This window comes from Pseudomonas laurylsulfativorans (genome assembly GCF_002906155.1).
Classification (GTDB): Bacteria; Pseudomonadota; Gammaproteobacteria; order Pseudomonadales; family Pseudomonadaceae; genus Aquipseudomonas; species Aquipseudomonas laurylsulfativorans.
This window is the reverse complement of the sequence record NZ_MUJK01000005.1, coordinates 1-55092: the sequence shown is the minus strand read 5'-3', so window position 1 is coordinate 55092 and position 55092 is coordinate 1. Positions and strand designations below refer to the sequence as shown.

Genomic DNA, 55092 nt, shown 5'->3' with positions numbered 1-55092 from the left:
CTGTTGCCCGCGCTGTTCAGCTTCGGGGTCGATGCCTGGTTGCGTCGACGTCATGGTGACTCCATGAGCGGCCGCGCCCAAGTGTTCAAACCCGCGCCATCGAAACTGCGTGATGGTTGCTACCTGGCCATCGTGCTGCTGATCAGCGCGGCGTTGCTGCTGGTGTTCGGCATGGCGGTGTTCTCGTCCCTGGTGAAGTTCTGGCCGTACAACCTGTCGCTGTCGCTCAACCATTACCAGTTCAACGAAACGGCCGGTGGCGGCTGGCTGGCCTACGGCAACAGCTTGAAGATGGCCATGGGCACGGCGTTGATCGGCAGCTTGCTGATCTTCACCGGCGCCTACCTGATGGAAAAAACCAAGGGTCAGCGCGGCCTGAACTTGACCTTGCGCATGCTCAGCTTCGTCCCGATGGCGGTGCCGGGCCTGGTACTGGGGTTGGGTTACGTCTTTTTCTTCAACCTCACCGGCAACCCGCTGCATGTGCTCTACGGCACCATGACCCTGCTGGTCGTCTGCACCATTGCGCACTATTTGACCACCGCGCAAATGACCGCCACCACCGCGCTGCGTCAACTCGACGCCGAGTTCGAAGCCGCCGCGCTGTCGCTCAAGGCACCGCTGTACCGCCACTACCTGCGGGTCACCGTGCCGATCTGTCTGCCGGCGTTGCTGGACATCGTGCGCTACCTGTTCGTCTCGGCCATGACCACTGTCTCGGCGGCGATCTTCCTCTATAGCCCCGACACCATCCTCGCGGCGGTGGCGGTGCTGAACATGGACGACGCTGGCAACGTCGGCGGTGCGGCCGCGATGTCGACCCTGATCCTGATTACCTCGGCGGGCGTGTCCCTGCTGCTGGCCTGGGCTTCGCGCGGTTTGCTGCGCCGCTCACAAGCCTGGCGGCAGACCGCGCCCGGTCATTGAATCTGCACAACCCCTCAACTCAAAAAACAGGAAAAGATCATGTTCAAGCCTATGGCCCTGGCCGCTGCTGTCCTCACCGCTTTCAGCCTGAACGCCTTTGCGGCGAAAACCGAGTTGACGGTGTACACCGCCCTCGAAGCCGAACAACTGAAGACCTACAAAGAGGCTTTCGAGAAGGCCAACCCGGACGTCGAAATCAAGTGGGTGCGCGATTCCACCGGCATCATCACCGCCAAACTGCTGGCCGAAAAAGAACGCCCGCAGGCTGACGCCGTGTGGGGCCTGGCGGCTTCCAGCCTGGCGATCCTCGATCAGCAAGGCATGCTGCAGAGCTACGCGCCGAAGGACCTGGGCAAGATCGGCGGCAACTACCGCGACGCTGCCAACCCGCCAGCCTGGGTCGGCATGGACGTCTGGGCCGCGACCATTTGCTTCAACACCGTCGAAGCCGAAAAGCAGGGCCTGACCAAGCCCGTGAGCTGGCAGGACCTGACCAAGCCTGAGTACAAAGGCAAGATCGTCATGCCGAACCCGGCCTCGTCCGGCACCGGCTTCCTCGATGTCAGCGCCTGGTTGCAAACCTTCGGCGAGAAGCAGGGCTGGGCCTACATGGACGGCCTGCACCAGAACATCGGCCAGTATGTTCACTCCGGTTCAAAGCCTTGCAAACTGGCGGCGGCTGGCGAATTCCCGATCGGTATTTCCTTCGAATACCCGGCGGTTCAACTCAAGCGCCAGGGCGCACCGCTGGACATCATCCTGCCGAAGGAAGGCCTGGGCTGGGAGATCGAAGCGACTGCCGTGATCAAGGGCACTGCCCACGAGGAAGCGGCGAAGAAACTGGCTGACTTCTCCGCCAGCCCTGAGGCGATGGAACTCTACAAAGAAAACTTCGCCGTACTCGCCCAGCCTGGCATCGCCAAGCCGCAGACCGAATTGCCGGCGGACTACGAACAGCGTCTGATCAAGAACGACTTCGCCTGGGCGTCGAAGAATCGCGACGAGATCCTGACCGAATGGCGCAAGCGCTATGACGGCAAGTCCGAGAAAGTGGCGGTCAAGTAAGATCTTTATCGGCTGAAAGGGCCTCATCGCTGGCAAGCCAGCTCCTACAGGGTTCGCGTCGTACTTGTAGGAGCCGGCTTGCTGGCGATGGCGGTTTTGAATTCAGGACACTTCTAGATGACACAACACAACGACATGCTGATCGTCGGCGCCGGCATCCTGGGTTTGTCCCACGCGTATGCCGCCGCCAAACGCGGTCTGAAGGTCACGGTTTTCGAGCGCAGCGAAACGCCTGTCGGCGCTTCGGTGCGTAACTTCGGCCAGGCACTGGTCACCGGCCAGCCGCCGGGGCCGATGCTCGAACTGGCCCGCGCCAGTCGCGGAATCTGGGGCGATTGGGCGCAACTCGCCGGCCTGCAACTCAAGCGCAACGGCTCGTACCTGTTCGCCCGCACCGAGGCGCAAGAGCAGTTGCTGGAAGCCTTCTGCGAAGGCCGTGCGGTTGAACACGGCTACCGTGTCGACCTGCTGCGCGGCGCCGCGTTACGCGACTTGTACGGCGGTCAGTTCCGCCATCACCGTGCAGCGCTGCATGGCATGGACGACCAGCAGCTGTATTCGCGCGAAGCGATTCCGGCACTGATCGACTTCCTGCGACGCGACCTGGGCGTCAAGTTTCACTTCTCTACCCTGGTGCGCGATATCGAGCCGGGCCGCCTGCACAGCACCGCTGGCAGCTTCAATGCCGAGCAGATCATCGTCTGTTCCGGCCACGATTATCAGACCTTGCTAGCCGAGCAGATCGCCGAACTCGACCCGCAAATCTGCCGTCTTCAAATGCTTCGCGCTCGACCGCAGACCAATCTGAACCTGCAACATGCATTGCTCACCGGATTGAGTTGCGTGCACTACGGTGCCTTCGCTGATTTGCCGGAAGCTGCAGCGGTACAGGCCGAGATTTTGCGGCACGCGCCGCACTTGCATGAAAACGGCATCCACCTGTTGATCAGCCCGACGCCCTATGGCGAGTTGATCATTGGCGATTCGCACCATTACGGCAGCGATCCGTCGCCCTTCAATGTCGAGCAGGTCGACGACTGGATGATCGAACTGGCCGAACAGACCCTGGGCTGCAAGGTGCAAGTGGTCGAGCGCTGGCAGGGGGTCTATGGTTCACGGGGGCCGGGACCGTTCTCGTTCCTGCGTCCGGCAGAAGGCCTGAGCGTGGCGTTGATGCACACCGGTGTCGGCATGAGCGTCGGGCCGGCGATGGCGGAACGCAATGTTGCCACCGTATTGGAGGAAATCTGATGCTGCGTGAAGAGCAAGTGATTGCCGAGGTGTTCGGTTTGTACGAGCGCTTTGGCGACAGCGACTACATCGGCGAGCCGGTGTCGCAGATCGAGCACATGTCCCAGGCTGCGCAATTGGCCATGGCCGAGGGCTTCGACGATGAAGTGGTGCTCGCGGCGTTTTTCCACGACATCGGGCATATCTGCGCCGAAAGCGCGGAGAACATGGGCGGCTTTGGCGTGGTCAGCCATGAGCGTCTGGGCGCGGACTATCTGCGTCGCGCTGGCTTCAGCGAGCGCATGGCGCGGCTGGTCGAATACCACGTACAGGCCAAGCGTTATCTGACGCTGAAAGAGCCGGGGTACTACGAGCGCTTGAGTGAAGCCAGCCGCCGCACCCTGGAATATCAGGGTGGGGTGATGACGGCTGAAGAGGCTGAGGCGTTCGAACAGGATCCACTGTGTGCCGTGAGTCTGCGCATGCGCCAGTGGGATGAACTGGCGAAAGAGATGCACGTGCCGGTGATTGATCTTGGTCTTTTAAAGGAAAAGGCATTGCGCCTTTTGGCTGCATAGAAATGTGAGACCGAGGTGCTGCCATCGCGGGCAAGCCCGCGATGGCGTCGGATCAGGCGCTACAACTCTGCGGCCAACACCTCGATCTGCTCCTGCCGCTCCGCCTGATTCAACTTCGGATGAGGATTGAGCGACGACCATTGCGGATGCGCCCGTGCCTTGTTCAGCGCTTCGGGCAGTTTGCCTTCGCGCCAGGTTTTATCCTGTGGCGTGGCGACCTGAATACTGTCCATCGCTGCGTGCCCACGGGCATTGAGCGCTTGCAGCAATTGCCGTTGGCGCAGCGCCAACAGGCGCAGCACGTCGTCATCCACCGTCAGCTCGCGCTGGCCCTTGATCTTGCCCAGCAAACGGCTGCCATAGCTGCGCGCGGTTTGCAGAGCGCCGCCAGCGATGGCGCCGGCCAGTGCGGCGGCGCCGAGGGTAATCCCTCCCACCAGCAAATCGACCCCGGCCCCAGCAGCCGCGCCAGCAGCGATTCCGCCACCGACGCGCACACCCAGTTGCTTCAGGGTTTCCGGGTTGAACAGGTCATCGCCCCAACGACCGTCGAGCAGCGGCAAATCGCTGGCAGCGGCATCCTGTGGGCGGAAGGCGTAGAGCTTGAGCAGGGACTCGACACAGCGCTGCTCACGCTGGCGCACGGCTTTGCGCAGTTCGCTGATCGCCTGTTGTTCCTGTTCGGCTTCACTGACCACGCTGCGCCGGCAGGCCGCGCAATCGATCAGCAGTTCGGCAATCAATCGCTCTGCGCTTTGTTGGCGAGCCAGACGCTGGGCTTGCTGATCGGCGATCAGGCGTTCCAGTTGCGGCCGCGCGGTTTCCAGCAGCAAGGCGAGACTTTCATAGAGTCGGCGTTCGCCATCCTCTGGCGGCGCGACGCTATCGAAGCGCACCAGGGCATGCAGGCCCAGCCGTGCCAGCGCTTCACGCCATGCCGGTTCGCGGTGGTTGGCGCTGCTGACGAAATTCAGCACCGGCAGCAAGGGTTTGCCGCAACTGGCCAGCACTTCCAGTTCGTCGCGATACTTGGCCAGCACCGGTTCCCGGGCGTCGATCACATAGAGACCGGCATCCGACGCCAGCAACTGGCGCAGCACCTTGGCCTCCTGTTCGAAGCGTTGCCGGGCTTCGCTGCCATCGAGGAAACGCGCCAGGCGTGCCGGGCCGTCGAGGCGTTCGCCGGGGCGCTCCAGGCGTTCGAGATAATCGAGCAGGGCGATGGCGTCTTCCAGGCCGGGGGTGTCATAGAGGTCGAGCAGCGGCTCACCGTCCACCGACAACCGTGCGCCCTCGACATGTCGCGTGGTGCTGGGGCGATGGGACACTTCACCGAAGCCAACGTCGCGAGTCAGGGTGCGCAGCAAAGAAGTTTTGCCGACATTGGTGTGGCCGACCACGGCGAGTTTCAGAGGCTGCATCCGAGTGTCAGTCATGGCCCGTCTCCAGCCAGTTCATCGGTGCGCAATCGGCAAAGGGCAACTCAAGCTGTTGCAGCGCCACGTGCCAGTCACCCAGGCGCTCGGCGTCCAGCGCTTCACCGGGCGGTGCCTGCAATAACCACACGCGGGTGGCGCTGGCGCTGCGGGCCAGTTCGGCGATCAAGGCCAGGCTGCCGCGATCCGGCGAGCGCCGTGGGTCGCAGGCGATGGCCAGGCGCGCCGCAGGGAAACGGCTCAGTTGTTCGAGGAGTTTGTGCCGCGATTCGCGACTGTCGAGGATGCCGGCGTTGCTCACGTTTTTCGGCAATTGCGGTGGCCACGGGCGGTCGTCGTCCAGTTCGATGGCGACCAACAGCGCGCCGTCGCTTTGTTGTTCACTGACGCCGCTTTCCACGCGATGAAGTTGCGCCGGTGCCGCATCGCTGACACCGAGGCGTTCGCTGGTGGGCATCAAGCGTTCGCGCAGTTGTGCGTAACCGGGCAGGTTCAAATCCAGGCGCAGGACCGTTTTCCCCGCCTTCCAGCGCCACAGGCAAAACAGCGCGAGCAGCAGGCGCGGCAATACGCCGTAGACCAGCAGCACCCCCACCAGCCACGCGGCCCAGGCCTGCCGGGCGCTTTCGATGTTCAATGCGGCATCACCGCTGGCGCGGATCATCTCCTCGGTCGGCACGCTGAAGCCGATCAGGGCCGGTAGCGCGCCAAGCGCCTGCGTGACGGCGATAAAGGTGTCGGCACTGAGGATCGTGGTTTCCCAGACGAAGCCGTAGCGTCGGGTCGCCATCAGTGTCAGCAGAATTACCAAGGCACTGAGCATCGCCAGCAACCACAGGCCGTTGACCAGCACGCCGATGGCCCAGCGATTGAGTTTCTGCCGTTGCAACAATAGGAGCAGGGCCGGTGCCAGTTGTGCGGCTTTGGCATCCCGGGCGAGTTTTTCACTGAGCCATAGCCACAGTCGTCCGAGGCTGGCGCCGTGTTCGCCGGCAAACACCAGCCCCAGGGCCCAGCTCAGCAGCAGGATCAGATTGAGCCCGAGCAGGCTGCCCAAGGCCCAGAACACGTTCACCGGGTGCAGGCCGTCGCCCATTGCAGCGAAGGCCAGGCCGGCGCCGCTGATCACGGCCAGCACCGCCATAACGATCAGCGCCAGGCGTGCGCCTTGCAGCCAGTGTTTGAGGGCCGCAGCCAAGCCATCGCGTTCAGCCAGCCACAGGGCCCGGCGTTGAATGCGCGACGGCAAATCGCCGCCCGCGCTGCGGGCCAGTCGGTTGGCTTCAAGGTCTTCCAGGGGGCCTGCGTGTTCTTCGCGCAGGCGGATGGTTTCTGTCAGCCAGAGGGTATTGAGTTCAGTCACGCGGCATCCCGTCGCTTAATTGAGCTGTGAGCATAACCGCTGTGACGCTTATCGGCGAAAGCGAGGCTCTGGTATCCTCGCCGGCATGACTAAATCACTCCCCCTCAGCCTGATCGCGGCCCTCGGTGAAAACCGCGTGATCGGCGTCGACAACAGCATGCCCTGGCACCTGCCGGGGGACTTCAAATATTTCAAGGCCACCACCCTCGGCAAGCCGATCATCATGGGTCGCAAGACCTGGGATTCCCTCGGTCGTCCGCTGCCGGGTCGTTTGAATATCGTGGTCAGCCGTCAGACGGATCTGGTGCTCGAAGGCGCCGAGGTTTACCCGTCGCTGGAAGCCGCGATGGTTCGCGCCGAAGCATGGGCGAAGGAACAGGGCGTCGATGAGCTGATGCTGATTGGCGGGGCGCAGTTGTATGTGCAAGGACTGGCCCAGGCAGATCGGTTGTATCTGACCCGCGTGGCGTTGAGCCCGGAAGGGGATGCGTGGTTTCCGGAGTTTGATTTGAGCCAGTGGAAACTGGTTTCGAATGTTCCGAATCCGGCGGAGGGCGACAAGCCGGCGTACAACTTTGAGGTTTGGGAGAAGGCCTAAAAGCATCGCTGGCAAGCCAGCTCCTACAGGATGTGTGTTGATCGCGGATTTGCGTACGACACAACCCTTGTAGAAGCTGGCTTGCCAGCGATAGCGGTCTGACTGACGCTACTTAAGCCTGCGCCAACGCCGAATGCTCATCCGCATCCAGCAGTTCTTTATCAGTCTGCTGCATCACCTGGCTGGTAATCGCCCCGGCCGTCATCGACCCACTGACGTTCAACGCCGTACGCCCCATATCAATCAGCGGCTCGACCGAAATCAGCAACGCCACCAGTGATACCGGCAAACCCATCGCCGGCAGCACGATCAACGCGGCAAAGGTCGCGCCGCCACCGACACCGGCCACACCGGCCGAACTCAGGGTCACAATCGCCACCAGCGTTGCGATCCACAATGGGTCCAACGGGTTGATACCCACGGTTGGCGCCACCATCACCGCCAGCATCGCCGGGTACAGACCGGCACAGCCATTCTGGCCGATGGTCGCACCGAACGAAGCGGCGAAACTGGCGATGGACTGCGGGATGCCCAGGCGACTGGTTTGCGCTTCGATGCTCAACGGAATCGTCGCAGCGCTGGAGCGGCTGGTGAAGGCAAACGTGAGCACCGGCCAGATCTTGCGGAAGAAGCGCAGGGGATTGATCCCGGCGGCCGATACCAGCACGCCATGGACCACGAACATCAGGCCCAGGCCGATATAGGACACCACCACAAAACTGCCGAGCTTGATGATGTCTTGCAGGTTGGAACCCGCGACCACTTTGGTCATCAGCGCCAGCACGCCGTACGGGGTCAGCTTCATCACCAGGCGCACCAGACGCATCACCCAGGCTTGCAGGGTGTCGATGGCGTTGATCACTTTCTGACCTTTCTCGGCATCATCCTTGAGCAATTGCAGGGCCGCGACACCGAGGAACGCAGCGAAAATCACCACACTGATGATCGACGTCGGCTTGGCCCGCGCCAAATCGGCGAACGGGTTTTGCGGAATGAACGACAGCAACAGCTGCGGCACATTCAGGTCGGCGACCTTGCCGGCGTAGTCAGTCTGGATGGTTTGCAGGCGCGCCATTTCCTGGGTGCCGGCCACCAAGCCTTCGGCGGTCAGGCCGAACAGGTTGGTCAGGCCAATGCCGATCAACGCCGCAATAGCCGTGGTGAACAGCAGCGTGCCGATGGTCAGGAAGCTGATCTTGCCCAGCGATGAAGCGTTATGCAGGCGGGCCACGGCGCTGAGGATCGAGGCGAACACCAGCGGGATCACGATCATTTGCAGCAATTGCACATAACCGTTGCCCACCAGATCGAACCAGCCGATCGAGGCTTTCAGTACCGGGTTACCGGCGCCGTAGACAGTGTGCAAGGCCACGCCGAACGCCACACCCAGCACCAGGGCGAGCAGGACTTTTTTCGCCAGGCTCCAAGTGGTGTGGCGGGTTTGTGCCAGGCCCAGGAGCAGGGCGAGGAACACCAGCAGATTGAGAATCAGCGGCAGATTCATTGGAACTCCCATTAGACATGTGCCAACTGCCTTCCAGGGCAGCTGCGAACCGGTAAGCCTAACAGCTTGAAAACTAATGAATTAATATCAAAAACATCTTGTGACTGTCGTTTTTGGAATAAGCGCATGTCGCTGTCGGGGATGCAACTGGCGCAAAAAGGATTCGTACGGTCGCTGACAGACGAGGACTGTCACACTTATTTGTTAGCGTCGATGTCTTTCATTCAGGGAGATATGCACATGAAGTTCGCACCGAAATTTCTGGCTGCAGCAATTTGCCTCGGCCTTGCCGGCCAAGTTCTCGCAACGGATCTGAAACACTGGCCGGCCGATCAGGCCAAGGCGCTGGACGCGATGATCGCGGCTAACGCCAACAAGGGTAACTATGCGGTGTTCGACATGGACAACACCAGTTACCGCTACGACCTCGAAGAGTCGTTGCTGCCGTTCATGGAGAACAAAGGCCTGATCACCCGCGACAAGCTCGATCCCTCCCTGAAGCTGATGCCGTTCAAAGACACTGCCGATCACAAGGAAAGCCTGTTCAGCTACTACTACCGTCTCTGCGAAGTCGACGACATGGTCTGCTACCCATGGGTCGCCCAGGTGTTCTCCGGCTTTACGCTCAAGGAACTCAAGGGCTACGTCGATGAACTGATGGCGTCCGGCAAACCGGTACCGGCGACTTATTACGAAGGCGACGTGGTCAAGAAGCTCGACGTCAATCCGCCGAAGATCTTCACCGGCCAGCAAGAGCTGTACAACAAGCTGATGGAGAACGGCATCGAGGTCTACGTGATGACCGCCGCCTCCGAAGAACTGGTGCGCATGGTCGCGGCCGATCCGAAGTACGGCTACAACGTCAAACCGCAGAACGTGATCGGCGTGTCGCTGCTGCTCAAGGATCAAAAAACCGGCGAATTGACCACCGCGCGCAAGCAGATCACCGCCGGTAAATATGACGAGAAGGCCAACCTCGGCCTGGAACTGACCCCGTACCTGTGGACCCCGGCGACCTGGATGGCCGGCAAGCACGCGGCGATCCTGACTTACATCGATGAGTGGAAAAAACCTGTTCTCGTGGGCGGCGACACCCCGACCAGCGACGGCTACATGCTGTTCCACAGTGTTGACGTGGCCAAGGGCGGCATCCACTTGTGGGTCAACCGCAAGGACAAGTACATGACCCAGATCCAAGGCATGATGGCCAAGAACGCGGCGGCCCAGGCCAAGGAAGGGTTGACGGTGACTGCCGACAAGAACTGGGTGATCGTCAAGCCGGAAGAAATCCAGTAACAGTGTAGGAGCGAGCTTGCTCGCGATGGTCGTTAACGATAACGTTGGAAACCTGACACCCAGCGGCGTTCTCCAGTCCATCGCGAGCAGGCTCGCTCCTACAGATGAAAGGTGACTGGCAGAAACAAAAATGCCCCGCACTTGGCGGGGCATTTTCATGTTCGACGGTTAACGCTTACAGCCCGTCAAGCATCGCCTTGTTACGCACAGCGCCCTTGTCGGCACTGGTGGCCAGCAGGGCATAGGCTTTCAACGCGGTGGTCACTTTACGTGGACGCACTTCCACCGGTTTCCAGCCCTTCTTGTCCTGCTCGACCCGGCGTTCAGCCAGTTCTTCGTCGCTGACCAACAGGTTGATCGAGCGGTTCGGGATGTCGATCAACACCTTGTCGCCGTCCTGCACCAGACCAATCGCGCCGCCGGCAGCCGCTTCAGGCGAAGCGTGGCCGATGGACAGGCCAGAAGTACCGCCGGAGAAACGGCCGTCGGTGAGCAGGGCGCAGGCTTTGCCCAGGCCTTTGGATTTCAGGTACGAGGTCGGGTAGAGCATTTCCTGCATGCCCGGGCCGCCTTTCGGGCCTTCGTAGCGAATGATGACGATATCGCCTTCCTTCACTTCGTCGGCGAGGATGCCGCGCACGGCGCTGTCCTGGCTTTCGAAGATCTTCGCGTTGCCTTCGAACACGTGGATCGACTCGTCGACGCCGGCGGTTTTCACCACGCAGCCGTCCAGGGCGATGTTGCCGTAGAGCACGGCCAGGCCGCCTTCTTGCGAGTAAGCGTGTTCGACACTGCGGATGCAGCCGTTTTCACGGTCGTCGTCCAGGGTGTCCCAACGGGTCGACTGGCTGAACGCGGTTTGCGTCGGGATGCCCGCAGGACCGGCCTTGAAGAAGTGATGCACGGCTTCATCGTTAGTCTGGGTGATGTCCCACTTGGCGATGGCTTCTTCCATGCTGCGGCTGTGCACGGTCGGCAACTGGGTGTGCAACAGGCCGCCACGGGCCAGCGAGCCGAGGATGCTGAAGATCCCGCCTGCGCGGTGCACGTCTTCCATGTGGTACTTCTGGATGTTCGGCGCAACCTTGCACAGTTGCGGCACGTGTCGGGACAGACGGTCGATGTCGCGCAGGTCGAAATCGATCTCGGCTTCCTGGGCGGCGGCCAGCAAGTGCAGGATGGTGTTGGTGGAACCGCCCATGGCGATGTCCAGGGTCATCGCGTTCTCGAACGCCTGGAAGTTGGCGATGTTGCGCGGCAACACCGACTCGTCGTTATCAAAGTAGTAACGCTTGCACAGCTCGACGATGGTGCGGCCGGCCTGCAGGAACAGCTGCTCGCGGTCGCTGTGGGTGGCCAGGGTCGAACCGTTGCCCGGCAATGCCAGGCCCAGCGCTTCGACCAGGCAGTTCATCGAGTTGGCGGTGAACATGCCGGAGCAAGAGCCGCAAGTCGGGCAGGCGCTGCGCTCGTACTCAGCGACTTTCTCGTCAGAAGCGCTGGAGTCGGCGGCGATCACCATGGCATCGACCAGGTCGAGGCCGTGGGAGGCGAGTTTGGTCTTGCCGGCTTCCATCGGGCCGCCGGAGACGAAGATCACCGGGATGTTCAGGCGCAGGGACGCCATCAGCATGCCGGGGGTGATCTTGTCGCAATTGGAAATGCAGACGATCGCATCGGCGCAGTGGGCGTTGACCATGTATTCGACGGAGTCGGCAATGATCTCGCGGCTCGGCAGCGAATACAGCATGCCGTCGTGGCCCATGGCGATGCCGTCATCGACAGCGATGGTGTTGAATTCCTTTGCCACGCCGCCAGCGCGTTCGATCTCGCGGGCGACCAGTTGGCCCAGGTCTTTGAGGTGCACGTGGCCCGGTACGAACTGGGTGAAGGAGTTGGCAATGGCGATGATCGGCTTCTTGAAGTCGTCATCTTTCATCCCCGTGGCGCGCCACAGTGCGCGGGCACCGGCCATGTTGCGGCCGTGGGTGGATGTTTTCGAGCGGTAATCAGGCATGAAGCACTCCGGGCGGCTAATCAGGTATCAAAAGGGAAGTGAGCTTCTATTGACGTCTGGAACACTCAGAAATGGCCGCGTGTCCGGAAGTTGCCGATAACTTTGCGGGATCGCCGCGCGCTTCAGCTTGAGCTCATAAACCCGCCGGGGATGACTGGCGATGAATGTTCGCGATTCTACACGGCTGGCGGCTGGAGGGAATGGCTGCAAGCGTGGAGGCAGCATTCACAAGACGTGCGGGCAAGCCTGCGGAACTTCACATGGAACGGTTATCTGTAGGAGCGAGCTTGCTCGCGATGAACCAGAGGGCAACGCGTTCATCGAGAATGAGCGCGTTTTCGTTTACGACCATCGCGAGCAAGCTCGCTCCTACAGTCAGCGTCCGATCCTGGTGTTCGTCAGCAAACCCCAAAGACTGAACACGATGTAGCTGACAGCAATGGTCATCAGCAAATTGTCCCCTGTTTGTGCGAGGGCGGCGCTGCTGACGGCGGCGGTGATGAACATGATGCTGTTGCCTGCGGATGCTGCCGTTCCGGCACTGGTTGAGAACAGCAACATTGCTGCGGAAATCGCGGCAGGGCGAACTAGGGTGACTGCCAGAGCACTGATCAGCATCGGTATGAGCAGGGTGATAGTTGTCATCGCTTCATAATTGACGATTAATGCTAACAACACACCGGCGACACCTAGCAATCCAAGCCCGATGTTGATTTGCAACGTGAGGGAGATATGTTTCTGCACGGTGCTGGCAACTATTCCACCGAGGAAATAGGCCAACCCATACACCATAAGCACCAGCGCGTACTGGTACTCGGATAACTTCAACTCATCCATGAAAATCAGCGGTGTCACGCTGATCAACGCGAAATAGCAAGCAAACACTAACGCGGCTATCCACCAGTAGCGGATGAAGTCTCGGTTTCCAATAACGGATTTCAGCGTGCGTAGAACGGAAATGGGTTTTCTTCGATGGCTGACTGCTTTGGAGGGCAGTATTACTTGGGTATGGATAAACATGCCAAGCGCCATGAGCGCAAAACCATAAAAGCTTGCCTGCCAGTCGAACGTGGTTTGCAACCATGATCCCAATAGTGGCGACAGTGCAACAAAGGAGCCGCTCAGTGTCATGTAATAAATTCGCACTCGGGCCCGATCCTGTTCTTCGAACAAGTCTTCCACCAATGCATGACCCAGCACAAAAAAAACCGCACCCGATTGCCTGGATAACGCGAAATAGCAGGAAGCCCAGATAGTCTGTCGCCAGCGCGCACCCTATCGAGCCGAGCGTAGCAACAACGATGCAACCAAGAAGAACTTCCTTGCGCCCCCACTTATCTGAGAGCGGGCCGGTTATTAATTGAGACATCGCAAAAACCAGCGTGAACAGGCTGGTGGATAGAGCGATTTCTGCAGTTGAAGTGTTGAACTCCGCGGCCAAGGCAGGAAAAGAAGGCAGGAGGATATTCAGCGGGAAAAAACTGATCAACGAGATATTTGTAATGAGGATAAAGCGGGAGGCCCGTTGGCGTTTCAGGTCGCCACTTAGAGCTGGGTAAGAGGACTCAGACATTGTTTTTGTTTTCCGGAGCGATCAAGCGTTCATGCTTGAAACCAGAAACCGATACTAGTCTGGGGTGCAGGTAATTCAATCAGAAGCGCTGTAGGAGACTTCCTGTTTTGATGCCGGGAACCTCTGTAGGAGCAGCCGGTCGACGGTCGATTGCTCGCGATGAGCCTGAGAGCGCCGTGGGGCGTCAGGCTGCCAGCGTTATCGTTGACGACCATCGCGAGCGAGCTCGCTCCTACAGTGGTTTGCGTTTTAGCTGTTAGGCAACAACCGGCAAGTAATGCTCTTGATGTAGCGAGTCTCGGCAATTGCCGGGTGCACCGGATGATCCGGGCCCTGACCGCCACGCTCCAGCATCTGTATATTGCGGTCCAGGTGGCGGGCGCTGGTCAGCAGGATGTTCTGCAGATCGTCTTCCGGCAGGTGCATCGAGCACGATGCGCTGACCAGGATGCCGTCCTTGGTGAGCAGGCGCATGGCTTGCTCGTTCAGGCGGCGGTAGGCGCCTTCGCCGTTTTTCATGTCTTTCTTGCGTTTGATGAACGCCGGCGGGTCGGCCACGATCACGTCGAAGCGTTCTTCGCTGGCTTTCAGCTCTTTCAGGGCTTCGAACACGTCGCCTTCGATGCAGGTCATTTTTTCGGCGAAGCCGTTCAGTGCGGCGTTGCGCTCAACGCCGTCGAGGGCGAAAGCCGATGCATCGACGCAGAACACTTCGCTGGCGCCGAATGCTGCAGCCTGCACGCCCCAGCCGCCGATGTAGCTGTACAGGTCCAGTACGCGTTTACCTTTGGCGTAAGGGGCCAGGCGGGCGCGGTTCATGCGGTGGTCGTAGAACCAGCCGGTTTTCTGGCCCTGGATGACCGGTGCTTCGAATTTCACGCCGTTCTCTTCGAGAGCAACCCACTCCGGCACCAGGCCGAACACAGTTTCGACGTAGCGGGTGAGGCCTTCGGCGTCACGAGCAGCGGAGTCGTTCTTGAACAGAATGCCGCTCGGCTTGAGCACCTGGGTCAGCGCCGCGATCACGTCGTCCTTGTGGGCTTCCATGGTCGCCGAAGCGATCTGGACCACCAGGATGTCGCCGAAACGGTCGACCACCAGGCCTGGCAGCAGGTCGGAGTCGCCGTAGACCAGGCGATAGAACGGCTTGTCGAACAGGCGGTCACGCAGCGACAGGGCCACGTTCAGGCGATGCACCAGCAGCGATTTGTCCAGCGGCAACTTGATGTCGCGCGACAGCACGCGGGCGCAGATCAGGTTGTTCGGGCTCATGGCAACGATGCCCAGCGGCTTGCCGCCGGCGGCTTCGAGGATCGCCTGGTCGCCGGCCTTGAAACCGTGCAAAGGCGTAGCGGCTACATCGATTTCGTTGCTGTAGACCCACAAGTGACCGTTGCGCAGACGACGGTCGGCGTTGGCTTTGAGGCGCAGGCTAGGCAGGGACATGTCGTCGCTCCGGAAAAAAGAGCGGGAGTATAGCGTGTTGAGACCCCGGATTGGCCTGCAAGTGGACATGTGGCGAGGGTTGTCTTGCGATTTGGGATGTCGGATCCAACTTCATAAAGGTTAGAATCACCGCCTGACCCAGAGTGTGCACAAATGTCCCAAGAGCTGACTTCCGAACAGATCCAACAAGCCCTGCAGGGCATCAGCGTACCGGCCCAACCGCAAATCATGGTGGATTTGCAGATGGAGCAGTACATGCCCGATCCGGATCTGGACGTCATAGCCAAGCTGATCTCCCAGGACCCGGGGCTTTCCGGTTCGCTGCTGAAGATCGTCAATTCGCCGTATTACGGGCTGAGCAACAAGATTGCCTCCATCCAGCGCGCGGTAAAACTGCTGGGTAGCCGCTCGGTCATCAACCTGATCAACGCACAGTCGATCAAGGGCGAGATGAACGACGACACCATTGTCACCCTGAACCGTTTCTGGGACACCGCTCAGGACGTGGCCATGACCTGCCTGACCCTGGCCAAGCGCATCGGCATTGAAAATGGCGACGAAGCGTATGCCCTGGGTCTGTTCCACGACTGCGGCGTACCCTTGATGCTCCAGCGTTTCCCCGACTACATGGGCGTTGTGGAGCAGGCCTACGCCAACGCCAGTGCCGAATGCCGGGTGGTGGATACGGAGAATCGGGTGTTCAATACCAATCATTCGGTGGTTGGGTACTTCACGGCCAAGTCGTGGCGCCTGCCGGAGCACGTGAGCGCGGCGATCGCCAATCACCACAATGCGTTGGCGATCTTCAGCGATGAATCTTCGCGCAACAGTTCGTTGAAGAACCTGCTGGCGATCCTGAAGATGGCCGAGCACATTTGCGCGTCGTACCGGGTGCTGGGCAACCAGACCGAAGACCACGAGTGGAACAGCATCGCGCCGCTGGTGCTCGATTATGTCGGCCTCTCGGACTACGACTTCGAGACCCTCAAGCAGACGATTCGCGACCTCGGTACTCATCGCTGAGTACCGGGCTTTCTTCTTTCAAGAGCGCACCATGCCTGAATTGCCAGAAGTCGAAACCACCCGTCGCGGCATCGCGCCGTACCTGGAAGGCCAACGCGTCAGCCGGGTGATCGTGCGTGATCGGCGCTTGCGCTGGCCGATTCCCGAAGACCTCGATGTGCGCTTGTCCGGGCAGCGTATCGTGCTGGTGGAGCGGCGGGCCAAGTACCTGCTGATCAACGCCGAAGTCGGCACCTTGATCAGCCACTTGGGCATGTCAGGCAATTTGCGGTTGGTGGAAGCCGGGCTGCCGGCGGCCAAGCATGAGCATGTGGACATTGAGCTGGAGTCGGGCCTGGCGCTGCGTTACACCGACCCGCGGCGCTTTGGTGCAATGCTCTGGAGTCTCGATCCGCTCAATCACGAGTTGCTCATCCGCCTGGGGCCGGAGCCGCTGACCGATCTATTCGACGGCGAGCGCCTGTTCCAGCAGTCCCGTGGCCGCTCGATGGCGGTCAAGCCGTTCATCATGGATAACGCGGTGGTGGTGGGCGTCGGCAATATCTACGCGACTGAAGCGTTGTTCGCCGCCGGGATCGACCCGCGCCGCGAAGCCGGGAGCATTTCCCGGGCGCGTTATTTGAAGCTGGCCATAGAGATCAAGCGCATCCTGGCGGCCGCCATCGAACGCGGCGGTACCACGCTGCGGGACTTTATCGGTGGTGACGGTCAGCCTGGCTACTTCCAGCAGGAACTGTTCGTGTACGGCCGTGGCGGTGAACACTGCAAGGCCTGTGGCACGGGGCTACGGGAAGTGAAACTCGGGCAGCGCGCCAGCGTTTTTTGCCCGCGCTGTCAGAGCTGATACGGGCGACAATCCGTTAGAGATTCGGCGTGGCTGATGGCCTCATCGTCGGAACGCCGCCCGGAGCAAGCTCGCTCCCACAGGGTTTGTGAACGACACAGATCCAGTGTGGAAGCGAGCTTGCTCGCGATGAGGCCCGAAAGAGCACTAAAACATTCAGGCCTTGCCGGTAATTTTCCGGTACTTCTCCATCAACTGCTCTTCAGTTTCCGGATGGGCTTCGTCCAGTGGAATGCAATCCACTGGGCAGACCTGCTGGCACTGCGGTTCGTCGTAGTGGCCTACACACTGGGTGCACAGGTTCGGGTCGATCACGTAGATCTCTTCGCCTTGGGAAATGGCGGCGTTCGGGCACTCGGGTTCGCAGACGTCGCAGTTGATGCAATCGTCGGTGATGATCAGGGACATGCTAACTCCAGCCGGGGCGGCAGGCCCGGGCGCAATAAACCAATGCGCGTAATTGTGCCGCATTGGCGCCTGCGTTGCACGCAGGTGCGACGTTCTGTAGGAGCCAGCCTGCTGGCGATGAAGCCGAGAACGCCGCGGGGTGTCAGGTTTCCCGCGTTATCGTTGACGTCCATCGCGAGCAGGCTCGCTCCTACAGTTTGCGGGGATTATTTCTTGAAGCGTTCGGTCAGTGCGTCCGCCACCACAGGGTGCACGAACTTGGTGATGTCGCCGCCCAGGGCTGCAATTTCACGGACCAGCGTCGAGGAAATGAACGAGTAGCGCTCGGACGGGGTCAGGAACAGGCTTTCCACGTCCGGCGCCAGTTGGCGATTCATGTTGGCCAGCTGGAATTCGTATTCGAAGTCCGACACCGCGCGCAAACCACGCAGGAACACGTTGGCATTCTGCTCTTTGGCGAAGTGCGCCAGCAACGTCGAGAAGCCGACGACTTCAACGTTCGGCAGATGTTTAGTGACCTCGCGCGCCAGTTCCACACGTTGTTCCAGAGGAAACAACGGGTTTTTCTTGGGGCTCGCGGCGACGGCGATGATCACGTGATCGAACAGGCGCGAGGCGCGTTCGACCAGATCGCCATGGCCCTTGGTAATAGGGTCGAAGGTACCTGGGTACAACACTCGGTTCATCGCGTCGTCCTGGCGGGAATCCGTTGGGGAGTCGGATGGTATCGCAGCCTTCCCGGTCGGCCAAGTCGCCTGTTGGGTAAGAAAGCACTATAGACGATGGGAATAATCGTCATTTTCATGGATTTTTTAAACGTTCGGCCAGGGATGTCGCCAGTTGTGCCGTTAGCCCGTAGACCGACAGCTGCGGGTTGGCGCCAATGCTGGTGGGGAACAGCGAGCCGTCGTGGATCGACAGATTACCCAGTTGATGATGCCGGCCGAGGCTGTCGGTCACCGCGTTCGCCGGGTCTTCACCCATGGCGCAACCGCCCATCACATGGGCACTGCCCAGGCGTGTGCGATACAACTCCAGGCTCAGGCCGTCGATCAGCGAGCGGGCTTCGGCGAGGGTTTTCACGTAGCGGGCATCGGCGTGCATCGGCATCACAGCCTTGGCACCACCGGCAAACTGGATCTCGGCCATGGTATGGAACGCCCGGCGCAATCCATCCCAGGCGTACGGTGATAGCTGGTAATCCAGCACTGGCGTGTCATCGCTGCGCAATTCGACGCTGCCACCGGGGCTGTCCGGGTGAAAACCATCGCGCAGCAACGCCAGCATGGCGTGGGTATGTGGCAAGTTGGCCATGTGCTGGGAGTTTTCCTGGCCGAAACCACCCAGCAATGTCGTGGCCAGCGCCGGGTGCAGGGGCGGGACTTCCAGTTTGAAGGACATCTTGCCCGTGGTGCCGTCCTGCCATTGGAAATGGTCGGAATAGATCGATTGCGGTGCACCGTAGAACGGGTTGACCACTTCGTCGAACAACGCGGCGGACATGTTCACCGGGTGCAGGAACGTGCGTTTTCCCAGGCGCTTGTGCGGGTCGGGTGCCTCGGAGCGCATCAGCAAGGCCGGGCTGTTGATACCGCCACCAGCCAGCACGAAATGTTTCGCCTTGACCGTGATGGAGCGCCCGGTCGGTGCGACGCAGCGTTCATCCATCGCCGAACATTGCAGGCCGGTGACCTTGTCGCCGCTGATGGTGAGCTTTTCGGCGCGGGCCAGGTAAACCAGTTCGCCGCCTTTCTCCAGTGTCGCTGGAATGGTGGTGACCATCATCGATTGCTTGGCGTTGGTCGGGCAGCCCATACCGCAGTAGCCGAGGTTCCAGCAGCCGCGCACGTTGCGCGGGATGACGTGCCATGAGTAATTCAGTGCTTCGCAGCCCTTGCGGATCACGTCATTGTTGGCGTTGGGCGGCACCATCCACGGTGCGACGCCCAGGCGTTGCTCCATTTTCTCGAACCACGGCGCCATTTCCGTCGGGCTGTGGCCCTTGACGTTGTGCTCTTTGGCCCAGTGTTCGAGGGTCGGCTCCGGAGTGCGGAAGCTGGAGGTCCAGTTGATCAGCGTGGTGCCGCCGACCGCCCGGCCTTGCAGGATGGTGATCGCGCCATCCTTGCTCATGCGGCCGATGCCTTCCTGATAAAGGCTGGCATAGGCCTGGTCTTCGAGCATCTTGAAGTCGCTGCTGGTCTTGAGCGGGCCTTCCTCGATCAGCAGCACCTTGTAGCCGGCCGCGCTGAGGATTTCGGCGGTGGTGCCGCCGCCGGCGCCGCTGCCGATGATCGCCACGTCCGCTTCGAGTGTCAGGTCTTGGGTCAGTTGCGAGCCGTTGTAGGTTTTCCAGCCTCGGGCCATGCCTTCGCGGAACGGATCGGGTACGGGCATCTTTCAGGTTCTCTTTATTATTTTGGATGCAGTGGTGAGGCAACTGACGCCATCGCGGGCAAGCCACGCTCCCACAGGTTTTGTGCAGAGTTTTAAACAGTGGGCGGCCCGGGATACCCACAATGCGCCCATGATTCCTTGCGGCCGTACCAGGCCATCATCACCAGTTGCAGCAATGAACTGTGGCCCATGCGCAACAGGCTCAACGAGCTGTTTTCCCATCGATCGAGAAAGCGCCGAATATCGTCGGCGCTGGCGTTTTCCCAACTGCCCCAGATTCCGGTCAACGGTCCGCGAGTCACGGCCATACCCAGCACATCGAACAGTTGCCGGGTCAGCTTGAGCATTTCCGGTGACAGGTGGGCGAGGTTGTAGTCCAGGCTTTTCAGTGTGCCTTCGACCGCCTCGGGCATCCGTTCAGAGGGCGCCGCACCCTCGAGCATGACCGGAATCAAGGCCCGTAGAAACGGCAGATCGCCGCTGCGCAGCGTGACGAAACCACTGGCCGGCGCACTCGGTGAACAGCCGCTGAGGCTGGCGCCCAATCCGGCGGTGGCGAGAAAGGCGCTGGCGCCGAGGCTGAATTTAAGCAGCCCGCGCCGTGACAGCGCGGGTGAATCGGACAGGCTGGGGTTCATTATTGTTATTACCCGACGGTGATGATCGTTAGCGGATGAACAGCTTCTGGATCAGCTTCTGTATGGATTTGCCGTACGGCGGGTAGATCAGTTTCGCCGCGTTGAACCGCTGTTTGATCAGCACGCCCTTGGCCTTGCTGAAGGTCAGGAAGCCTTCATGGCCATGGTAATGGCCCATGCCCGAGGCACCGATGCCGCCGAACGGCATGTCGTCCTGGGCGACGTGCAGGAGGGTGTCGTTCAGGCACACGCCACCGGAATGGGTTTCGTGCAGCACGCGTTGTTGTTCGCGCTTGTCGTAGCCGAAGTAATACAGGGCCAGTGGGCGAGGGCGCTGGTTGATGTAGGCAAACGCCTGATCCAGATCCTTGTACGGCACGATCGGCAGCAGTGGCCCGAAGATCTCGTCCTGCATCACTGTCATGTCGTCAGTGACATTGAGCAGCAGGCTATGGCTCATGCGGCGGCCCTGACCCTGGTCGAACAGCGGCATCAGCAACGCACCCTTGCTGGTGGCATCGCTGACGTAGCCGTTGAGGCGCGCCAGTTGGCGCTCGTTGATGATCGCGGTGTAGTCCGGGTTGTCGGCGAGTGTCGGATAAAAACTGCGGACGGCGGTGCGATAGGCTTCGACGAAACCACCGACGCGATCCTCCGGCACCAGCACATAATCCGGGGCCACGCAGGTCTGGCCGGCGTTCAGGGTCTTGCCGAAGGCAATGCGTTCGGCGGCGTCCTTGAGCGGTACATCCTGGGACACGATGGCGGGGGATTTGCCGCCCAGTTCCAGGGTCACTGGAGTCAAATTCTCCGCGGCGGCGCGCATCACGTGTTTGCCGATGCTGGTGGCGCCGGTGAACAGCAGGTGATCGAACGGCAGCCGCGAGAAGGCCACGCCGATATCGGCCTCGCCCAGCACCACGCAAACCAGGTCTTCGGGGAAGATACGCGCCAACAGTTGCTTCATCAGCAGACCGGTCGCGGGAGTCGACTCACTGAGCTTGAGCATCACCCGATTGCCCGCCGACAGCGCACCGACCAGCGGACCGATGGCCAGGTAGAGAGGGTAGTTCCACGGCACGATGACCCCGACCACGCCCAGCGGTTGGTAAACGACTTTGGCAGAGGCGGGCTGGAAAGCGGCGCCAACCTTGCGACGCGAGGCTCGCATCCAGCCCTTGAGGTGTTTGCTGGCGTAATGGATACCGTGCAGGCTGGGCATCAGTTCGGCGAGCAGGGTTTCATCGGCGCTGCGATGACTGAAGTCCTGGCTGATCGCATCGATCAGGGCCTGGCGTTCATTGTTCAATAAATCCTTTAGCGCCTTGAGCCATTGCTGACGCTGCGCGGCGGGTGGCATCGGGTTGGCGGCATACGCGGCACGCTGGGCATCGAACAAGGCCTGAAGCTCTTCCAGCGGCTGCTGTAGGTTCTGCAGGTAGGAAATTTCAGCAGTCATGGTCGGCTCCGGATTTATTGTAATGAAGCACTTTTTAGAGTCTATGCTCTAGAAAGTCAAATGACATCCTGGAACAGCTTTGTTTTATCCGCTCGCGGATAGATCTAAGATGCCCATCAACGCACTCTGAATTAAAGCTCAAGCCATGGCCCCACGGATCAAAACCAGCGAGCGCATCGTGCAGAACAGCCTGGAGCTGTTCAATCAACAGGGCGAGCGCAGCATCAGCACCAACCACATTGCTGCCCATATGGAAATTTCCCCGGGCAACCTGTACTACCACTTCCCTAACAAGCAGGCGATCATCGCCGTGTTGTTCAGCGAGTATGAAAGCCTGGTGGACAGCTTCCTGCGCCCGCCCCAGGGCCGTGCCGCCACGGTCGAAGACAAACGCTTCTACCTCAAGGAACTGCTGTCGGCGATGTGGCGCTATCGGTTTTTGCATCGCGATCTCGAACATTTGCTCGACAGCGATCCCGAGCTGGCCGACCGCTATCGACGCTTTTCCCAGCGTTGCCTGATCCAGGGTGGGGCGATCTACGAAGGTTTCGTCGCCGCCGGCATTTTGAAGATGGACAAGGTGCAGATCGAATCCCTGACCCTCAATGCCTGGATCATTCTCACGTCCTGGGTGCGCTTCCTGTGCACCACGCGAGAGAACTCCAGTCACTTGAGCGAACAGGCCATTAAACGCGGGGTTTATCAGGTTCTGGTGCTGGAAGCGGGGTTCGTCACGGATCAGTCCCGCGATGCGGTCAACGCCTTGTTCGAAGAGTTTTACGTGCCCCTGGCCCAGGCACTGGAAGAAGTACAGTAGGATCAAGTCCGACTTAATCACAGGAGCCCGTTATGCCCATTGCGCAACTGATCAGCCCGCAAGCACTGGACCTGAAAAAGGACCAGCCGGGGCTGGTGATTCTGGATTGTCGTTTTGCCCTCGAAGACCCGGATTACGGTCAGCGCAGCTATGCCGAAGGGCACATTGCCGGTTCGAGCTATGCCGACCTTGAGCGTGACCTGAGTGGCGCCGTGGTCAAGGGCGTGACCGGGCGCCATCCGTTGCCCGAACCGGCACAGTTGGTCGAGCGCCTGCAAGCCTGGGGCATCGACGCCGATAGCGAAGTGGTTTTGTACGATGACGGTCCGGGTGCGTACGCGGCGAGGGCCTGGTGGATGCTGGCCTGGCTAGGCAAGCGTGACGGTGTATTCATTCTCGATGGCGGTCTCAAGGCCTGGCACGCGGCCGGTTTGCCTTTGAGTCTGGATGCGCCGGCGATCTCCCGTGGTTCCTTCACCGGCAAACCTGACACGGCGTTGCTGATCAGTGCCGAGCAATTGCAAAAGCGCCTCTCCCGGCCGGAACTGACCCTGCTCGATGCCCGCGCAATGCCGCGTTTCAAGGGCGAAGTGGAGCCGATCGACCCAGTGGCCGGGCACATTCCCGGTGCCCAGTGTGCGGCGTTTACTGACAACCTGGGTGGTGACGGTCGCTTCCTGCCGGCCGATCAGCTCAAGCAGCGTTTTGCCGCGAAACTGGGCGATCGTTCGCCGAATGATCTGGTGGCGTACTGCGGTTCCGGTGTGACGGCGTGCCACAACCTGTTTGCGTTGTGCCTGGCCGGTTATCCGTTGGGTTCGTTGTATGCCGGGTCCTGGAGTGAGTGGATCAACGAGCCTGCGCGGGGCGTCGCCACGGGCGAATAAACATCCCAAAACCCTGTGGGAGCGAGCTTGCTCGCTCCCACAGGGATGGATGGTGTTTGTGAGATCTGGTTAAGCCTCTAGTCCCCGTTTTGCGCTGCGATACGCCCCCGGTCCAACCCCATACACCTGCTTGAACTGCCGGCTCAGATGGCTCTGGTCGGCAAACCCCAGTTGCATCGCGACTTCCAGCGGCAGACAACCACTTTGCAGCAACGCCCGCGCCCGGGCGATGCGCTGTTGCATCAGCCAGGTGTGCGGCGGCATGCCGGTGGCCCGGCGGAACACCCGGGCGAAATGGAATGGCGAGAGATTGACCGCCGCCGCCAGCGCCTCCAGTGAGGGCGGTGCCGCCAGTTGTGCGTGCAGCAATTCCTTGGCCAGGCTCACGGCCCGGTGTTCCTTGCCGGGTCTATCGGCATCGGGCACCGCCGCATGACGCTGCAGCAGCGACAGCACCAGTTCGCGCCAGACCGTTTGTTGCTGCAATGCGGTGGCGGGACTTTCCAGCAAGCGATGGAGTTGGCAGAAGCCGTTTACCAGATCCTGATCGCGATATAGCGTGGCACCGAAGGCCGGCAGGTGATGGGTCGGCAGTTCGAGTTCGGCCAGCAGCGAGGTGATCTGCCCGCTGTCGGGATAAAACGCCCGGTACAGCCAGCCATCCTCGGTGCCTTTGTGGCCGGTGTGCAGTTCATCGGGGTTGATCAGCACCAGCGTGCCGCTGCCCGCCAGGTGTTCGGCACCGCGATAGCGATAGCGCTGGGCGCCGGCCATGATCATGCCGATCACATAGCCGTCGTGCACATGCGGGGCGAAGCGGTGATCGATGTAGCGGGCGGACAACAATTCGACCCCGGCCAGTGGCGGGGTTTGCCAGAAGTGGATCGACTCGCCTTGATCTGCGTCCATGACTCAAACACGCCCTACGGCGGCCAGCCACTCGGGGATGCGTCGCTCCAGGTAGTAACCCGGTTGCCTGAGCGTGCCGTCAACGAAGCCGACATGCCCGCCCTTGGCTTGCAGTTCGAATTGCGTGCAAGCGGACAACTCATCGACGTGCGGCAGGCTGTGGGGGAAGACGAAGGGGTCGTCGGCGGCCTGAATCATCAAGGTCGGCGTACGAATTTCGCCAAGGAAATAGCGGCTGGAGGCGCGGCGATAGTAATCCTCGGCATCGGCGAAGCCGTGCAGTGGTGCGGTGACGCGACCGTCGAAATCCCAAAACGTACGCATGTTTTCCAGTGATCCGAGCGCCGCCAGGGCTGCCAGGCCATCCTCGCGTCCGTCGTGCTGGAACTGTCGCTGTTTGTTCTTGATGTAGGCGACCATCTCACGCATGAAGTGTGCCTGGTAAACCCTGGAGAAACCCTGGCCGATGCGGTCGGCACACTGGTCCAGACGAAACGGCACCGACACCGCCACGGCCCCCGTCACGCCGCTGTCGCTGCCGGTTTCGCCCAAATGCTTGAGCAGCACATTGCCGCCCAGCGAGTAGCCGACGGCATACAGCGGTGCGAGAGGGCGCTTGGCCCGCAAGTGCCTGATGGTTTCGGCCAGGTCTTCGCTGGCGCCGGAATGGTAGCTGCGCGGCAACAGGTTGGGTTCGCCCGAACAGCCGCGCCAGTTCAGCGCAACACTGGCCCAGCCCCGGTCACCCAGGGTTTTTTGCATGCCCGCGACATACGGCGAATTCGACGACCCGGTAAGCCCGTGCAGTACCAACACTAAAGGCGCTTCGGCACTGTGCGGGCCATGCCAGTCCAGATCGAGGAAATCGCCATCTTCAAGCCACAGGCGTTCGCGTTCACGGCCAATGTGCACGGTTTTACGCCACAGCGGTCCCCACAAGGTTTGCAAGTGCGGGTTGCCAATGCCGAAGGCGGGGGTGAAGGTTTTCATGGGGAATTGGGGCGCGGCTTGTAGTGAGACATTCTGTTCAATTGCAGACCGCTGCTTGCGAAATGCAGAGGAACTCATGGGGCGTGTCGTGCTCGCCGCAAGTTGCTAACTTGCCATAAACCACGAGGGTTCGCGACCGGCAAGAGAAGCCCCTGTGCAATGGTCGCACAGGGGCCGGTTTCAGGGGCTGATGATTGCACCGGGATTTCGTTATGCCGGGGTCTTTTTCTCAATGGGAAACACATGTGCCACGGTTGCGCGCTCGCGAGTGAAGTAGGCGTTGGCGGCGTTCTGAATATCCTGCGCCGTGACACTGCGTAATTGCGCGACCTCAAGATCGATCAACTGCCATGGCTGAGCCGATCCCACAAGATAGCCGATACTACTCGACTGACTTTGAGGGTTGTCGTAGAGCGCCTGTCGGGTAGTACTTTCTTGAATGATGGCGGGCTCGATGTCCTCGGGTGTGAACGGCACGCGCTTGAGGTCATCCAGTAATGCCCACAGATCGGCTTCGGCTTTCTGCGGATCACCCTCGAAGTGGAACGCGAGGATGAATTGATTGTTGGCTCGGCTGAGGCGAAAGGCGGTCGCAACAATTGTAGAGCGGTTGTCATTCTCGAATGACTTCAGGCGTGTAGAAGACTCAAACAGGGAATCCAGGATTTCCAGTGCCCTGACGGATTGCGGGTCGGGGGCGTTTTCCATCCCCGGTGTGTTGAATATGACGAGCATCAGCGGGTATTCGGTTTCCAGACATTGCGTTATCTGGCGGTAACCGGGTCCAGATGGTCCTTTTATCAAGGATCTGAAGGGAGCTGCGCGCTGGTCCTCCGATCCAAAGTGTCGCTCGACCAGTCGTCTTGCCTCCTCAATCTCGACATCGCCGACAATCACCAGGCAGGCATTTGCGGGGCAATACCGGTTCTGGCGCCAGTTTCTGAGGTGTTCAAAGGTCAGTCGTTCAAGATTGGCGGCAATCGCGTCGTGGGGCCTGTAGTAACTGTGGCCGGTGTTTACCAGTGCGTCGATTTCCGGGCTGAAACTAATTGCAGATATGAACAAGGAATTTTCCTTGTTGCGCAGAATTTCCTCGTCCAGATGGGTGCGCAGCAAATCATCCGATAGTTCGTCCGTCATGAAGGTCGACTGGATTTTGAGAGCACTTTCCAGGTGTTCGGCGGCGATCAGTAAGCTGTCTCTCAGCCCTTTTGAGCCGCCGAGGTTTTGATGAATGGCTCCAGTCTCTTTGATGAAGTCGTCATAGTCAGGCGTCAGTGCATTTTGTAATACATCTGTGACCCCGAAGTCTTCGGGGCGCTCGTCATCAGTTCCTACGGCAAAAACCAGTGTGATTCCGACCTGAGGGGTTCTGTGATCCTCGCGGACAATGACCCTCAGGCCATTGTCGAGGGTGAACTCATGGGTGTGGTTGGGCGTTCGTTCAGTCACTAGCTTGTTCATCCGTTAATCATCCATTGCATCCATGCGAGACATTTCGCACGGTTACGATGAGCCAGGAGGAGAGAAACAAGCCACTTCAGATGTATTGCGTTTTAAGAAACTGTCGGAGTGCAAGGCAGGCCACCGGCCTGCCTGTACGCTTTACTCAGCAAGTTTTTCAGTGAGGCGCTGCCACAGCGAGTAATACACACGCCCGGATTTCTGCTCCCGGTGCAGGCGCCAGTTCTCGGGCAGGCCCAGGGTCGAAGGCGCGGATTCGCTTTCGGTATACACCCAGGCATCTTCGGCCAGCCATTGGCGTTCTTCGAGCAACTTGCAAACGGCAGGCAGCAGGTTCTGGTTGAACGGCGGATCAAGGAACACCAGGTCATAGGCCGTTGCGGTCTGGGTTTCCAGGTAGCGCAGGGCGTCGGCGGTCTGGACCTGGCCGTTGGTGCAACGCAGTGTACCCAGGTGCTCTTTCAGGCTGGACACCGCGATATTACTGGCATCCAGCGCCTGGCCCATGGCTGCGCCACGGGACAGGGCTTCGAGGAATAGCGCGCCGCTGCCAGTGAAGGGGTCGAGCACCTTGGCGCCCGGCACGTAAGGCGCGAGCCAGTTGAACAGGGTTTCCCGCACGCGGTCCGGCGTCGGGCGCAGGCCTGGAGCGTCGGGAAAGCTCAGCTTCCGGCTGCGCCATTCGCCGCCGATGATGCGCAGCTGGTTCACGCCGTTATGGACGTTGCGGGCAGGTTTTTTCGAATGAGTAGCCATTAATGCTCCGGAACCCCGAGCGGTTGCTCGGAAGGTTTATCAGTAGGGGCCGGTAACGGCTTTTGCGGCACGGTCGGGCCAGCGCTGACGATGACCATTTTATCCGTGCTCAGGTGCTTGTTCATGGCAGCTTTGACCTGCTCGACGGTCAAGTTCTGGGACTGTTGCATGAAGTCTTCCAGGTGACTCAACGGCAGGTTATAGAAACCGATGGCGCCCAGTTGGCCGACGATATCGGCGTTGCTCGCGGTGGACAGCGGGAAGCTGCCGGCCAATTCGCGCTTGGCGTCGTCGAGTTCTTTTTCGGTCGGACCGGTTTTAAGGTAGTCGGCCAGTACATCCTGCACCAGTTTCAGGGTGCCTTCGCTCATCTCGGCGCGAGTTTGCAGGTTGATCATGAATGGGCCGCGCACTTGCATCGGGGTGAAACCCGAATACACGCCGTAAGTCAGGCCACGTTTCTCGCGGACTTCGCTCATCAACCGGGTGCCGAAGCCGCCGCCACCGAGAATCTGGTTACCCATGGACAATGCCGCGTAGTCCGGGTCGTCGCGGTCGATACCCAGTTGCGCGAGCATCAGGTTGGTTTGCTTGGATGGGAAATCGATATGGCCGACGCTGGCCTTGGGTTCGACGGGTTGCACGATCTTCGGCAAGGCCGGGCCTTTGGGCAGGGCGTTGGAAACCTGCGCGGCAATGGCTTCTGCTTCTGCGCGGGACAGGTCACCGACCAGTGCGATCACCACGTTACCGGCTGCATAGGCTTTCTCGTGGAACGTGCGCAGTTGTGCCGCGGTGATCGTCGGTACGCTTTTCGCCGTGCCGTCGCTGGAATGCGCGTACGGGTGATCGCCGTACAGTCGGTTCATCAGTTCCAGGCTCGCCAGTTTGCCGGGGTTCTGTTTCTGGTATTCAAAACCGGCGAGCATCTGGTTCTTGATGCGCTCCAGCGAGTCGGCAGGGAAAGTCGGCTTGCCAATGACTTCGGCGAACAGCTCCAGGGCCGGCTCGCGCTTGTCCTTGGCACTGAGGCTGCGCAGTGAAGCGATTGCCATGTCCTTGTAAGCACCGTTGCCGAAATCGGCGCCCAGGCCTTCGAAGCCCCGGGCAATGGCACCGACGTCCTTGCCGGTCACGCCCTCGTTGAGCATGGCGTTGGTCAACAGCGCCAGGCCCGGTGCAGTGCCGTCCTGGCTGCTGCCGGCGGCGAAGATCAGGCGCATGTCGAACATCGGCAGTTCATGGGCTTCGACAAACAGCACCTTGGTGCCTTCGGCGGTGTTCCAGGTTTGCACGTCCAGCTTGCGGTGGTCCGGTGCCTTGCCGTTGAGTTCGGTCAACGACTGCAGTTTCTGGCTGGCCTTGGCCTTGTCCAGGGCTTCACTGGCATTGGTTTCGCCAGAACGCGACAAATAGAACGCGGCGCCACCGATAACGGTAACGGCGACCAGGCTGATCAAGGCCAGGCGGGATTTTTTACGCTCACTCATGAGTCGTCTCCAGAGGCAGTACATGGGCGACGCTGAGACGTTCGCGGGTGAAATACAGCTTGGCGGCTTTCTGAATGTCTTCGGGGGTAACGCTTTCCAGGTCGGCCAGTTCGGTGTCCATCAGTTTCCATGACAGGCCGACGGTTTCCAGCTGGCCGATGGCGGTGGCCTGGCTGGTGATCGAGTCGCGCTCGAAGACCAGGCCGGCGATGACTTGTGCACGTACGCGTTCCAGCTCCTCGGCGGTAGGCGCCGTGGTTTTCAGCTGGTCGAGCAGCTTCCACAAACCGGCTTGCGCCTGGGCGATGGTCTTGTGTTTCTGCGAGTTTGGCGATGCCGACAGGGTGAAGAGGCTGTCGCCACGGGTGTAGGCGTCGTAACTCGACGAGCCGCCTGACACCAATTCTTCTCCACGCTCCAGTTGCGTCGGGATGCGTCCGCTGTAGCCGCCGTCGAGCAGCGCCGAGATCAAGCGCAGGGCATTGACCAGGCGCTTGTCGTCGGCGGTGGCAATGCTCGGCACGTTGAAGGCCAGCATCAGACTGGGCAGTTGGGTCTGCACATGCAGGGTGATCTGACGCTCGCCCGGCTCGGCCAGTTCCAGCGGTTTTTTCGCGGCCGGCACATCACGCCTGGCGATCGGGCCGAAATAGCGTTGGGCCAGGGTTTTGACTTCGTCCGGGGTGACATCGCCAACCACCACCAGCGTGGCGTTGTTGGGCACGTACCAGGTTTCGTACCAATGGCGCAGCTCTTCGACTTTCATTCGCTCAAGGTCGGCCATCCAGCCGATGGTCGGCGTGTGGTAGCCGCTGGCCGGATAGGCCATGGCCTTGAAACGCTCGTAGGCCTTGGACATCGGCTTGTCGTCGGTACGCAGGCGACGTTCTTCCTTGATGACCTCGATTTCCTTGGCGAACTCATCAGGTGGCAGGCGCAAGCTGGCCATGCGGTCGGCTTCCAGCTCGAAGGCCACGCCCAGGCGATCCCGGGCCAGTACCTGGTAATAGGCGGTGAAATCATCGCTGGTGAATGCGTTCTCTTCGGCGCCGAGGTCGCGCAGGATCAGCGAGGCTTCGCCTGGACCAACCTTCTCGCTACCCTTGAACATCATGTGTTCCAAAGCGTGGGACAGACCGGTATTGCCCGGCGTCTCATAGCTGGAGCCGACTTTGTACCAGACCTGGGACACCACCACTGGCGCACGGTGGTCTTCACGCACGACCACCTTCAGGCCATTGTCGAGGGTGAATTCGTGGGTGGGTTGCGGGTCGGCAGCAAGGGCCGAAAGGGGCAGGCAAACTGTGCTGAGCAGCAGGCCTGCGGCGCGGCGGGCAAGAGCATTCATTCGTTTTTAAACCTTTGGGGCTGCCCGCTTGGTCTTAGCCTAGGCGGGTGAGGAGGTGCTAGGATACTGATCCGTTTTACTGGCGGCCACGCCTATCAGGCCTTTGACCGGCCTGCGGGTTGCATGGGTTACCGGCAGAAACTTTGAGTTTGTCAGCTAAACTCTGCGTTTTCGCCGACGATGCCGTTCCAGTCCTTCGTATTAGTCGACCTTTGAGGCGCCGTTGGCTCCTCGACAAAATGTTGCGCGTGAACAAGCTGGGTCAATCGCAGTCTGTTCTGCATCGAATATTTATTTGCCGGGGCGCCATTGGCGCGTCGCTACCGTGAGATAGCCGTCCTCCATGTTTGGTTCCAACGACGACAAGAAGACCCCAGCTGCGGCTGGCGAGAAAAAAAGCCTGTTCGGATGGCTGCGCAAAAAGCCGCAGGAACCCGTCGTCGAACAGCCACAACCTGTTCCTGAGCCAGCGCCTGTCGCGGCTCCGGTAATAGAAGAAGCGCCCGCGCCGGTGGTCCTGCCGATTGCCGAGCCGGTGCTGCAAGCGCAGGTCGAGACTGTTGCCGAGCCTGTCAGCGAAATCATTGAGCAACCGCAGACCGCCGTTGCCGAGCCATGGCTGACCCTGCCCGTGGCGGAGGAACCGGTGGCATTGGTCGAGAATGACCTGGCCCCTCACGTGACCCCGCCGATTCCGGCCCCGGTTCATGCGCCTGTGGTCGAGCCGGTGGTGGCGCCAGTCGTTGTGGCTGAGCCTGCACCTGCACCGGTTGTAACCGAACCGGTGGCTCCACCCGTTGTAGCGACGGTAGCCCCGATTGTTGCGGCACCTGCTTCCGTTCCTGCTCCCGTCGAAACTCCGGTCGAGCCGGTGCGCACCGAAGAAACCAAAGCCGGTTTCTTCGCCCGCCTCAAGCAGGGCCTGTCCAAGACCAGCGCCAGTATCGGCGAAGGCATGGCCAGCCTGTTTTTGGGCAGGAAGGCCATCGATGACGAACTGCTCGAAGACCTCGAAACCCGTTTGCTGACCGCCGACGTGGGTGTCGAAGCCACTTCGGTGATCATTCAGCGCCTGACGCAGAAGGTCGCGCGCAAAGAGCTGGCCGACTCCGATGCCCTTTACAAATCCCTGCAGGCCGAACTGACCGCCATGCTCAAGCCTGTTGAGCAGCCGCTGAAAATCACCTCGCAGAACAAGCCGTTCGTGATTCTGGTAGTCGGCGTCAACGGTGCCGGCAAGACCACCACCATCGGCAAGCTGGCGAAGAAGCTGCAGTTGGAGGGCAAGAAAGTCATGCTCGCCGCCGGCGACACCTTCCGCGCGGCCGCGGTGGAGCAGTTGCAGGTCTGGGGCGAGCGCAACAAGATTCCGGTGATCGCGCAGCACACTGGCGCCGACTCGGCTTCGGTGATCTTCGACGCCGTGCAGGCCGCCAAGGCCCGTGGCATCGACGTGCTGATCGCCGACACCGCCGGCCGCCTGCACACCAAAGACAACCTGATGGAAGAGCTGAAAAAGGTTCGCCGCGTGATCGGCAAACTTGACGCCGACGCTCCTCACGAAGTGCTGTTGGTGCTTGACGCCGGCACCGGCCAGAACGCCATCAACCAGGCCAAGCAATTCAACCAGACCGTCGAACTGACTGGCCTGGCGCTGACCAAGCTCGATGGCACCGCGAAAGGGGGGGTGATTTTCGCCCTGGCCAAGCAATTCGGCCTGCCGATCCGCTATATCGGTGTCGGTGAAGGCATCGACGATTTGCGTACCTTTGAAGCAGAACCCTTTGTCCAGGCATTGTTTGCCGAGCGGGAGCGTTCATGATTCGTTTCGAACAGGTCGGTAAGCGCTACCCGAACGGTCACGTCGGCTTGCATGAGCTGAGCTTTCGAGTCCGTCGTGGCGAGTTTCTGTTTGTCACCGGCCATTCCGGCGCCGGTAAAAGCACCTTGTTGCGGCTGTTGCTGGCCATGGAGCGTCCGACCAGCGGCAAGTTGCTGCTCGCCGGGCAAGACCTGAGCACCATCAGCAACGCGCAGATTCCTTTCCTGCGTCGGCAGATCGGCGTGGTGTTCCAGAATCACCAGCTACTGTTCGATCGCACGGTGTTCAACAACGTTGCGTTGCCTTTGCAGATCCTGGGGCTGTCCAAGGCCGAGATCGCCAAGCGCGTGGACTCGGCACTGGAGCGCGTGGCGCTGTCGGATAAAACCGATCTGTACCCGGGCGACCTCTCAACCGGTCAGCAGCAGCGCGTCGGTATCGCTCGCGCCATCGTCCATCGCCCGGCCTTGCTGCTGGCGGACGAGCCGACCGGTAACCTCGACCCGCGGCTGGCCGCTGAGATCATGGGTGTGTTCGAAGACATCAATCGCCTGGGTACCAGCGTGCTGATCGCCAGTCACGACCTGGCCCTGATTGCCCGCATGCGCCATCGCATGCTGACGCTGCAGCGCGGTCGATTGATCGGTGACGGGGAGGCGGCCGTATGAGCGCAACACGTAGCCCCAAGGTTTCCGAACGTGTGGCCCCGAAGGCCGCCGATCCGCAGCCGCAAAAGAAAAAACACGACGATGACGACGGGCCGGACTTTGCCACGTTGTTCCGCGCCTGGATCGAAAGCCATCGCGCCAGCATGGTCGACAGCTTGCGCCGCCTGGGCAAGCAGCCTGTCGGCAGTTTTTTCACCTGCATGGTGATGGCGGTGGCCCTGAGTTTACCCATGGGCCTGTCACTTTTGCTAAGTAACGTCGAGCGTCTGGGTGGTTCCTGGCAGCGTGCGGCGCAGATTTCCCTGTATCTGGACCTTGAGGCCAAGCCGGCCGAAGGCGAATCGCTACGCGATCAGATCAAGGGTATGCCTGGTGTGGCCGATGCCGAATATGTTGGTCGCGAGCAGGCGCTGGAAGAGTTCCAGCAGCAGTCCGGTCTTGGCGAGGCGCTCAAGGAATTGCCGGAGAACCCGCTGCCGGGCGTGGTCCTGGTGACGCCGACCGAAGTCGACAAGCCGGCGCTTGAAGCATTAAGACAAAAACTATCCGAGCTGCCGAAGGTGCAGCAGGCGCAACTTGATTTAGTCTGGGTCGAGCGTCTGGCAGCCATTCTCAAGCTGGGTGACCGTTTTGTCTTCGGTCTGACCGTGCTTCTGGTTTCTGCATTACTTTTGGTGATAGGCAATACCATTCGTCTTCATATTGAAAACCGCCGCACAGAGATAGAAGTGATTAAACTGGTCGGCGGCACTGACAGCTATGTACGCAGGCCCTTTCTATATATGGGTGCGCTTTATGGCTTCGGTGCGGGGATTCTGTCTTGGGGCGTACTCGCGTTTGGCCTTGATTGGCTGAACGACGCGGTGGTAGGGCTGGCCGGTTTGTACGGCAGTGATTTTGCGCTGGCTGGAGTGCCAGTTGCCGACGGTCTGTCTCTCTTGCTTGGCGCGGTGCTGTTGGGGTATATCGGTGCATGGATTGCAGTCGCACGCCACCTGAGGGAGCTTGCGCCTAAGTAGTATCATTTTGCTCGTATTGACCTTTCAGCGTTTTTAGGGTTTTAGGGAACTTGTCTTTCGGTTTCCGGTCAATTTTCGCAGTGCTGAACTGCACGAGTTTGTAAGTCGGAGGTTTTTTCGTATGACCAATTCTTTGCAACCTGCATATGCTCTGGTCCCGGGTGCGAACCTGGAGGCCTATGTGCACACCGTCAACAGCATTCCATTGCTGTCGCCGGAGCAGGAGCGTGAACTGGCCGAGAGTCTCTATTATGAGCAGGATTTGGGGGCGGCTCGGCAGATGGTGCTCGCCCACCTGCGTTTTGTCGTACATATCGCCCGTAGCTATTCCGGCTACGGCCTGGCTCAGGCTGACCTGATCCAGGAAGGCAACGTCGGCCTGATGAAGGCCGTGAAGCGCTTCAACCCGGAAATGGGCGTGCGCCTGGTGTCCTTTGCCGTGCACTGGATCAAGGCGGAAATCCACGAGTTCATCCTGCGCAACTGGCGCATTGTGAAAGTCGCGACCACCAAGGCCCAGCGCAAGTTGTTCTTCAACCTGCGCAGCCAGAAGAAGCGTCTGGCCTGGTTGAACAACGAGGAAGTCCACCGTGTGGCGGAAAGCCTGGGTGTAGAGCCGCGTGAAGTGCGCGAGATGGAAAGCCGCCTGACCGGCCATGACATGGCCTTCGACCCGGCTGCCGAAGCGGACGACGACAGTGCTTTTCAGTCGCCGGCCAACTATCTGGAAGACCACCGGTACGACCCGGCCCGTCAACTGGAAGACGCCGACTGGAGCGACAACTCCAACCACAACCTGCACGAAGCGCTGGAAGTGCTGGACGACCGCAGTCGTGACATCCTCTACCAGCGCTGGCTGGCGGAAGAAAAAGCCACGCTGCACGACCTGGCGCAGAAGTACAACGTGTCGGCAGAGCGTATTCGCCAGCTCGAGAAGAGCGCGATGAACAAGCTCAAGTTGTCGATCGCTGCATAACTGGCCAGTAGGCAATAAAAAACGCCTCGATCATTGATCGGGGCGTTTTTGTTTATGGCGCCACACAAAACCAATGTGTGGGAGCTTGCTCGCGATGGCGTCAGTTCAGTCGATATCAATGTTGAATGACCCACCGCACTCGTGAGCACGCTCGCTCCCCATAGGGGGCTTCAGTGCTTCAGTAAATGGTGATCGGTTACTGGGCCCAAGGCGCCCGGCGCGAATCGTTCAGCCCGACCAGATAGCTGTCGCCACCGAGTTGGCTCATCTGTTGTCGGATCCACCCTGCCCGACGCGATACGTAGGAAGTCGGATGGCTGGCGCTCCAGACCCGCGGGTTGGGTAGTACGGCGGCCAACAAGCTCGATTGCTGGCGGCTGAGGTTCTTGGCGCTCACGCCAAAATGATGCCGGGCTGCCGCTTCGGCACCAAACACGCCGTCATCCCACTCGACGCTGTTGAGGTACACCTCAAGAATCCGCTGTTTGGGCCAGAACACTTCGATCAGCGTGGTAAACCAGGCCTCCAGGCCTTTGCGCAGCCAGCTACGGCCAGACCACAGGAACAGGTTTTTCGAGACTTGCTGGCTCAGGGTGCTGGCGCCACGGATCGAGCCGCCGCGTTCGTTATGGGCAAATGCCGCCTGAATCGCGCCGATATCGAAGCCCCAGTGCTCCGGGAATTTCTGGTCTTCCCCGGCAATCACCGCGACTTTGAGGTCATCGGAGATCTCGTCCCAGGGTTTCCAGGTCCGTTGCAGGTCAATGGGTTCGCCATCGAACCAGGATTCGATCTTGCGCTCGACCATCAACGCCGTCCCCGGTGGCGGCACCACGCGAAAGATCAGCACCAGCAATACGCTGCCACCCATGAACCAGAGCACGGCCTTGGAGAAATGACGGAAATAGATACGCAGCATAGAGATGGCTTGGCCGAACCCGTTGAGCGGGCCATTATACAGACCCTTTGGATCGAAACTGACTGGAGTTCTGCATGCTGCGTGGCTTTCTGATGCTGGCCGCTTTTTTCGGCTTCACTGGTGTCGGCCTTGGGGCATTTGCCGCCCATGGCCTGAAAAATCGCCTGAGCGCCGAGTACCTGGCGATCTTCCATACCGGCGTCACCTATCAATTGGTGCACGCCCTGGCGCTACTCGGTATCGCAGCACTGGCTACACAAATTCCCGGTCGACTCGCCACCTGGGCCGGCGCATCGTTTGCCATCGGCATCCTGCTGTTTTCAGGTAGCCTGTATGTATTGGCGCTGACGGGCATCAGCAAGCTCGGCATCATCACCCCGTTCGGTGGTCTGGCCTTCCTGGTGGGCTGGTTTTGCCTCGGACTTGCCGCCTGGCGCCTGAGCTGACTTAACGGTCCATTTCATGACGAATGGCTTGGGTCGGCCTGACTGATCGGGCTAGAATGCCTGCCCCTAAAAATGATGGCGGCATCCGGCATGCGCATTCAGTTGAACGGCGAATCCTTTGAACTGCCCGACGGTGAAACCGTTGCGGCCCTGATCACTCGTCTGGACCTGACCGGACGCCGGGTGGCAGTCGAACTCAACCTGGATATCGTCCCGCGCAGCCAGCATGCAGACACCACGCTGAACGACGGCGACACCGTCGAAGTGGTGCACGCCATCGGCGGCGGCTAACAGCCTCGGCCGAGTGGCTACAGAATTCTGCAAGTACCTCACCCCTACAGAGGATTTCCCATGAGCATCGTTCGCAGCGACAAGCCTTTCGTCCTGGCCGGTCGTACTTACCAGTCGCGTTTGCTGGTCGGTACCGGCAAGTACCGTGACATGGAAGAAACCCGCCTGGCCATCGAAGCCTCGGGTGCCGAGATCGTCACGTTCGCCGTGCGCCGTACCAACCTTGGGCAGATCGAGGGCGAGCCGAATCTGCTCGAAGTGCTGTCGCCGGATCGCTATACCTTCCTGCCGAACACCGCCGGTTGCTACGACGCCATCGAGGCCGTGCGCACCTGCCGCCTGGCCCGTGAGCTGCTCGACGGCCACAACCTGGTGAAGCTGGAAGTGCTGGCCGACCAGAAAACCCTGTTTCCCAACGTGATCGAAACCCTCAAGGCCGCTGAAACGCTGGTCAAGGAAGGTTTCGACGTGATGGTCTACACCAGCGATGACCCGATCATCGCCCGCCAGTTGGCGGAAATCGGCTGCATCGCGGTGATGCCGCTGGCCGGTCTGATCGGTTCGGGCCTGGGGATCTGCAACCCGTACAACCTGCAGATCATCCTTGAAGAAGCCAAGATTCCCGTGCTGGTGGATGCCGGTGTCGGTACTGCTTCCGACGCCACCATCGCCATGGAACTGGGTTGTGATGCGGTGCTGATGAACTCGGCCATCGCCCACGCCCAGCAGCCGGTCATGATGGCTGAAGCCATGAAGCATGCGATCGTCGCGGGCCGCCTGGCTTACCTCGCCGGCCGCATGCCCAAAAAACTCTATGCCAGCGCCTCTTCGCCGCTGGATGGTCTGATCAAGTAAGAGCCATTGATGACTGAATCGAACGACACGCCTATCCAGACGGAAGAAGGCGACGAGCGCCAACACCGCCGCATCAAGAGTTTCGTGATGCGCGCCGGGCGCATGACCGAAGGCCAGCAAAAGGGCCTGGAGCAGGGCACGCCGCTGTTCGTGCTGCCGCTGGCCGACGCACCGGTGGATTTCGACCAGGTGTTCGGTCGCTCGGCACCGCGCTCGCTGGAAATTGGTTTCGGCATGGGCCATTCGCTGCTGGAAATGGCCGCGGCTGCGCCGGATCAGGATTTCATCGGCGTCGAGGTTCACCGTCCGGGTGTCGGTGCGCTGCTCAATGGCGTGCTGACCCAGGGTTTGACCAACCTGCGGGTCTACGATTGCGATGCCATCGAAGTGCTCAACCGCTGCGTGGCCGACAACAGCCTCGATCGCCTGATGCTGTTTTTCCCGGATCCATGGCACAAGAGCCGTCACCACAAGCGCCGTATCGTTCAGGCATCCTTCGCTGAGCTGGTACGCAGCAAGTTGAAAGTCGGCGGCATTCTGCACATGGCCACCGACTGGGAGCCGTATGCCGAATACATGCTGGAAGTGATGAGCGTTGCGCCGGGTTATCGCAACCTTGCCGAAGACGGCAAGTGCGTACCGCGCCCGGCCGAGCGCCCGATCACCAAGTTCGAACGCCGCGGCGAGCGTCTTGGGCATGGCGTGTGGGATTTGAAGTTCGAGAAGCAGTCGTAGGAGCGAGCTTGCTCGCGAAAAACAAGAGAACAGCGCGGGGCTCCAGATGCCCCGCGTTTTCGTTAGCGATCATCGCGAGCAAGCTCGCTCCTATAGTAGCTTTACGGGTAAGGATCAGCGGCGATCCGCCACCACGCCAATCAACACCAACACCACCAACAACACCGGCGCCAAACTGTAGTTGTTGAACTGGCTCAAGCCGCGCACGACCCATGGCGTGGCATAGATCAGTGCCGCGCCGCTGCCGATCATGCACAGCAAAGACATCAGCGGTACGCGCAAGGCGCCGGCGATGCTGCCCAGGCGCTGCTCGACCCAGCCTTTGAAATCCGCACCAAACAGCACCAGCAGGCAACCCACCAGGGCCAGGGCAATTTCCGAGAGGTTGCTGCGGCTCCAGCGAGACACGGTGGCAAGCAGATCGAGTACCAAATCCATTCGATTTCCTTATGTCAGAAATTTCTGCAGCAAGTCGTTGAGGAAGAGTTGTCCGCGCTCGGTGGCTACCAGACGTGACGGTTCGACCTGCAACAGGCCGCTTTGTTCGGCTTCACGGCGGCCTTCAGCAAGGCTTTCCAGGGTCATGCCGGTACGTTCCGGGTACAGCCGCGATTCGACGCCTTCAGTCAGGCGTAGCGCGTTCATCAGGAATTCGAACGGCATTTCATCGTTGCCCAGCGCTTTCTCGCCGGCCCGGAAGCTTTTTGCCGGATTCAGGTAGTCCTTCGGCAGGCGGGTCTTCCAGGTGCGAATGATGCGCCCGTCCGGGTGACTGAGCTTGCCATGGGCGCCGGCGCCGATGCCAATGAAGTCGCCAAAACTCCAGTAATTGAGGTTGTGGCGCGCCGGGCGACCGGGCAACGCATAGGCCGAGACTTCGTACTGTACGTAACCGTGTTCGGCCAGCAGCGCTTGCCCGGCTTCCTGAATGTCCCACAGCGTATCGTCTTCGGGCAGCGTCGGCGGCTGGTTCCAGAACACCGTGTTCGGTTCCAGGGTCAGTTGATACCAGGACAGGTGTGTCGGTTTCAGGGCAATGGCTGTGCGCAGGTCGGCCAAGGCATCGTCCAGGGATTGATTCGGTAAACCATGCATCAAGTCCAGGTTGAAATTATCGAACCCGGCCTGCCGCGCCATGCCAGCGGCGCGTACGGCTTCGTCGCCGTTGTGAATCCGGCCCAGAGCCTGGAGTTTTTCCTGCTGGAAGCTCTGGATGCCGATCGACAGGCGATTGATGCCCAGTTTCCGATACGCCACGAACTTGTCTTGCTCGAATGTCCCCGGATTGGCTTCCAGCGTGATTTCGATGTCGCTGGCAAACGGGATGCGTTGTTCGACGCCTTTGAGCAAGCGCCCCAGTGAATCAGCGCTGAATAGGCTCGGCGTGCCGCCACCAAAGAAAATCGAGCTCAGTTCACGACCATGGACGGCGTGCAGATCCTGATCGAGATCGGCCAGCAATGCGTCGACGTACTCTTCTTCCGGCAGCACAGGGCTGGCGGTGTGGGAGTTGAAGTCGCAGTAAGGGCATTTGCGTACGCACCACGGGATGTGGATGTACAGCGCCAGCGGCGGCAGCACAGGCAGGGCCGCCCGAGGCGATTGTGCATCGCCACCGAAGATCAGCGGCGATGCGGATGATTCACGGGTCATTTCAAGCCCAGACGCTGGCGCAGCAGATCCATTGCACGGGCGCGGTGGCTGATCTGGTTCTTGTCGCCCGGGCTCAGCTCGGCGCTGGAGCAATCGCGCTCCGGTACCCAGAACAGCGGGTCGTAGCCAAAACCGTGTTCGCCGCTGGCCTGGGTCAGGATGCGCCCATGCCACAAACCTTCGCAGAGGATCGGGAGCGGATCATCAGCGTGACGCACCAGCGCCAGCACGCACACGAACTGCGCGCCACGTTCGGCTTCAGGCACGTCTTTCAACACGTCGAGCAGCTTGGCGTTGTTCGCTGCATCACCCTTGCCGTCGGCATAACGCGCCGAGTAGATGCCTGGCGCACCGCCGAGGAAATCCACCGCCAGCCCGGAATCGTCCGCCAGCGCCGGCAGGCCGGAAATGCGCGCGGCATTGCGGGCCTTGAGGATGGCGTTCTCGACGAACGACAGGCCGGTTTCTTCGGGCTCGACGCTGCTGAACTCGCCGATCGAGCGCAGCTGCACCGATTCGCCGAGCATGGCCTGGAGTTCCTTGAGTTTGCCGGCGTTATGGCTGGCCAATACGAGTTGCGTGAAGTTGATCATTGGCCGGGGAAGAGCTCTTGGTTGAAATTGATGGTGTTGATTTTGTCGCCGGTCTGCACCTTGATGTCGAAGGTGCGGACTTCCTGCTGATCCACCGGGTATTGCGCGATGTAGTAGATCGCGCCTTGTTCGGTGATCTGTTTGAACTGCAGTGGCACGGTCTGGCTGGTCAGGTCTTTGACCGAGCCGCTCACCTGGGCCATCTGTGGCTTGCCTTCCTTGAGGACCGAAATGTTTATCACGCCCTGGTTCTTGCTGCGGATCAGTTCGGCGGACTTGGCAATGTCCGGGGTCAGGTAGGTGGAGTTGAAGGTGTTGTAGTGCACTGTCACGTCGCCGAAGGTTTCCTGGCGCTCGCCCTTGATGGCATCAGCGGCCATGGCGGTGACGCTCAGGCAGGCAGTGAGTAGAAGCAACGCTAGACGACCCATGATCGTTCTCCTTGAAATAGGGTGGATCAGACCGCGACCTTGTGGTCGGAAAGTCCCGGACTGCTGACGCGGTAGATTCCGATCTCACCTAACAGATTAGGCCATAGCTTGCTGGCCCACCCGTGCCGATGCTGTTGATCCACGGCAAGCCGATCAATGACCTTCGCTTCACGTTCGCGACACAAGGCTTCAAAGTCCGCGAAGGTACAGAAGTGGATGTTCGGCGTGTTGTACCAAGTGTAAGGAAGGAATTCAGAAACCGGCATCCGGCCCTTGCTCGCAAGGTACCAGCGGCAGCGCCAGTGCCCGAAGTTGGGGAAGGTGATGATGCACTGACGGCCGACGCGCAGCATTTCGTCGAGGATCTTGTCCGGGTAGTGCACCGCTTGCAGCGCCTGGGTCATGACCACGATGTCGAAACTGTTGCTGGCAAAGTTGCCCAGGCCCTTGTCCAGGTCCTGTTCGATGACGTTGATGCCCTTGGCCACGCACTCGGCGATGTTGTCGGCGTCGTTTTCCAGGCCATAACCGGTGACTTGCTTGTTGTCGCGCAGCCAGGTCAGCAGTTCGCCATCGCCGCACCCGAGGTCGAGCACGCGGCTGCCGGCGGGGATCCATTCCTGGATGATTTCCAGATCAGCTCTCATGGCTTTCTCACAACGTAATGCGGTTCATGTAATTGCCGAATGCCTGCAGGTAGCGCGGGATCGGAATCAGGAAGGCGTCGTGGCCTTGCGGTGCGTCGATCTCGAGGTAGCAGACGTCCTTGCGCGCGGCCATCAGTGCGTCCACCAACTCCCGCGAGCGGGCAGGGGAGAAGCGCCAGTCGGTGGTGAACGACATCACGCAGAACTTGGCTTTGGCACCTTCAAAGGTTTTCGCCAGGTTATCGTCGAAGTTCGCCGCCGGATCGAAGTAGTCGAGCGCTTTGGTCATCAACAGGTACGTGTTGGCATCAAAGCGCCCGGAGAACTCTTCGCCCTGATAACGCAAGTAGCTTTCCACCTGGAACTCGACGCTGTGGAAGTCGTAGTTGAGCTTCTCGCTCTTGAGCCCGCGGCCGAATTTCTCGCCCATGGAGTCGTCGGACAGGTAGGTGATGTGCCCGACCATCCGCGCCAGCATCAGGCCGCGCTTGGGGATCACGTTGTGTTCCTGGAACGATCCGCCGTGGAACTCGGGGTCGGTGAGGATCGCCTGGCGTGCCACTTCGTTGAAGGCGATGTTCTGCGCCGACAGCTTGGGCGCCGAGGCGATGGCCAGGCAGTGACGGATTCGGTCAGGGTAGGTGATGCTCCATTGCATCGCCTGCATGCCGCCAAGGCTGCCGCCAATCACGGCCGCAAACTGGGCGATGCCGAGTCGATCGGCCAGACGCGCCTGGCTGTGCACCCAGTCCTCGACGGTCAAGACCGGGAAGTCGGCGCCGAACGGTTTGCCGGTCTCCGGGTTGATGCTGCTCGGCCCGGTGGAGCCGTTGCAGCCGCCGAGATTGTTCAGGCTGACCACGAAGAACTTGCTGGTGTCGATTGGCTTGCCAGGGCCGATGCAGCTGTCCCACCAACCGGGTTTGCGGTCGTCGACTCTGTGGTAGCCGGCGGCGTGGTGGTGACCAGACAAGGCGTGGCAGATCAGCACGGCGTTGCTCGCCGCAGCGTTCAGCGTGCCGTAGGTTTCGTAAATCAGGTCGTAGGCCGGGAGCGAACGACCGCAGGCCAAGGCCAGCGGCTCGCTGAAGTGCGCCACTTGCGGCGTCACCAGACCAACAGAATCGGGGGGAAAGGCAGCTGGCATCGACCCTGCTCTCATTGAAATGAGGCGTAAGTCTAAAGACCGCTGCCTTTAGCAGCAAGCTAACCCTTACCCACTGTAGGAGCCGGCTTGCCGGCGAGGCGGCGGGTCTGATGCACCGCGTTGCCTGGATCGCTGGCAAGCCAGCTCCTACAGTGGGTTCAGCGTTTCAGGTCGGGAAGGTCCGGCAACTTCTTCGGCGAGCAGATCCGCACCCGCTTCTGCCGGTTCAACTCGCCACTGATCAAGCTCACCTGGCTCTTGGACACGCCAAAGGCCTTGGCCAGAAACGCCATCAGATAGGCGTTGGCCTTGCCTTCGACCGGCGGCGCGGTCAGGCGGATCTTCAGGCGATCACCGTGCAGCCCGCAGAAATCATCGCTACGGGCTGCCGGTTGCAGGTGACACTCCAGAATCAGGTCGTCACCGTCCCAGCGAAACCAGCTCACTGGTTCAGATCAGCACGCGGAGGATTTCCGGCATCATGGTCATGGCGGCGAGGTTGTTGATCACCAGCATGTCGATCAGTTTGATCGCCAGGAACGCAAAGATCGGCGACAGATCCAGCCCGCCAAGGTTTGGCAGGAACTTGCGGAACGGCGCCAGGGCCGGCTCACAGATGTCGTTCACCAATTCGGCGCCCGGGTTATGGCTGCCCGGGGCGACCCAGGACAGGATCACGCTGATGATCAGGGCAAAGAAGAAAATATTCAGGAACAGAGCGGTCACACCGATGAGCGACCAGATCAGCAGTTGCAGCGGATTGCCGGTGGTGCCGTAGGTCAGCAACAGGGTCAGGGCCATCAGTGCCAGTTGCACCAGGATCGCCAGCACCAGCGAGGACATGTCCAGGCCGAACACGCTCGGGATGATCCGGCGCAGTGGCTTGAGCAGCGGCTGGGTGGCTTTCACGGCGAACTGGCAGATCGGGTTGTAGAAGTTCGCCCGCACCAGTTGCAGTACGAAGCGCATCAGCACGATCAGCAGGTACAGACTGCCGAGGGTTTGCAGCACGTAGACCGCTGCGGTGTTCAATCCAATCATGAAAAGCTCCTTATTGACCCAGTTGTTCGGCCATCTCGGCCGAGCGATGCGCGGCAGCGCCGAGTGCTTTTTCGACCAGGGCTTCAAAGCCATTGGCCTGGAACGACTTGATTGCAGCTTCTGTGGTGCCCGCAGGCGAGGTGACCCGGCGGCGCAGCTCGGCCGCGTCGACGTCGCTGGCGACGGCCATGTGTGCGGCGCCCAGTGCGGTTTGCAGCGTCAGTTGCGCGGCGATGTCCGCCGGCAAGCCAAGTTTGACGCCAGCGGCGGTCATGGCCTCGATCAACAGGAAGAAATATGCCGGGCCCGAGCCGGAAACGGCGGTGACGGCATCCAGTTGCTGCTCCTCGTTCAGCCACAGAGCGATGCCGACCGCAGACAGCAGCTCCTGGGCTTGCTGACGCTGTTCGGCAGTCACTTCGGCGGTGGCGAACAGGCCGCTCACGCCCTGACGCAACAGCGCCGGGGTGTTGGGCATGCAGCGCACGATCGGCTGGGCGCCGAGCCAGTTGTTCATGCTGGCGCAGGTGATGCCCGCAGCAATTGAAACCACCAGTTGACCCGGTTTGAGGCTTGGGCGCAGGGCCTCGCACACGGCTTTCATCGCCTGCGGCTTGACCGCGAGGACGACGACGTCGGCGCCGTCGATGGCCTGGGCGTTGTCGGCGAAGGTTTCGATGCCGTGTTCAGCAGTCACGCGGGCGCGTGTTTCTTCGCCCGGATCGCTGGCGCGGATCTGCGCCGCTTCCAGACCCTTGGCCCGCAGCCCGCCGATCAGGCTGGCGGCCATGTTGCCGGCACCGATAAAGGCAATACGCGTCTTGCTCATGTCAGGTCCTTATAAAGAATAGAGTCGGCCATGGGTTATGGCCGATCGTAATCGCGAGCGCCAAACAGGGCCGTACCGATACGGACCCAAGTGGCACCCTGGGCAATGGCCGACTCAAGGTCGTGGCTCATGCCCATGGAAAGTGTGTCGAGTGGCAGATTCAGGCTGGCTTGCAGGCTTTGCACGGCAGCGAACGCGGCATCCTGGGCTGCGCGATCTTCAGTCGGCTCAGGGATAGCCATCAGCCCGCGCAACTTCAAGCGCGGCAGAGCGTCGATAGCATTGGCCAAGGCAGGCAGATCGGCCGGGGTGCAGCCGGATTTGCTGGCTTCACCGCTGACATTGACCTGAATGCAGATGTTCAGGGGCGGTAAGTCGGCGGGGCGTTGTTCGGACAGACGTTGTGCGATTTTCAGACGATCCACGGAATGCACCCAGTCGAAGTGCTCGGCGATAGCGCGAGTCTTGTTCGATTGAATGGGGCCGATGAAGTGCCAGATCAAGGGCAGGTCGACCAGTTCCAGCTGTTTGCCCAGCGCTTCTTGCAGGTAGTTCTCGCCAAAGTCGCGCAGGCCGGCGGCGTAGGCTTCCCGCAGGTCTTGAGCGGGTTTGGTCTTGCTCACGGCTAGCAGATGGACGCTGTTTTCGCTGCGATTGGCGGCGAGTGTTGCGGCATGGATGCGCGAACTAACTTGAAGAATGTTGTCTGCTATGGTGGACATCAAGAGGCGCCAGCGGTCTGAAGGTTCGCGGCATTCTACTGGAATTGAGGGGCGCAATGGATATCACCGAACTGCTGGCATTCAGCGCTAAACAGGGTGCATCCGACCTGCACTTGTCCGCCGGCCTGCCGCCGATGATTCGGGTGGATGGCGATGTGCGGCGCATCAACCTGCCGGCCCTGGACCACCAACAGGTGCAGGCGCTGATCGATGCAATCATGAATGACGCCCAGCGGGTGGACTTCGAGAACCATCTGGAAACCGACTTTTCTTTTGACGTGCCCGGTGTGGCGCGTTTTCGGGTCAATGCATTCAATCAGAACCGTGGCGCGGGCGCCGTGTTTCGCACCATCCCGTCGAAAGTGCAGAGCATGGACGAACTGGGCATGGGGGATGTGTTTCGCAAAATGACCGATGCGCCCCGTGGCCTGGTGCTGGTGACCGGTCCCACCGGTTCCGGCAAGTCCACTACGCTGGCGGCGATGATCGATTACCTGAACACTCATCGCCATCACCACATCCTAACCATCGAGGACCCTATCGAGTTCGTCCACGAGCCGCGCAAGTGCCTGATCAACCAGCGTGAAGTTCATCGCGATACCCGTAGCTTCGCCACGGCCTTGCGTTCGGCACTGCGGGAGGACCCGGATGTGATTTTGGTAGGGGAGATGCGCGATCTGGAGACCATTCGCCTGGCTTTGACCGCCGCCGAAACTGGCCATCTGGTATTCGGCACGCTGCACACCACGTCGGCGGCGAAAACCATCGACCGCGTGGTCGACGTGTTTCCGGGGGGCGAGAAGTCAATGGTGCGCTCGATGCTCTCCGAGTCGCTGCTGGCGGTGGTATCCCAAACCCTGGTGAAGAGGGTCGGTGGTGGGCGCATCGCGGCTCACGAGATCATGCTGGGGACGTCGGCGATCCGCAACCTGATTCGCGAGGACAAGGTGGCGCAGATGTACTCGGCGATTCAGTCGGGAGGGGCGCTGGGAATGCAGACGCTGGATATGAGCTTGAAGGACCTGGTGACCAAGGGGTTGATCAGTCGTGATCATGCGCGGGAGAAAGCGCGGTCGCCGGAAAATTTGTGATGATCCAGAAACGCCATCGCGGGCAAGCCCGCTCCCACAGTGATCGAGGTTGGATCACAAATCTGCAAACCAATCTGAAACCTGTGGGAGCGGGCTTGCCCGCGATGAGGCCATCATATTCGAAGCAATTCCCGAGGCTGACCCGGGTAGGTCAAATCAGCGCTGAACCACACGCAATTGATTCGGCTCTTTAGGCAGAACCCGCTTGGCAACCACGTAGTGGCTTTCCCAGTACGGTTTCTTCAAGGTGTCGATGCTCACCGACTTGCCGCGACGTGGCGCGTGGATGAACCGGTCGTTGCCCAGGTAAATGGCAACGTGATTGACCCGACGGCTCTTGATGTTGAAGAAAATCAGGTCGCCAGGTTTCAGGTCGTTGCGATCGACTTTCTCCCCATGACCGCTGGCCATGGCGTTGGAGGTGCGTGGCAGGTCGAACGTGGCGTCGTTGAACGCGTATTTCACCAGGCCGCTGCAATCGAAGCCTTTGCTTGGGCTGCTGCCGCCCCAACGATAGGGAGTGCCAAGGACGTTCACGGCGCGGCTCAGCACGTCGCTGCTTTCCTTGGTGCCCATCGGTGGAACCAGGCCGCTTTTATTGCTGGCCAGGGTTGGAGCATGTTTAGCGGATTTTTTGTCTTTGCTCGAAGGAGCAGAGGCATGGGATTTTGGGGTGTAACCATTAACGTTAGGAAGACGTTGCTCACGATTGGTGGCGTGGGCGGCCAGTGGCATCAATAGGCAAATGGTTAGCCATGTCTTGAAAAATGAACGCATTAGGCAAGGCTCTTAATAAGTTAGCGCGCAACTTTATAACAGCTTTTTTGCCGCTTCCGAGGCCGTTGGTCGATTCAACCTGGGGGGCAATGGTGGCAAAAAAGCGGCAAAATGGCGTAATTGTCGGACAGAAGTCCGGTGTTACAAGGCTTTGACAGGTGCGAAGGTAGCATTTGCCATACGTCGGGTGCCCGTAAAAAAGTCACAAAGAAATGAAGAATATTTATCTATCGCGTGAGTCGAGGTCATTCATGAACCCCTATCAACAGACTATTCCGCAGCAAGACACCCACAGCAAAGTGATCGGTTACCTGCTGTGGATTTTCGGTTTTACCGGCGCTCACCGCTTCTATTACGGCAAGCCGGTGACCGGGACGATCTGGTTCTTCACCTTTGGCTTGCTGGGGATCGGCTGGCTGATCGACCTTTTCCTGATCCCGGCGATGGATCGCGAGGCTGACCTGCGGTTTACCGCCGGTCCCATCGAATACAACGTGGCGTGGATCCTGCTGACGTTTCTCGGGGTGTTTGGCGTGCACCGGATGTATCAGGGGAAATGGATCAGTGGGCTGCTGTACCTGCTGACGGGCGGGTTGTTCTTTCTGGGGGTGCTGTATGACTTCTGGACGTTGAATGACCAGGTTTCCGTTCGCAACGCGCAGAGTCGCTGATCAAATGTGGCGAGGGGGCTTGCCCCTCGCCACAGAGTGTTACGCCTGGTGACTGATCCTGCTATTCGTCTGCTTGAGTCATAGTCTGTGAATGACTATTGAAATACTTTTAGCAACTGAAGTTGAAGTGTTGCAAATGCAATTGTACTGACGCTGTATAAGGTTGAAATGATGAGGTGGTTTGGAGTGGCCCAGTAATTTATGCTGTCAGCGAGAATCGCAAGTGATGCAAATGCAATAATCAATGCTAATACTTTTATTGAGACTCCGTGCGTGCGGAGTGTGCGGGCTTTTTTGTATAAGAGCATTTGCATTAGATGAAGTGTAAGTAATGTTAAACCGGCAATCAGGACTGCACCTATTGGTATTCCAATTGAGTCTCGATCTATGTTGTAAAAACCTGTGCTCAAATTATTTTCTAAAATAAATATTGCTACACTGGATGTGATCGCTAAAAGCACTGGGTAGATGTAGTTTAGGTGCTTGTAGAGAGTCTTCATGTTGGCTCTTCCTGAGTGCAGTAGATGGTTTGAAACCCTAACAGGCTAATCTAGTGCAGGTCCGGCTGAAAGCCAGTTCCCGTTAGTCTTATTTTTTGCTCTCCCGTTATATCGATTTCATATTTCGTTCCTGAGAATACTCTGCCTGCTGTGGTTAAGAACTCAGGTAGTGTTGATCTGTCACTTTTGTCGAAGTCGTATGTGTCTGTATAAGCTCTTGCAGTTCCATCAAAAACCCATGATCCGTTTTCTTTCCTTGTAAAGTCTCCTTCGATTTTCAATGTGATTCGACCTAAATAATATCCTGTGACTTTGCTGTCGCTTTCAGTGGCATAAGGTACTTTTGGGTCAGATAAAAAATACCTTCCGGATTCTCTGGTGCTGGCGATAGTGTTGGCTAACAGGGGAATTTCATTCGCCTGTACGTTTAGGCCTATGTTGTTTATATCAACTCGCAGCTTCTCTCCATTTCCCCATAGGTAGTGAGAGAATGCTTTGACAGGGCTAAATGTCCCCCCTGATAGCTCGGTTGTTTGTGTTTCATACTTGATGTTGTACAGGCTTGTCGATGCTACTTTGATCAGGGCGTCTAGGTTGCTTAGTTTTTGTTGCGCTGCGAAGGCATCGGCAAGACTGAAATTTACGAGTTTGTTTTTGAAGTAGGCATGAGTAACGATCGAAGAATTATTTAGTAGGTAGTTGTCACTCTCCGTGATTTTCCAAAGGTCTTGAATGGCGCCAAAAGCGTCGTTGTTAACTGCTCTACCCACCATTTGCAGTTCATAGGTAAAGGCTTTTATACCACTTTTCATTTCTAGCCAGGCATGGAACATATCCATTTCGGCTGAGGAAATGACGGTGCCATCGCACAGGGGTAAAGAGTAGGTTTGCCCGTCGTTGGTGATGATTGCTTCACCGGCTCCCTGCCAATCTGCAGTCGCATAGGCTCCCCAGCGGAATCCGGGATTAACTGTAAAGCCGCCTGAGTTTCCCGTTGTTCCTTTCGTTACGATAGGAGGTAGGGTAAGTCCATTTTTCATGTATTGCTCCTTGTTTGTACAATCATTGTATTCGGGAGGGTAGTGATTTTTCCTTGTGCTGTTTTTATACTAAATGATGGGTGTTGAGTCTGCATTCAATAACTTTGTAGGCTATTTCTGTATGTTGCGAAGTTCCTTTCGCGCAGATGATGAGAAGCCAGAAATTTCTGTTCGTTGGATAGTTATATTCGCCATCGCTTGTAGAAATGTTCTTGATGCGGATGTGCTGTTTGGGGAAAGGCAATGGAGGAGGGGCAGGAGGGCGATATGACTTCTGGACGTTGAATGACCAGGTTTCCGTGCGCAATGCGCAGCGCCGGTAATTGTGGTGAGGGGGCAAGCCCCCTCGCCACAGTGTTACGCCTGGTGGCTGATCCGCCCATCCACCAGCGTGTAACGCACCACACCCGGCAGGCTATGCCCAATGAACGGGCAGTTCTCGCCCTTGGACAACCAGGTTTCACCGGCGACGGTGGAGGCCGTAGGGTCGAACAGCACGATGTCCGCCGCGCCACCCACCGCCAGGTTGCCTGCTGGCAAACGCAAGGCGTCGGCAGGGCCGGTGCTCAGGCGTTTGAGTAGAGTCGGCAGGTCCAGCAGGCCGTCTTCGACCAAGGTCATCGCCAGCGGCAATAGCAGTTCAACGCTGCTGATGCCTGGCTCGGTCGCACCGAACGGTGCCAGCTTGGCGTCACGCTCATGGGGTTGGTGGTGACTGGAGATAGCCGAGATCACCCCCGATTTCACCGCTGCGCGCAGGCCCTCGCGGTCGGCGCGGGTGCGTAGCGGCGGCTGGACGTGATACAGGCTGCTGAAGCCGATCAGAGCTTCGTCGGTCAGGATCAGCTGGTACAGGGCGACATCCGCGGTCACCTTCAGGCCACGGGCCTGGGCCTGGGCGATCAGCTCCACGCCGCGGGCGCTGGTGAGCTGGCTGAAGTGTGCGCGTACGCCAGTCTGTTCAACCAGCAACAGGTCCCGAGCGAGGGCGACGGTCTCGGCACTTTCCGGAATGCCCGGCAAGCCAAGGAAGCTGGCGGTCGGACCTTCGTGAGCCAGGCCACCCTCGGCCAGGTCGTGATCCTGGGAGTTGAAAATCACCGTCAGGTCGAAGGTCGCTGCGTAGTCCAGTGCGCGGCATAGGGTGCGTGTGTTGCGGAAGCTCTCCAGGCCATTGCCGAAGGCCACGCAACCGGCATCGCGCAGTGCCACGAGCTCGGCAAGCTGTTCACCGTCCAGGCCTTTGCTCAGGGCGCCAATCGGGAAGACTTTGGTGTTGCCGGCCTCACGGGCGCGGTCGAGGATCAGTTCGGCTACCGCCGAGGTGTCCAGCACCGGTTTGGTTTTTGGCGGGCAGCACAGGCTGGTCACGCCGCCAGCCGCCGCCGCGCGGGTCTCGCTGACGATCGAGCCTTTGCGGCTGTAGCCCGGTTCGCGCAGGGCAACGTTGAGGTCGACCAGGCCGGGAGCGGCCACCAGGCCTTTGGCGTCGATCGTGTCGACGGCGACAAAGCCGGCTGGCGCAGCGCCAAGGGCGACGACTTTGCAGGCTTCAATGTGGATGTCGGTCACTTGATCCAGGCCACTGGCCGGATCGATCACGCGGGCACCGAGAATGCTGAGCTTCACTGGGCGTTCTCCTGCTCGAATTGGCGCTGGGCAGTCTGCCCGCTCATGGCCATGGACAGCACAGCCATACGAATGGCGATCCCGTAGGTCACCTGGTTGAGGATCACCGAGTGCGGGCCGTCAGCCACCGCCGACTCGATTTCCACGCCACGGTTGATCGGCCCCGGGTGCATCACGATGGCATCGGGCTTGGCGCCGGCCAGGCGCGCGGTGGTCAGGCCGAACAGGCGGTAGAACTCGCCTTCGCTCGGCAGCAGGCCGCCGGTCATGCGTTCACGCTGCAGGCGCAACATGATCACCACGTCGACATCTTTCAGGCCTTCGGTCATGTCGGTGTAGACCTTCACGCCGTATTGCTCGATGCCGATCGGCAGCAGGGTTTTCGGCGCGATCACGCGGATGTCCGGGCAACCGAGGGTTTTCAGGGCCAGCATGTTCGAGCGCGCGACCCGCGAGTGCAGGATGTCGCCGACGATGGCCACCGAAAGGTTTTCGAAACTGCCCTTGTGCCGGCGGATGGTGAGCATGTCGAGCATGCCCTGGGTAGGGTGCGCGTGCCGGCCGTCGCCGCCGTTGATGATCGCCACCTGCGGGCAGACATGCTCGGCGATGAAGTGCGCGGCACCGGAATCACCGTGACGCACGACGAACATGTCGGCGGCCATCGCTTCCAGGTTACGCAGGGTGTCGAGCAGGGTTTCGCCCTTACTCGCCGACGACGTCGACACGTTGAGGGTGATCACGTCCGCCGAGAGCCGCTGGGCCGCCAGTTCGAAGGTCGTGCGGGTGCGGGTCGAGTTCTCGAAGAACACGTTGCACACGGTCTTGCCGCGCAGCAGCGGGACTTTCTTCACGGCCCGGGCGCCGACTTCGAGGAAGGAGTCGGCGGTGTCGAGGATTTCCGTCAGCAGCTCGCGGCGCAAACCGTCGAGCGAGAGGAAGTGGCGCAGCTGGCCCTGATCATTGAGCTGCAGCGGGCGCTTGGTTTCTAGAGGCGTCATCGCAAGGGGGACTCTCAATAGGGCGAATTAAAGGGCGAGGTCTTGCAGTTCGAGCGCGAGCTCCGGGCCGGACAGCTTCACCCGTTCGTGGGCGGCCAGCGACAGGGTCGCGCCAACCACGTTCGGGCGGATCGGCAGTTCGCCGGCGTCCAGGTCCAGCATGCACACCAGCGTCACGCTGGCCGGGCGGCCATAGTCGAACAGTTCGTTCATGGCGGCGCGGATGGTCCGGCCGCTCATCAGCACGTCGTCGATCAGCACCAGGTGCTGGCCTTCGATCTCGAACGGCAGCGCCGAAGGGCGAACCTGTGGGTGCAGGCCGTTCTGGCTGAAATCGTCGCGATAGAAGGATACGTCCAGGGTGCCGAGGGGCTCATCGCTGCCCAGCTCCTTGAGCAGGGCCTGGGCTACCCAGACGCCACCGGTACGGATGCCGATGAAACGCGGGTCGCTGATGCCGCGGTGTTCCAGGTGAGCCTTCAGGCGCGTGGCCATCTGGCTGATCAGTTCGGCGGGATTGGGCAGGCTCATGGTTGCTCCTTCTTGGGCCCGAGCCGGCTTGTACGGGAGTGGCTCGGGTTGTAGCTAAGAGAGACGCGCAGCGGCTCTTCAGGATTCAAACAGCGCGGTGTTTTCGTCCAACCAGCCTTGCAGCAGCAGGGCGGCGGCGATGGCATCGACCGGGTTGTCGCGGTAACTGCCTTTCTGGCCGCCACGAGCCAGGCGTTCGCCCTTGGCCTCGAAGGTGGTCAGGCGTTCATCGTGGGTATAAAAGGGCAGGTTGAAGCGGCCGTTCAGGCGCCGGGCGAACTTTTCCGCGCGGGCGCACATGTCGCTGGGCGTGCCGTCCATGTTCAACGGCAGGCCGACCACCACCGCATCGGGCTTCCACTCTTTGATGAGGGCTTCGAGCTGGTTCCAGTCGGGGATGCCGTTCTGCGCTTTCAGGGTGCACAGCTCGCGGGCCTGGCCGGTAATGACCTGGCCGACCGCAACGCCGATCTGTTTGGTGCCGTAGTCGAATCCGAGAATCAGCCGCAGGGCCATCAGGCGTGCCCCGCCTGGCTGGTCAGCAGACTGAGATTGACGCCCAGGTGCTTGGCCGCCGCTTCCAAGCGAAGTTCGCTGCTGGTGTTGAACAGGATGTCTGCGTCAAACGGGCAGTTCAGCCAGGCATTTTGCGCCAGTTCGGCTTCCAGTTGCCCGGCTTCCCAACCGGCATAGCCGAGGGCAATCAGGCTTTTTGCCGGGCCGACGCCGTCAGCGATGGCGAACAGTATGTCCTGGGTGGTCGACAGGGATAAGTCGTCTTCCAGATCAACGGTTGCCTGGAAGCTCAGCCCCTTGGGGTGCAGGACGAAGCCGCGATCGGTCTGCACCGGGCCGCCGATAAAGATCGGCACGTGCTGGCAGAGCGCTGGTGGTTCGATATCCGGGCGCAATTGCTCAAGAATATCGGCCAGGCTCAGCTCTTGCGGACGGTTGACCACCAGCCCCATGGCCCCATTGGCCGTGTGCTCGACGATGTAGGTCAAGGTGTGCGCAAAGTTCGGGTCGGCCATGTGTGGCATGGCGATCAGGAATTGATGCTTGAGGTAGCTGGGGCTGACGTTTTTCATGTGCGCTAGTGTGGCGTTCGAGGGGCGAACTGACAAGCTGGGGATGCACAGGAAATAGCGCAAATCTGTAGGAGCGAGCTTGCTCGCGATGGTCGTCAAGGATAACGCTGCCAAGTTGACACCCCGCGGTGCTCTCAGGTTTATCGCGAGCAAGCTCGCTCCTACATCTATGGTTACCCCCTTTTCTGCAATACTGTATTTGATGCGTGTTTGGCTTGCTTTCATCTATCCGGCGTCTGAGTGGGGGTGTCGCCCCGCGCCTCGATGAGAATCGATGCCCAACGACCCTAATTAGTTGAACGGCCTTACAGCCGTGTAGGAGCCCAGGGTTGTCGTCAGGCCGGTTGGCCGTTCACGTCATCAGTTATCCAGCATCGCAAAACCAGGTGGGTGGTGCTCGGGTGACAGCGGGGTCAGGCGTTCATCGCGGCTGGCCCCGCATCGAATTCAGTGTGGTGTGCGGCTATCGCCCAGGCGATTCTTGCCAGCTTGTTGGCCAGTGCGCAGACCACGAGATTGGAGTGATGGCGGGAAGCTAATAGTTGGCGGACCCAGTCCGCCAAGGCGCCTTTCTGTCGTTCCAGTTGTATCAAGTACACACGGGCGCACTGGATGAGCAGGCGCCTCTGATTTCGATCGCCGCGTTTACTGATGCCGAGCAACACGGTTTTATCGCCCGTACCGTGCTGTTTGGGTACCAGCCCGATCGACGCCGCATAGCCTCGGCCGCATTTGAACTGTTTGCCATCGCCCAACTCGGCAGCCAAGGCGCTGGAGGTGATCGGGCCGACACACGGCATGGTCATCAAACGAGCCGCCAGATCATCTTCAGCTGCTTGGCATTCCACCTCCTTGTCCAGCGCTTTGACCTTCCCATCCAGATAGTTGAAGTGCTCATGCAACCCCATCAGAATTTTTTTGATGGAGCCGGAAAATGAACTCATCTCAAGCAATGCTGGAAGCTCTTTGATGGATTTGAAGCCGGGAGCCAGGCTGATACCCACCTCCAGCAGGGCTGCGTGAATCCGATTGACGGTGGCGGTACGGTCTTTGATGAACGACTCACGAACCGAATTGAGCATCGCCAGCGCCTGCTGAGCCTGGGTTTTGGGGTGCACGAAGCGCATTGTGGGCCGGGTCGCCGCCTCGCAGATCGCTTCGGCATCAGCGAAGTCGTTTTTGTTGCTCTTCACGTAAGGGCGTACCAGATGTGGCGCAATAAGCTTGGGCGTATGCCCCAGCTTGGCGACTTCCTGCGCCATGAAATGGGCGCCGCCACAGGCTTCCATCACGACGGTGCAGGGTTCCAGTTTCGCCAGATATTGGGTGAGTGCTGCGCGCGTAAACTTTCTGCGGTGAACCTCGTGGCCGCGATCATCTTGAGCATGAAGATGAAAGGAATGTTTTCCGAGGTCGATGGCGGCAATAGCTACGTTGTTCATGGCAATGATCTCCGATGAGCCCTCTGTGAAAGCTTAGTGGGCGATCACAGGGGGCAGCGGGGGGG

At 60.0% G+C, this 55092-nt stretch carries 56 protein-coding genes and 2 pseudogenes (1 of these 58 only partly in view); 21 read left to right on the top strand and 37 right to left on the bottom strand.

Annotated features, from left to right (window positions below):
• From B0D71_RS16990 to B0D71_RS16975, 4 genes are all read left to right on the top strand, one after another.
• Nucleotides 1-927, top strand: partial view of a putative 2-aminoethylphosphonate ABC transporter permease subunit gene (locus B0D71_RS16990; RefSeq protein ID WP_103395807.1) — the 3' portion only. It extends 798 nt beyond the left edge of the window; the window shows 927 of its 1725 coding nt (coding positions 799-1725); its start codon lies beyond the left edge, outside the window; it ends in the stop codon at nt 925-927.
• A gap of 39 nt (nt 928-966) precedes the next feature.
• The gene (locus B0D71_RS16985; protein WP_103395806.1) at nt 967-1992 is read left to right on the top strand and encodes a putative 2-aminoethylphosphonate ABC transporter substrate-binding protein; all 1026 of its coding nucleotides are present in this window, start codon (nt 967-969) and stop codon (nt 1990-1992) included.
• Between the two features lie 117 nt (nt 1993-2109).
• Nucleotides 2110-3243 carry a TIGR03364 family FAD-dependent oxidoreductase gene (locus B0D71_RS16980; protein WP_103395805.1) on the top strand — a complete coding sequence of 378 codons (1134 nt, stop codon included), beginning with the start codon at nt 2110-2112 and terminating at the stop codon, nt 3241-3243.
• Nucleotides 3243-3800, top strand: a complete 558-nt coding sequence (locus tag B0D71_RS16975) for a phosphonate degradation HD-domain oxygenase (RefSeq protein ID WP_103395804.1) — start codon at nt 3243-3245, stop codon at nt 3798-3800. The genes B0D71_RS16980 and B0D71_RS16975 overlap by 1 nt, the downstream gene beginning before the upstream one ends.
• A gap of 59 nt (nt 3801-3859) precedes the next feature.
• Here the strand turns inward: B0D71_RS16975 and B0D71_RS16970 are convergent, their stop codons facing one another.
• Together B0D71_RS16970 and B0D71_RS16965 are read right to left on the bottom strand one after the other, a co-directional pair.
• Entirely contained in the window at nt 3860-5236 is a 1377-nt protein-coding gene (locus B0D71_RS16970) for a GTPase/DUF3482 domain-containing protein (protein WP_103395803.1), read from the bottom strand.
• On the bottom strand, nt 5229-6599 hold the full coding sequence (locus B0D71_RS16965; RefSeq protein WP_103395802.1) for a DUF2868 domain-containing protein: 1371 nt from the start codon (nt 6597-6599) through the stop codon (nt 5229-5231). Before B0D71_RS16965 ends, B0D71_RS16970 begins: the two co-directional genes overlap by 8 nt.
• An 85-nt stretch (nt 6600-6684) precedes the next feature.
• Between B0D71_RS16965 and B0D71_RS16960 the strand changes: the two genes are divergently transcribed.
• Complete coding sequence (locus B0D71_RS16960) at nt 6685-7197, top strand: dihydrofolate reductase (protein WP_103395801.1); 513 nt, start codon at nt 6685-6687, stop codon at nt 7195-7197.
• A 112-nt stretch (nt 7198-7309) separates the two neighbouring features.
• Here B0D71_RS16960 and B0D71_RS16955 read toward each other — a convergent pair whose 3' ends face one another.
• On the bottom strand, nt 7310-8701 hold the full coding sequence (locus B0D71_RS16955; RefSeq protein ID WP_046039188.1) for an L-cystine transporter: 1392 nt from the start codon (nt 8699-8701) through the stop codon (nt 7310-7312).
• A 240-nt stretch (nt 8702-8941) separates the two neighbouring features.
• On the opposite strand from B0D71_RS16955, the gene B0D71_RS16950 reads away from it, so the two are divergent.
• On the top strand, nt 8942-9997 hold the full coding sequence (locus B0D71_RS16950; RefSeq protein ID WP_103395800.1) for an HAD family hydrolase: 1056 nt from the start codon (nt 8942-8944) through the stop codon (nt 9995-9997).
• A gap of 175 nt (nt 9998-10172) precedes the next feature.
• Here the strand turns inward: B0D71_RS16950 and ilvD are convergent, their stop codons facing one another.
• From ilvD to B0D71_RS16925, 3 genes and pseudogenes are all read right to left on the bottom strand, one after another.
• A complete protein-coding gene (ilvD, locus tag B0D71_RS16945) occupies nt 10173-12014 on the bottom strand; it encodes a dihydroxy-acid dehydratase (protein ID WP_103395799.1) in 1842 nt (613 codons plus the stop codon).
• Between the two features lie 375 nt (nt 12015-12389).
• Nucleotides 12390-13587, bottom strand: a pseudogene (locus B0D71_RS16935) (MFS transporter).
• Nucleotides 13588-13836: 249 nt separating this feature from the next.
• A complete protein-coding gene (locus B0D71_RS16925; protein ID WP_103395796.1) occupies nt 13837-15033 on the bottom strand; it encodes a class I SAM-dependent rRNA methyltransferase in 1197 nt (398 codons plus the stop codon).
• A 153-nt stretch (nt 15034-15186) separates the two neighbouring features.
• Here B0D71_RS16925 and B0D71_RS16920 point away from each other — a divergent pair, with 153 nt between their 5' ends.
• Complete coding sequence (locus B0D71_RS16920) at nt 15187-16056, top strand: HDOD domain-containing protein (protein ID WP_103395795.1); 870 nt, start codon at nt 15187-15189, stop codon at nt 16054-16056.
• A gap of 31 nt (nt 16057-16087) precedes the next feature.
• Complete coding sequence (gene mutM / locus B0D71_RS16915; RefSeq protein WP_103395794.1) at nt 16088-16900, top strand: bifunctional DNA-formamidopyrimidine glycosylase/DNA-(apurinic or apyrimidinic site) lyase; 813 nt, start codon at nt 16088-16090, stop codon at nt 16898-16900.
• 156 nt (nt 16901-17056) lie between these two features.
• On the opposite strand, the gene B0D71_RS16910 is transcribed toward mutM, so the two are convergent.
• The 5 genes from B0D71_RS16910 to B0D71_RS16885 all read right to left on the bottom strand — a co-directional run bounded on the left by B0D71_RS16910 (nt 17057) and on the right by B0D71_RS16885 (nt 21802).
• A complete protein-coding gene (locus B0D71_RS16910; RefSeq protein ID WP_003195146.1) occupies nt 17057-17308 on the bottom strand; it encodes a YfhL family 4Fe-4S dicluster ferredoxin in 252 nt (83 codons plus the stop codon).
• A 206-nt stretch (nt 17309-17514) separates the two neighbouring features.
• Nucleotides 17515-17994: a pantetheine-phosphate adenylyltransferase gene (gene coaD / locus B0D71_RS16900; RefSeq protein ID WP_007939322.1), complete on the bottom strand. Its 480-nt coding sequence runs from the start codon at nt 17992-17994 to the stop codon at nt 17515-17517.
• Between the two features lie 115 nt (nt 17995-18109).
• Nucleotides 18110-19705, bottom strand: a complete 1596-nt coding sequence (locus tag B0D71_RS16895; protein ID WP_103395792.1) for a GMC family oxidoreductase — start codon at nt 19703-19705, stop codon at nt 18110-18112.
• A gap of 92 nt (nt 19706-19797) precedes the next feature.
• The gene (locus B0D71_RS16890) at nt 19798-20343 is read right to left on the bottom strand and encodes a twin-arginine translocation pathway signal protein (RefSeq protein WP_103395791.1); all 546 of its coding nucleotides are present in this window, start codon (nt 20341-20343) and stop codon (nt 19798-19800) included.
• A 28-nt stretch (nt 20344-20371) separates the two neighbouring features.
• Nucleotides 20372-21802, bottom strand: coding sequence for a coniferyl aldehyde dehydrogenase (locus tag B0D71_RS16885; protein ID WP_103395790.1), 1431 nt, complete (start codon nt 21800-21802; stop codon nt 20372-20374).
• 145 nt (nt 21803-21947) lie between these two features.
• Here B0D71_RS16885 and B0D71_RS16880 point away from each other — a divergent pair, with 145 nt between their 5' ends.
• Both B0D71_RS16880 and B0D71_RS16875 read left to right on the top strand, forming a co-directional pair.
• Nucleotides 21948-22619, top strand: coding sequence for a TetR/AcrR family transcriptional regulator (locus tag B0D71_RS16880; protein ID WP_103395789.1), 672 nt, complete (start codon nt 21948-21950; stop codon nt 22617-22619).
• Between the two features lie 32 nt (nt 22620-22651).
• Nucleotides 22652-23506, top strand: coding sequence for a sulfurtransferase (locus tag B0D71_RS16875; RefSeq protein WP_103395788.1), 855 nt, complete (start codon nt 22652-22654; stop codon nt 23504-23506).
• 69 nt (nt 23507-23575) lie between these two features.
• Here B0D71_RS16875 and B0D71_RS16870 read toward each other — a convergent pair whose 3' ends face one another.
• From B0D71_RS16870 to B0D71_RS16845, 6 genes are all read right to left on the bottom strand, one after another.
• Nucleotides 23576-24415 carry an AraC family transcriptional regulator gene (locus B0D71_RS16870; protein WP_103395787.1) on the bottom strand — a complete coding sequence of 280 codons (840 nt, stop codon included), beginning with the start codon at nt 24413-24415 and terminating at the stop codon, nt 23576-23578.
• Between the two features lie 3 nt (nt 24416-24418).
• Nucleotides 24419-25405: a hydrolase gene (locus B0D71_RS16865; protein ID WP_103395786.1), complete on the bottom strand. Its 987-nt coding sequence runs from the start codon at nt 25403-25405 to the stop codon at nt 24419-24421.
• A 210-nt stretch (nt 25406-25615) separates the two neighbouring features.
• Nucleotides 25616-26869 carry a M16 family metallopeptidase gene (locus B0D71_RS16860; protein ID WP_103395785.1) on the bottom strand — a complete coding sequence of 418 codons (1254 nt, stop codon included), beginning with the start codon at nt 26867-26869 and terminating at the stop codon, nt 25616-25618.
• A 141-nt stretch (nt 26870-27010) separates the two neighbouring features.
• Nucleotides 27011-27625 carry a 16S rRNA (guanine(966)-N(2))-methyltransferase RsmD gene (gene rsmD / locus B0D71_RS16855; RefSeq protein WP_103395784.1) on the bottom strand — a complete coding sequence of 205 codons (615 nt, stop codon included), beginning with the start codon at nt 27623-27625 and terminating at the stop codon, nt 27011-27013.
• Nucleotides 27625-29115, bottom strand: a complete 1491-nt coding sequence (locus tag B0D71_RS16850; RefSeq protein ID WP_103395783.1) for a M16 family metallopeptidase — start codon at nt 29113-29115, stop codon at nt 27625-27627. The genes rsmD and B0D71_RS16850 overlap by 1 nt, the downstream gene beginning before the upstream one ends.
• Nucleotides 29108-30463 (bottom strand): M16 family metallopeptidase, encoded by a 1356-nt coding sequence (locus tag B0D71_RS16845; RefSeq protein WP_103395782.1) that lies wholly within the window; start codon nt 30461-30463, stop codon nt 29108-29110. The genes B0D71_RS16850 and B0D71_RS16845 overlap by 8 nt, the downstream gene beginning before the upstream one ends.
• A gap of 343 nt (nt 30464-30806) precedes the next feature.
• Here B0D71_RS16845 and ftsY point away from each other — a divergent pair, with 343 nt between their 5' ends.
• The 4 genes from ftsY to rpoH all read left to right on the top strand — a co-directional run bounded on the left by ftsY (nt 30807) and on the right by rpoH (nt 34948).
• Nucleotides 30807-32285: a signal recognition particle-docking protein FtsY gene (gene ftsY, locus B0D71_RS16835; protein ID WP_103395781.1), complete on the top strand. Its 1479-nt coding sequence runs from the start codon at nt 30807-30809 to the stop codon at nt 32283-32285.
• Nucleotides 32282-32953 carry a cell division ATP-binding protein FtsE gene (gene ftsE / locus B0D71_RS16830; protein ID WP_007975383.1) on the top strand — a complete coding sequence of 224 codons (672 nt, stop codon included), beginning with the start codon at nt 32282-32284 and terminating at the stop codon, nt 32951-32953. Before ftsY ends, ftsE begins: the two co-directional genes overlap by 4 nt.
• On the top strand, nt 32950-33972 hold the full coding sequence (ftsX, locus tag B0D71_RS16825; RefSeq protein ID WP_103395780.1) for a permease-like cell division protein FtsX: 1023 nt from the start codon (nt 32950-32952) through the stop codon (nt 33970-33972). Before ftsE ends, ftsX begins: the two co-directional genes overlap by 4 nt.
• A gap of 121 nt (nt 33973-34093) precedes the next feature.
• On the top strand, nt 34094-34948 hold the full coding sequence (gene rpoH, locus B0D71_RS16820) for an RNA polymerase sigma factor RpoH (protein WP_007975386.1): 855 nt from the start codon (nt 34094-34096) through the stop codon (nt 34946-34948).
• Between the two features lie 196 nt (nt 34949-35144).
• Here the strand turns inward: rpoH and mtgA are convergent, their stop codons facing one another.
• A complete protein-coding gene (gene mtgA / locus B0D71_RS16815) occupies nt 35145-35867 on the bottom strand; it encodes a monofunctional biosynthetic peptidoglycan transglycosylase (RefSeq protein ID WP_103395779.1) in 723 nt (240 codons plus the stop codon).
• 74 nt (nt 35868-35941) lie between these two features.
• Here mtgA and B0D71_RS16810 point away from each other — a divergent pair, with 74 nt between their 5' ends.
• From B0D71_RS16810 to trmB, 4 genes are all read left to right on the top strand, one after another.
• Nucleotides 35942-36313: a DUF423 domain-containing protein gene (locus B0D71_RS16810; protein WP_103395778.1), complete on the top strand. Its 372-nt coding sequence runs from the start codon at nt 35942-35944 to the stop codon at nt 36311-36313.
• Between the two features lie 90 nt (nt 36314-36403).
• Complete coding sequence (gene thiS, locus B0D71_RS16805; RefSeq protein ID WP_165798727.1) at nt 36404-36604, top strand: sulfur carrier protein ThiS; 201 nt, start codon at nt 36404-36406, stop codon at nt 36602-36604.
• 60 nt (nt 36605-36664) lie between these two features.
• On the top strand, nt 36665-37459 hold the full coding sequence (locus B0D71_RS16800) for a thiazole synthase (RefSeq protein WP_007975390.1): 795 nt from the start codon (nt 36665-36667) through the stop codon (nt 37457-37459).
• Between the two features lie 9 nt (nt 37460-37468).
• Nucleotides 37469-38194: a tRNA (guanosine(46)-N7)-methyltransferase TrmB gene (gene trmB / locus B0D71_RS16795; protein WP_103395777.1), complete on the top strand. Its 726-nt coding sequence runs from the start codon at nt 37469-37471 to the stop codon at nt 38192-38194.
• Nucleotides 38195-38308: 114 nt separating this feature from the next.
• On the opposite strand, the gene B0D71_RS16790 is transcribed toward trmB, so the two are convergent.
• From B0D71_RS16790 to B0D71_RS16745, 10 genes are all read right to left on the bottom strand, one after another.
• Nucleotides 38309-38632, bottom strand: a complete 324-nt coding sequence (locus tag B0D71_RS16790; protein WP_007987827.1) for a DUF3392 domain-containing protein — start codon at nt 38630-38632, stop codon at nt 38309-38311.
• A 9-nt stretch (nt 38633-38641) separates the two neighbouring features.
• Nucleotides 38642-39847 (bottom strand): radical SAM family heme chaperone HemW, encoded by a 1206-nt coding sequence (hemW, locus tag B0D71_RS16785; protein ID WP_103395776.1) that lies wholly within the window; start codon nt 39845-39847, stop codon nt 38642-38644.
• On the bottom strand, nt 39844-40440 hold the full coding sequence (gene rdgB / locus B0D71_RS16780) for an RdgB/HAM1 family non-canonical purine NTP pyrophosphatase (RefSeq protein ID WP_033043028.1): 597 nt from the start codon (nt 40438-40440) through the stop codon (nt 39844-39846). Before rdgB ends, hemW begins: the two co-directional genes overlap by 4 nt.
• Nucleotides 40437-40871 (bottom strand): DUF4426 domain-containing protein, encoded by a 435-nt coding sequence (locus tag B0D71_RS16775; protein WP_103395775.1) that lies wholly within the window; start codon nt 40869-40871, stop codon nt 40437-40439. Before B0D71_RS16775 ends, rdgB begins: the two co-directional genes overlap by 4 nt.
• 26 nt (nt 40872-40897) lie before the next feature.
• Nucleotides 40898-41518: a methionine biosynthesis protein MetW gene (gene metW, locus B0D71_RS16770; RefSeq protein WP_007987819.1), complete on the bottom strand. Its 621-nt coding sequence runs from the start codon at nt 41516-41518 to the stop codon at nt 40898-40900.
• A gap of 7 nt (nt 41519-41525) precedes the next feature.
• Entirely contained in the window at nt 41526-42665 is a 1140-nt protein-coding gene (metX, locus tag B0D71_RS16765; RefSeq protein WP_103395774.1) for a homoserine O-succinyltransferase MetX, read from the bottom strand.
• 158 nt (nt 42666-42823) lie between these two features.
• Entirely contained in the window at nt 42824-43111 is a 288-nt protein-coding gene (locus B0D71_RS16760; RefSeq protein WP_103395773.1) for a DUF167 domain-containing protein, read from the bottom strand.
• 4 nt (nt 43112-43115) lie between these two features.
• Nucleotides 43116-43706, bottom strand: coding sequence for a YggT family protein (locus B0D71_RS16755; RefSeq protein WP_103395772.1), 591 nt, complete (start codon nt 43704-43706; stop codon nt 43116-43118).
• 10 nt (nt 43707-43716) lie between these two features.
• Nucleotides 43717-44535: a pyrroline-5-carboxylate reductase gene (gene proC / locus B0D71_RS16750; protein WP_103395771.1), complete on the bottom strand. Its 819-nt coding sequence runs from the start codon at nt 44533-44535 to the stop codon at nt 43717-43719.
• A 35-nt stretch (nt 44536-44570) separates the two neighbouring features.
• The gene (locus tag B0D71_RS16745; protein WP_103395770.1) at nt 44571-45257 is read right to left on the bottom strand and encodes a YggS family pyridoxal phosphate-dependent enzyme; all 687 of its coding nucleotides are present in this window, start codon (nt 45255-45257) and stop codon (nt 44571-44573) included.
• 56 nt (nt 45258-45313) lie between these two features.
• Here B0D71_RS16745 and B0D71_RS16740 point away from each other — a divergent pair, with 56 nt between their 5' ends.
• Nucleotides 45314-46348 carry a type IV pilus twitching motility protein PilT gene (locus B0D71_RS16740; protein ID WP_103395769.1) on the top strand — a complete coding sequence of 345 codons (1035 nt, stop codon included), beginning with the start codon at nt 45314-45316 and terminating at the stop codon, nt 46346-46348.
• A 156-nt stretch (nt 46349-46504) separates the two neighbouring features.
• Here B0D71_RS16740 and B0D71_RS16735 read toward each other — a convergent pair whose 3' ends face one another.
• Nucleotides 46505-47125, bottom strand: a complete 621-nt coding sequence (locus tag B0D71_RS16735) for a C40 family peptidase (protein WP_103395768.1) — start codon at nt 47123-47125, stop codon at nt 46505-46507.
• A 251-nt stretch (nt 47126-47376) separates the two neighbouring features.
• Here B0D71_RS16735 and B0D71_RS16730 point away from each other — a divergent pair, with 251 nt between their 5' ends.
• A complete protein-coding gene (locus B0D71_RS16730) occupies nt 47377-47796 on the top strand; it encodes an NINE protein (RefSeq protein WP_103395767.1) in 420 nt (139 codons plus the stop codon).
• A gap of 95 nt (nt 47797-47891) precedes the next feature.
• On the opposite strand, the gene B0D71_RS16725 is transcribed toward B0D71_RS16730, so the two are convergent.
• From B0D71_RS16725 to B0D71_RS16695, 7 genes are all read right to left on the bottom strand, one after another.
• On the bottom strand, nt 47892-48296 hold the full coding sequence (locus tag B0D71_RS16725) for a hypothetical protein (RefSeq protein WP_103395766.1): 405 nt from the start codon (nt 48294-48296) through the stop codon (nt 47892-47894).
• Nucleotides 48297-48346: 50 nt separating this feature from the next.
• On the bottom strand, nt 48347-49336 hold the full coding sequence (locus tag B0D71_RS16720; RefSeq protein ID WP_108724264.1) for a lipid II-degrading bacteriocin: 990 nt from the start codon (nt 49334-49336) through the stop codon (nt 48347-48349).
• Nucleotides 49337-49693: 357 nt separating this feature from the next.
• Complete coding sequence (locus B0D71_RS16715; protein WP_103395765.1) at nt 49694-50965, bottom strand: dihydroorotase; 1272 nt, start codon at nt 50963-50965, stop codon at nt 49694-49696.
• A complete protein-coding gene (locus B0D71_RS16710) occupies nt 50962-51966 on the bottom strand; it encodes an aspartate carbamoyltransferase catalytic subunit (RefSeq protein WP_103395764.1) in 1005 nt (334 codons plus the stop codon). The genes B0D71_RS16715 and B0D71_RS16710 overlap by 4 nt, the downstream gene beginning before the upstream one ends.
• A gap of 27 nt (nt 51967-51993) precedes the next feature.
• Nucleotides 51994-52497 carry a bifunctional pyr operon transcriptional regulator/uracil phosphoribosyltransferase PyrR gene (gene pyrR / locus B0D71_RS16705; protein WP_103395763.1) on the bottom strand — a complete coding sequence of 168 codons (504 nt, stop codon included), beginning with the start codon at nt 52495-52497 and terminating at the stop codon, nt 51994-51996.
• Nucleotides 52498-52575: 78 nt separating this feature from the next.
• Entirely contained in the window at nt 52576-53013 is a 438-nt protein-coding gene (gene ruvX, locus B0D71_RS16700; RefSeq protein ID WP_103395762.1) for a Holliday junction resolvase RuvX, read from the bottom strand.
• Nucleotides 53013-53585, bottom strand: coding sequence for a YqgE/AlgH family protein (locus tag B0D71_RS16695; protein WP_103395761.1), 573 nt, complete (start codon nt 53583-53585; stop codon nt 53013-53015). Before B0D71_RS16695 ends, ruvX begins: the two co-directional genes overlap by 1 nt.
• 88 nt (nt 53586-53673) lie before the next feature.
• On the opposite strand from B0D71_RS16695, the pseudogene B0D71_RS31865 reads away from it, so the two are divergent.
• A pseudogene (locus B0D71_RS31865) lies at nt 53674-53751 on the top strand (YqgE/AlgH family protein); the annotation flags it as partial.
• A gap of 247 nt (nt 53752-53998) precedes the next feature.
• Here B0D71_RS31865 and B0D71_RS16685 read toward each other — a convergent pair.
• The gene (locus B0D71_RS16685; protein ID WP_103392895.1) at nt 53999-55027 is read right to left on the bottom strand and encodes an IS110 family RNA-guided transposase; all 1029 of its coding nucleotides are present in this window, start codon (nt 55025-55027) and stop codon (nt 53999-54001) included.
• Nucleotides 55028-55092 lie beyond the last annotated feature (65 nt).

Bases quoted from the DNA above. Each gene is read 5' to 3' on its own strand.
- thiS (WP_165798727.1), top strand. From the start codon at position 36,404: ATGCGCATTCAGTTGAACGGCGAATCCTTTGAACTGCCCGACGGTGAA.
- B0D71_RS16810 (WP_103395778.1), top strand. From the start codon at position 35,942: ATGCTGCGTGGCTTTCTGATGCTGGCCGCTTTTTTCGGCTTCACTGGT.
- B0D71_RS16870 (WP_103395787.1), bottom strand. From the start codon at position 24,415: ATGGACGCAGATCAAGGCGAGTCGATCCACTTCTGGCAAACCCCGCCA.
- rpoH (WP_007975386.1), top strand. From the start codon at position 34,094: ATGACCAATTCTTTGCAACCTGCATATGCTCTGGTCCCGGGTGCGAAC.
- B0D71_RS16880 (WP_103395789.1), top strand. From the start codon at position 21,948: ATGGCCCCACGGATCAAAACCAGCGAGCGCATCGTGCAGAACAGCCTG.
- ftsE (WP_007975383.1), top strand. From the start codon at position 32,282: ATGATTCGTTTCGAACAGGTCGGTAAGCGCTACCCGAACGGTCACGTC.
- B0D71_RS16755 (WP_103395772.1), bottom strand. From the start codon at position 43,706: ATGATTGGATTGAACACCGCAGCGGTCTACGTGCTGCAAACCCTCGGC.
- B0D71_RS16910 (WP_003195146.1), bottom strand. From the start codon at position 17,308: ATGTCCCTGATCATCACCGACGATTGCATCAACTGCGACGTCTGCGAA.
- mutM (WP_103395794.1), top strand. From the start codon at position 16,088: ATGCCTGAATTGCCAGAAGTCGAAACCACCCGTCGCGGCATCGCGCCG.
- trmB (WP_103395777.1), top strand. From the start codon at position 37,469: ATGACTGAATCGAACGACACGCCTATCCAGACGGAAGAAGGCGACGAG.
- B0D71_RS16895 (WP_103395792.1), bottom strand. From the start codon at position 19,705: ATGCCCGTACCCGATCCGTTCCGCGAAGGCATGGCCCGAGGCTGGAAA.
- B0D71_RS16725 (WP_103395766.1), bottom strand. From the start codon at position 48,296: ATGAAGACTCTCTACAAGCACCTAAACTACATCTACCCAGTGCTTTTA.
- B0D71_RS16740 (WP_103395769.1), top strand. From the start codon at position 45,314: ATGGATATCACCGAACTGCTGGCATTCAGCGCTAAACAGGGTGCATCC.
- B0D71_RS16685 (WP_103392895.1), bottom strand. From the start codon at position 55,027: ATGAACAACGTAGCTATTGCCGCCATCGACCTCGGAAAACATTCCTTT.
- B0D71_RS16730 (WP_103395767.1), top strand. From the start codon at position 47,377: ATGAACCCCTATCAACAGACTATTCCGCAGCAAGACACCCACAGCAAA.
- B0D71_RS16890 (WP_103395791.1), bottom strand. From the start codon at position 20,343: ATGAACCCCAGCCTGTCCGATTCACCCGCGCTGTCACGGCGCGGGCTG.
- proC (WP_103395771.1), bottom strand. From the start codon at position 44,535: ATGAGCAAGACGCGTATTGCCTTTATCGGTGCCGGCAACATGGCCGCC.
- ruvX (WP_103395762.1), bottom strand. From the start codon at position 53,013: ATGGCCCTGCGGCTGATTCTCGGATTCGACTACGGCACCAAACAGATC.
- hemW (WP_103395776.1), bottom strand. From the start codon at position 39,847: ATGACCCGTGAATCATCCGCATCGCCGCTGATCTTCGGTGGCGATGCA.
- rdgB (WP_033043028.1), bottom strand. From the start codon at position 40,440: ATGATCAACTTCACGCAACTCGTATTGGCCAGCCATAACGCCGGCAAA.
- B0D71_RS16865 (WP_103395786.1), bottom strand. From the start codon at position 25,405: ATGAAAACCTTCACCCCCGCCTTCGGCATTGGCAACCCGCACTTGCAA.
- B0D71_RS16735 (WP_103395768.1), bottom strand. From the start codon at position 47,125: ATGCGTTCATTTTTCAAGACATGGCTAACCATTTGCCTATTGATGCCA.
- B0D71_RS16975 (WP_103395804.1), top strand. From the start codon at position 3,243: ATGCTGCGTGAAGAGCAAGTGATTGCCGAGGTGTTCGGTTTGTACGAG.
- pyrR (WP_103395763.1), bottom strand. From the start codon at position 52,497: ATGAGCCTGCCCAATCCCGCCGAACTGATCAGCCAGATGGCCACGCGC.
- metX (WP_103395774.1), bottom strand. From the start codon at position 42,665: ATGCCAGCTGCCTTTCCCCCCGATTCTGTTGGTCTGGTGACGCCGCAA.
- B0D71_RS16720 (WP_108724264.1), bottom strand. From the start codon at position 49,336: ATGAAAAATGGACTTACCCTACCTCCTATCGTAACGAAAGGAACAACG.
- ilvD (WP_103395799.1), bottom strand. From the start codon at position 12,014: ATGCCTGATTACCGCTCGAAAACATCCACCCACGGCCGCAACATGGCC.
- B0D71_RS16800 (WP_007975390.1), top strand. From the start codon at position 36,665: ATGAGCATCGTTCGCAGCGACAAGCCTTTCGTCCTGGCCGGTCGTACT.
- B0D71_RS16710 (WP_103395764.1), bottom strand. From the start codon at position 51,966: ATGACGCCTCTAGAAACCAAGCGCCCGCTGCAGCTCAATGATCAGGGC.
- B0D71_RS16985 (WP_103395806.1), top strand. From the start codon at position 967: ATGTTCAAGCCTATGGCCCTGGCCGCTGCTGTCCTCACCGCTTTCAGC.
- B0D71_RS16775 (WP_103395775.1), bottom strand. From the start codon at position 40,871: ATGGGTCGTCTAGCGTTGCTTCTACTCACTGCCTGCCTGAGCGTCACC.
- B0D71_RS16885 (WP_103395790.1), bottom strand. From the start codon at position 21,802: ATGACTGCTGAAATTTCCTACCTGCAGAACCTACAGCAGCCGCTGGAA.
- metW (WP_007987819.1), bottom strand. From the start codon at position 41,518: ATGAGAGCTGATCTGGAAATCATCCAGGAATGGATCCCCGCCGGCAGC.
- B0D71_RS16845 (WP_103395782.1), bottom strand. From the start codon at position 30,463: ATGAATGCTCTTGCCCGCCGCGCCGCAGGCCTGCTGCTCAGCACAGTT.
- B0D71_RS16875 (WP_103395788.1), top strand. From the start codon at position 22,652: ATGCCCATTGCGCAACTGATCAGCCCGCAAGCACTGGACCTGAAAAAG.
- B0D71_RS16925 (WP_103395796.1), bottom strand. From the start codon at position 15,033: ATGTCCCTGCCTAGCCTGCGCCTCAAAGCCAACGCCGACCGTCGTCTG.
- mtgA (WP_103395779.1), bottom strand. From the start codon at position 35,867: ATGCTGCGTATCTATTTCCGTCATTTCTCCAAGGCCGTGCTCTGGTTC.
- B0D71_RS16920 (WP_103395795.1), top strand. From the start codon at position 15,187: ATGTCCCAAGAGCTGACTTCCGAACAGATCCAACAAGCCCTGCAGGGC.
- B0D71_RS16850 (WP_103395783.1), bottom strand. From the start codon at position 29,115: ATGAGTGAGCGTAAAAAATCCCGCCTGGCCTTGATCAGCCTGGTCGCC.
- ftsX (WP_103395780.1), top strand. From the start codon at position 32,950: ATGAGCGCAACACGTAGCCCCAAGGTTTCCGAACGTGTGGCCCCGAAG.
- ftsY (WP_103395781.1), top strand. From the start codon at position 30,807: ATGTTTGGTTCCAACGACGACAAGAAGACCCCAGCTGCGGCTGGCGAG.
- B0D71_RS16790 (WP_007987827.1), bottom strand. From the start codon at position 38,632: ATGGATTTGGTACTCGATCTGCTTGCCACCGTGTCTCGCTGGAGCCGC.
- B0D71_RS16955 (WP_046039188.1), bottom strand. From the start codon at position 8,701: ATGAATCTGCCGCTGATTCTCAATCTGCTGGTGTTCCTCGCCCTGCTC.
- B0D71_RS16970 (WP_103395803.1), bottom strand. From the start codon at position 5,236: ATGACTGACACTCGGATGCAGCCTCTGAAACTCGCCGTGGTCGGCCAC.
- B0D71_RS16960 (WP_103395801.1), top strand. From the start codon at position 6,685: ATGACTAAATCACTCCCCCTCAGCCTGATCGCGGCCCTCGGTGAAAAC.
- rsmD (WP_103395784.1), bottom strand. From the start codon at position 27,625: ATGGCTACTCATTCGAAAAAACCTGCCCGCAACGTCCATAACGGCGTG.
- B0D71_RS16745 (WP_103395770.1), bottom strand. From the start codon at position 45,257: ATGTCCACCATAGCAGACAACATTCTTCAAGTTAGTTCGCGCATCCAT.
- B0D71_RS16980 (WP_103395805.1), top strand. From the start codon at position 2,110: ATGACACAACACAACGACATGCTGATCGTCGGCGCCGGCATCCTGGGT.
- B0D71_RS16950 (WP_103395800.1), top strand. From the start codon at position 8,942: ATGAAGTTCGCACCGAAATTTCTGGCTGCAGCAATTTGCCTCGGCCTT.
- B0D71_RS16860 (WP_103395785.1), bottom strand. From the start codon at position 26,869: ATGAACAAGCTAGTGACTGAACGAACGCCCAACCACACCCATGAGTTC.
- coaD (WP_007939322.1), bottom strand. From the start codon at position 17,994: ATGAACCGAGTGTTGTACCCAGGTACCTTCGACCCTATTACCAAGGGC.
- B0D71_RS16695 (WP_103395761.1), bottom strand. From the start codon at position 53,585: ATGAAAAACGTCAGCCCCAGCTACCTCAAGCATCAATTCCTGATCGCC.